Consider the following 57,671-nt stretch of genomic DNA (forward strand, 5'->3'; position numbering starts at 1 on the left):
CATTACTGATACCAACTTGTGGTTCACTACACTTGGCGGTAAATACCCGTGGCTGGACTTTCACCAGCTAGATTAGTGCCATGCCTGGCACACAATGAAAAGGTACCTGACACCATAAACAAAAGTTTATGGTGTCAGGTACCACTATTCTTTTAAAGGAAATTGTATATACCAATACAAGATATCGCAATGATTGTACTTAAAAGAGTTCCAACCAGATACTTTTCCGCGAATTTCTGGTCTTCAAGCTGTTTATACCTGGCTACGCTCTTTGCCGCAAGAACAAAGCCTATAGCACCAAACTGTCCCATTGTCCCCAAAAAGAAAATAATTATTCTTTCCATGACCCCAATATATGACCCTACCTTAGGATTTTCCTCTGTTTCCTGTATTTGATTAAATATCCTGGCAAATATTTTTTTTACCAATATAGATGCTGGCGTTCCGCAAACCACAACTCCCATTCCCAGATCAGCTATGTTAGTCCATTTTTCAACAATGTGACTTGTCCCTAATAGCTGAACGCTTGTTACCTCAGTAAACTTAAATACTTTACATATTACAAGCATCATCACAATATGTATGATCTGATCTAACAGAAAAACCGCTACATTATTGTTGATTTTCGGATGCTCTTTTTTCTTGATAATCCGCTTAATAAAATCGACTGCATAATGCAAAGCAGCAATAACCGCAGCGAAGAGAACATACTTCATTATTTCCTTGGGGATAATGATGAATATCGAACTGCATAATATAGCCAAGCCATACAGCAGAGAGTGTTTCGCCAATGCCTTATCATTACTTCGCTTCTCTTTTGCAATATTGTCTGTCTGCAAATAGAAATCGCCAATAAAATGTCCAATAACAAGCAATTTATAAATCATTCATTCCACCATAATTCCTTTTTATATATTGTAAGGCTATGTAGTCCATATTTCTTATTATTATAATTTTTCCTCGCCTCATCACTGTATCTATGTTCTGTCTGCTTTGCTTTAATATCTCAGCAATTTTACCGGCGGCATTTTTTTTGGCCGTATATTTTTCCGCCTCTACAATTTCATCTATAATATAGATTGGCTCCTCTACATTTATATCAAACATGATTTTAGAAATCTCATTTGACTTTTGGGCACTCTTTTTTAAATTATAGTTTTCTTTTATTTCTAAAAGATTGCTTGCATACCCTGCGTGTTGCAGTACAGAATTTTTCTCTATAAAAGGATACATGATCTCACTAATCAACTGGATTCTATTTTGTACCATATTCTGTGCTTCCAGTAAACTCTTAGATACATTAAGCAAATAGCTGGCCATTATATCCGTCTCTTTGTCATCTGAATATATTTTGAATCTTTGCGTCTGCATTTTATATACATCTTCAATTGCAGCTCTTGCCATATGATATGTCGGCCCGTCTTGCTGTGTGGATATCCCGCCTTCAATTTTCACATTCCATTCCCCTACTCCGATTCCCGCTCTTATTTGAACCGGATGAACCATTATTTCTAATAGTCTTAAATACATGACTGCCCACATTGTATTCGAGAATAATCCTTGCAACTCATCGCCAGCACTAAAGGTTATATCAAAAACTATACCAGGTTCAAATAATACGTTTAACTTCTCAATTACATGCACTAAATAATATTGCAATAAAGTTCTGTCTTCAACACTATATTTTCTTGATCCTTTTATATCAATTATTAATGATGTGTATTTTCTCATAATATTACCTCCTGGTCTGATGGGGTAGTGTCAAGTCTACTACCTCTTCTTTTTATTTCAAACCCTTTATTTTCAAGGATTACAGTACTTTTTTACACAAAAAAAGCAATGACCTCCCTTTTTGGTGTATAATGTCAATCGCCAAACAAACAAAAATACAAAGGAGTCATTGCTCATGGACATTATACTTTATTTACTTCAATTAATTCAATACCTTTACCAACAAAATTGCTGGCTTTTAAATTTTATCTGCAGATATATTCCTCTGAAGCAGTGGGCTTTCGATGATTCACATTCTCCTAAATACCAGAAATTCAAGACCGATGAGCTTCCCGTCATCATCTGCCATAAGCAGGACTGGGATTGGAACGACCTTTTGAACTACTATCAGCAGCGTTACCACAAGATTCTTAAGCCCGTAAACCGCCGGAAAGAATGCGACATCCCAGAAGACTGCCATTGTCCTTCCTGCAAGGCTCCTATGCCTTATCTCTACCGCAATAACGGATCGAAAGGCCAGATTCTGTGCAAAGTCTGCCAGACTCCTTTCTCGCCGGAAGAAAACCGTTTTGAAAAACAGTATTCTTTAAAGTGTCCTCACTGTTCCCATTCTCTCGCTCATAAGAAGGACCGCAAGCATTTCATCCTCCACAAATGCGTTAATCCAAAGTGCACCTACTATCTGAATAATCTTAAAAAAATCGATAAAGCACACCTTGAAAAAGACTACGGAAAGAACGAATATAAGCTACATTATCTCTACCGCGAATTCACGATAGATTTCTTTCGCATGGATTTGAACTCGCTTCCAAAAAATGCTTCTTCCTTAAAATTTTCAAAACATAACGCCTATATCATGTTCCTCTGTCTTACCATGCATGTGAATCTCCAGCTCTCCTTACGTAAGACTGCACAGGCCCTCAAAGACCTCTACGGTATCGAAATCTCTCACCAGCAGGTCGCTAACTATGCCCGCACAGCAGCTCTTGTCATCAAGCCTTTTGCTGATACCTACGACTACCAGACGAAATCTGTCTTCACTGCAGATGAGACCTACATCAAAGTTCGGGGAGTAAAAGGCTATATCTGGTTCATCATGGATGCCGTATCCAGATCCATCATCGGCTATCGTGTATCTGACAACCGTGGTGTCGGTCCGTGCATCCTCGCAATGCGTATGGCTTTCCGAAACCTGAAAGAGCTCCCTGAAAACTTTAAGTTCATCGCTGATGGTTATAGCGCCTATCCACTTGCGGCACAACAGTTCTTCCATGAATTCGGTGATAAGTTTAAATTTGATATCACCCAGGTCATCGGCCTCTCCAATAATGATGAGGTATCAAAAGAATTCCGCCCATACAAGCAGATGATTGAACGCTTAAACAGGACTTTCAAGTCCTCCTATCGTGTCAGCTGTGGCTATGATAATTACGAAGGTGCCAACTATAACGTTGCTCTCTGGGTTGCCTATTACAACTTCCTCAGACCTCACAAGCACAACGGCTATCAGGTGCTTAACAAAGTCGACCTGCTCGAAGGTGCCGGCAACATGCCCGGTAAATGGCAGCTGCTTATCCTTCTTGGCCAGCAGGCCATTCTGAAAATGCAGGCCGAAGGCTCTAACTGTTCTTAGATTCAAAGCCTGAGGTAAAAACCAGCCATCAGAACCTTTGGTTCTGACTATGCCCTTGATGGCACGCAAAAGCAATGCTACAATGCTGTGAATCAGACGGGAAAACTCTAACTGTTCTTGAGTTCTTCGCCGTCGGTGATACGTTCAGAGCATTGCTTTTGCGTGCAGTCAAGGGTGGCGTACGTCTCCTCAGACTATAATATCTGCAGTTTTCAAGGTTCGATGGAACCTATTTTTTTGGTTCCAAGTTTTCATAACTCACTTGACACTATCTCTGATGGCTTTATTATATACCTGCCACTATCAATTTAGCAAACGTTTTTGTTTGCTTTGTTTTAATGCAAACAAAAACGTTTGCTTTTTAAAGCTAGGACCATTGCTCTCCCTCAAAAACGGAAACAGGATTACCAAGAAAGCAGATTGAACTCTATCAGACCTGAACATATCAAATCAATTTTCGACTGGGTTTCGTTTGGATTTTGTATCCTTGAAATGGATTAAGAATAAAACAAGATTTGAATAAAAGATATGTATATATTATCCTATTATTTGGAATATTACAACTAAAAAAAGGTACCTTAAAAAAGGTACCTGACACCATAAACAAAAGTTTATGGTGTCAGGTACCAATTTATCAACTCATACACTCTGGCTTTTGTCATTTCTGCGGCTTTCATATTCATGACCATCGGCTGCATGCTTCCACCCTCATACTCAGCACCAGCTTCGGTAACCGCCTCTTCCTTCCGGGCAATCCATTCACGTTCTTCCAGCGTGAGCAAACGCATGGTCTCTTCATCCTTTGTCTGCTTCAACACACTCCATGCATTATTCAATGCAGCGTCCCACAAGTCATACAGCTCTTTTGTTGTTTCATTATACTCAAATTGAGTAAGCAGATCATTTTCGATAGAGTTTTCCAGAAAAGCAGCCCTGTCTTCGGTATAGGTCATGACTTCTTTCAGACTCTCAATGATGTCATAGCTTGAAAAGCCAAGTTGCTGCGCTTCGTTATTCAAGGCATAGAAGGGGAGTTCTGTATCTGTGGTATCTGAAAGATCATAATAGCCCACCCAGCCTCTGAATTCCTCCGGAAGCTCTGCAAGGGGAGCACCCGGCAGATAGATCAGGATATTCTCTGCGCCTTCCAAACCATAAACATCGCTATAGCAAAACAGCACTCCGTCTATTATCTCCTCCTTACCAGCCACTTCTTCATAGTTCATTTCACGAATCTGTATCGAATATGTATACTCATTTACCTTAACAGGCTGAGTAAATTGTCCACTGAAATCACACCGGTACACCGTTCCTTTTGGGTAATCATCGCTTACAAGGCCCATTTCACCGTCATGATACTCACCGGAAAAACTCCCATCTTCATTGATCGTCAGCATGGTGGCCCAGCCGCCCGCTCCACTGGAAAAACAAAACTGAAGAGCTGCAAGCTCTGCGAATGAAAATGTCTCTTCTGTCGTTTCGGTGGTTTCTGGCTGTTCAGCGGTTTCTGGCTGTGCTTCTTCCTTTTCTTCAGATGATTCCGCCTCCGATGTAATCTCAGTTTCAACCGTTGTGGTATGGTTGGGTTTTTCTGATTCCTTTTTTCCACAGCCGCATAAAGATAATGCTATGATTACGGCCAAAATGGGGGTTATGATGTTCTTTTTCATGTTTTGAATTGTCTCCTCTCACTGATGTTTTGCATCATGATGTTTGGGTATTACCTTAATGGTACCGTATACCATTTTGGTACCTGACACCATAAACAAAAGTTTATGGTGTCAGGTACCCTCCGTTCCGATTCTTCTCCGACAGATTCGGCACGTCCGGCGAAATCAGCCCTCCTACAGTCCAGTCGATCCCGATAGCCGGATCGTCATACCGGATGCTCTTGGCATGCTCAAGCGAAAATTTGCTGTTCGTAAAATACTGCAGCTCTGTCCTGTCTTCCAGGGCAATCACACCATGGGCGAATCCTGCCGGCACGTACATGATCCGGTGGTTTTCTGCGGAAAGGATCTCCCCGACCCACTTACCGAAGGTCTCCGAGCCCTTCCTGATGTCGGCAGCCACGCTGTACATGGAGCCCGCCGTACACCTTACCAGTTTTGCCTGTTCAAATGGCGCCTCCTGATAGTTCAGCCCTCTGATGGTCCCCCTGCTTTCCGTGAAAGAATGATTTTCCTGGCATATGTGGAATTCGATTCCCAGCTCCTGCAATCCGTAAAAATCAAATGCAATCTGGAACCATCCTCTGTTGTCTGTTACGATTTTCGGTTCTATTATTTTGACTCCGATTTCCTCGCGTTTTATCTTCATCTTATCTCCATTCCTTTCCTGCCGGCTAGCAGCCGGGTACCACCGGCCTGCCATCTCACCGGCCTGGTACCCGCCGGCCTGGTATCCACCGGCCTGGTACCTGACACCATAAACTTTTCTTAATGGTGTCAGGTACCAATATTATCGGATTTCATTCCGTTTTTTTATCAAATTACCATTTCCCAGGATTTTAGTTCTGACAATAATTATCTGTGAACCAGATTAAAATATTGCATTTGCCCCATAAACTAAAATGACCCGACGTGGTCCGCTTCATAATGAGAGGCGTGTCGGGCTCTGTTAGAATTATCGTACCTGGTTTTACCTTTAAAGTCAACGAATGCTTACATTTATCCCTAATTCAAATTACCAACTTCAGTAAATCAATTAATCTTTTCAAACATCCGCTTTGCATAAATTTCAATATCTGATGGATCCAGCATTTCATAGCGCTCTTTTACCGCAACAAAATATTCCCCAATTAATTTTTTGGGAATGATTTTTGTGGATGCTACAGATGCAGGCAAATCGCCTCTCGTCTTTAACCATGGCGCTTCCAGATGTGTAAACCGCTCTAGTGTTTTTCCACTATAGCAGCACAAATTTTTAACTATGCTATCAATAATCGTTTTTTCATATCCTGTAAATTTTGAATCATCACAGGAAAACTCAATTTTTAATAGGGTCGCATTTATAAGAACTGTATTTAAAATAAACATCACTGTACACCGGTCCATGAACCCAGGCTTCGCACTCGTCTGGAATTAAGAACTCTTCTAAAAACGCATAGTAAAATCCCTGTATATAATATAATGCTTTTTGTAATGCTAATGGTGTTATATCTTCACACCTGCAAATCAAATAATCCACTAAGGCATCAATTTTAGTAGAACCTTCTTCTCTAAGCCCAAGAAGTTTTTGAGCCGCCAGTTTACTTTTTAATTACATTACTTTATTTTTTTGGCTATATACCTTCTATTTACATTGATAGGGATTTTCTAAAATCAAAAAAAAGAAGCCCTTCCAGCTTTTTCGCTAAAAGAACTCCTCTGATATTAAAATTTCATACAAAAAATAGTTTCTATCACAATATAATTATCAAACCAAAAGATTCCTCTAACAGTATCTGGCGTCGGTATCCTCTTGACATTTGAACGTCTATTTCATATTATAATAATAACAGGACTCCCCACACCTCTCACGTAAGTGATGTGTCCCATGGGGAGACATTTTTTTATACAGAAAAGGTTGATGATAAGATTATAATTTTAAAAAAACTGGGCTACTTTGTTTTCAAACATGCAAAAAGGCCCCCGCAGGAGCCTTCTCAGGTTACAGGCCTCGCAGGTATCTGTAACACGTTCACTACTATCGATGTATCAATAAATAAAGATTCCTTCTCTTCTTTGATTTCAATTTCTCTTTCCTCTCCACATTCCGGACAGTACACAAGACAACCATAACCATCGCCTGCACATCTTCGCTTTCATTCCGAACCAGCACCATTATTGCTGCTGATATACCAGCAAGATGACTCCGCAGGACAGCATCAACCTGGCAGAATACCGGTTGGCAAAGTCCCAGGCCTTCTGGCTTTTCATAGATCTGACCGTCCGGTAACCAGCGAAGCTGTTGATTTTTTTCGGAGGGTGTTTTTTGAATACAGCCCCTATGACAATTATAATGGCTGGAACCATGATGCAAAAAAGCATATTCGTCCAAAACATAAATTTCCTTCCTTCTGTTAACATCCACTATTCCTACTTGTTAATGATGGCCCTGCGATGCCCTCTCTTAGTCGATTTGATCCATGAGGTTACCTACCGCCGCACAGACGTCAGTAAATACAATCTCTTTTGCATAACCAAAATCTTTCTGATAACGTTTCCAATGATTTTGCATAGCTTCGCTGCTTTGAATCACTTCCAATATAGCTTGGTAATTGCCAAGAACAGCCGTTGATCCCCTTTTTTCCGAAGTTGCCACAACTGCTTTCTTCAAGATATCCAGATCGATATTTTTGTTTTGCAGCCTGGAAAGTACGTATACGTCATAGAAATCTCTCGGGCGTGTATTTTGGTCCCCTCGGGATACGATGGTTTCCAGCTTTTCCGCTAAAACAGTTTCTAAATTGTATGCCAGCACTTTGATGGCCCTTTCTTCTAAAAGCAGCTTGAATTCATAATTTATTTCCTTTGGCGTGATTTTATCTCCTGTTGTAATATCTAACTTTAACGGAACCGACATAGGTAAAAAATTAGCTGTCAATGAAACCCGGTATCCAGTGTATTCATCCCCCTCTCTTATTTCATCTATGGCGACAAAAGAAAAGGTAACATCATCCTGTAATGGAATCTTGCAAATATCAAGAAACATTTCTTTCACAGTTTCTTGCGTGACAGGTAAACCTTTTATTGTCGCATCCATATCCATGGTAGCCCTTGTATCCAATCCCACCATAGACGCAATCAAAAAACCACCTTTCAAAATAAATGAATCGTGATATTTTGAAAGAGATATCCTCTCCAACAATCTTTCCAACATAAAATTCTGCATCACAAGTTGGGCAGACATGTTTTTTTCTTTTGCAATGTTTTTAATAATTGCTTTTAACTGCATCGCATTTTTCATAACAGTACCTCCAGATAATTACGCAATCTCTTTTCAACCCTCAATTCCCTGGAATATTCAGATAACAAAGGAATATTTTTATCCGATCTCCTGGCATATCTTTTAAACGCCTCCGATACAATCTGGATATCTGTATTGCTCTGTTTCCGCAAGATATCACAAAGTGTCCGTTCCATATTATATACCTTGACTGGATTTCCAGCTGGAGTTTTCATTTGTACGACACCAAGCCCATATAACTTAGGAATTGTTCTGACACACTTTACATTTTCATTTTTCAATGCATTTACATTATAATTCAGTGGAAACGTCATTTGGAAGCGCATGGGCGTTCTATCAGTCAAATCATATAAAAAGAGCGCTGTTTCTCCTGAAAAGATGCCTTTTTTATATCTGACTTGAAGATGGTACATTTCATCATCCCATACCTCTGCCAATTGGTACACACCTCTTGCCGAATGCTCTAATATGCCAATATCAGTAAGATGCTTTAGGCTAGCTCTTGAGATACCAGCTTTTGTAACTTCTGATGCGGTTATGACCCCTCCATTCTTTTTTACCATTTCCATAATCAACTCTGAATTCGACATACCGCACCTCCTCAAAAATAATTTCTAACTTTCATGCATATAATTATCGATTAGTTATGCATAAAAGTCAAACATTATATTATTGTTTTTATTGTGAACTTCCTGAGTTTTTTCCACTCAAACGGCATTTCGGCACCAGTGCCTCATAGGCCGTTTATACCATCGGGTACCTGACACCATAAACAAAAGTTTATGGTGTCAGGTACCAAATTGGGAAAACTGTTGCTAATCCAAGTTTTTCAAATAGACGATTACGGATTATCAAACCCACTACTACAATTTTTGTTCTAATCCGTTTTTTAATACCTTTATTATGAGAAGCAGCTTTTCTTCTATCTTAGGTATATCATCGTTTTCTTCGATTAATTCATTTATATTATTTAATACCATTTGTATAAAGTTACCGATAAATTCTTCCGGAAATTCATTGCTAAAAATTGTTCTATCATATTTCATCTCAGTTATAGAATTAAAACTTTCATTATTATATTCATTTGTGATTTCTTCTAAAACACGATTATATATTTTCGTATTTTTTTCTTTTGCAAATCTTCTGCTAAGTTGATAATATTCAGGATTTTCTCTCGAAAACCTAATTCCTGCTAACACCTGCTTTTCCAAAAAAACAAAGATGTCATTTTCATCAGCAATATTCATAAATTCTGCCTTTTTTCGCATGGCTTCTTTCAATAATGCAATATATAATTCTTCCTTATTGCTGAAATAATGATAGAAGTTACCTTTACTGGTATTTGCCTCCTTAATAATATTATTAACTGATGCATTCTCAAAGTCATTGCTGCTAAATTCTGTTAATGCAGCCTCTAATATAGCTTCTCTCTTATTCATTACTTTTAGCCCATTCCTTATATAGCTGCTCAATATAACTTACTGCTTTTATATTAGCATTGTCCTGTTTTATAGCTGCTGCTATTTTTTCAGCTTGAAGAATAGCATCCTTATGATTCATTTCTAAAAATCTGCTAACAAACTCATCCTCTGTATCACTTTCCTTTAATGGTCTGAGTGCATAGCCCAAATCAAACAGACGCTTTGCCCAAAACGGCTGGTCAACGTTAAATGGCATAATCACTTGTGGTATTCCGCTACGTAATGCTGCAGCCATTGTTCCGACTCCTCCGTGATGTAAAATCCCTTTAGATCTTTTGAAAATTTCATCATGAGGCAAAAACTCTTTTATTAGGATGTTATCACTCGATGACATATTAATTCCACTATTTCCAGTAATAATAATTCCTCTATTCCCGCTTATTGATAAAGAGGCAACTATTTTCTTCAAAAAAGATTGCGGATTATTCAATGGCATAGATGAAAACGTAACTATAATTGGCTTTTGTCCATTCTTTAAAAATTCCTCTGTTTCTACATCAAGGGAACTTCCATCTTCTAATATGGGAAAACCTGATAAGTAAACTTCTTCTTCAAATTCTTTTGTATCTAAAAATAAACTTGGAGAAATAGGATAAATGATCGGTATTGGACAACCATTTCTATTAATCATATACTCTCCTTGCTTTCTTTTTTTTAGTTTTAGCTCTTTTTCTCTAAAATCATTAATATCTTTTATATTATTACTTTCAGCACCCAGGTTAGTCAATTTATATGTCAGTTTATTCAAAAATCCACCAAGATTTTTTGTGGTAATAGCAAGATTAGGGAATGCCGAAACAGGATATATTATTGGTATAGGTGGCATTGATATACATAATATTCCTAATTTTTCAGCTATATCAACTGCACCAAATGCCTTTGGATGATATATAATAACATCCTTTTCATGACATGCCTCATAAAATTCTGTCATTGCTTTTCTGTATAAAGGATTAATTACTCTTTTAGCATACTGTATTGCTTTTATGGGATGTTTTAATCCTTCTTCAAACACTTGCTTTCCTTCCTGCGTCTGCAGTATTGCCATTAAATCCAAACTACATTCTTGAAACTCCAGTCCATTCTGTTCAACAAAATTCTTAAACATTTTTCCTGTACATATTGTGACATTATGACCTGATTCACAAGCAGTTCTTCCTATTGCTACATATGGTTGTACATCTCCCCGCGAACCTAAACACAAAAATATAATATCCATGGTTACCTCCTTAGACCACATAGTCTATTACTAAATTAGACCATGTGGTCTGTTTTGTCAAGAACTATAACATCGGGTATCGTAATCACACCAGAACCAGTTAATCCTGCAAAAGTGTTTGTAGACTAATTCTTAACCCAAAGTTTATGGTGTCAGGTACCAATATTATCCCGCCTCACTCTTCTAACATCCATTTTAGGGCATTAAGTTTCTGGATCCCGCCATAATCCATCTCACCAAACGCTTCATCCAATGTTAATAGATATTTTGGATAATTATCTTCTATACTTCTTAATGGAGCTAATTCTCTCTGCAGCACCTTCTCATCTAATGTCGTCTGTGATACCTGGAAATATACCGGTATCCCATCTTTGATCGCAACAAAATCCACTTCTCCATCTGCACCTATCTGTCCAACATAAACCTCGGGGTATCTTCTCCGTAATTCCAGATAAACCAGGTTTTCCAGGATATGGCCAATATCTGTGTCCTTGCCGCTTACTTTCATGTTTCTCATCCCAATGTCACAGATGTAATATTTATTGATTGTAGTTAAAAACATTTTTCCTTTTATATTATACCTGCGTGCCTCATAAAACAACAAGCTGTCTGTAAGCCCACGGATGTATCGGTCAACTGTTTTGGGATCGATTTTTTTATGATTGGACGTCATTGTATTGGCGATTGTCGTCGGCGATGTCCGGTTGCCAATATTGTGCATCATGAATTTAGTCACTGCCTCTAACATATTGACATCCGCTATTCTTAGCCTCTTCACGATATCATTTAACAGGATTGTATTATAGATGCCGCTCATATATTCTTTTGCGTCCTGAGCATCATATCCGTACTTTAAGACATAGGGAAAAGAACCACAGGAGATATAAAGATTCATCTTTTCATTCAGCGACAAAGTCTGCTTTTCATCATCCAGTCCCGTACAATATTCCCGGAATGATAATGGCATCATCGATAGCTCGACATATCTTCCGGTAAGCAGCGTCGCAAGTTCCCCGGACATAAAATAAGCATTGGATCCTGTAATGTAGACATCACAGTTTTCTTTCAAAAACAAGCTGTCTACAACCTTTTCATACTGTTCGACATGCTGGATTTCATCCAGGAAAATGTAGTTTTTCTTATCTTCCTTCAAATGTTCCTTCACATAGTTGTATAGGGATTTATAATCAAGCAGCTCTTCAAACTCAAGGTCTTCAAAATTAACAGAAATAATCTGCTCTTTTTCAACACCCTCCTGCATAAGAAAATCCTGATAAATTTTGAAAATAGTTGACTTTCCACAACGACGAACACCAGTAACTACTTTTATGATTTGTTTATCTCTCCACTTTACTAACCAATTCAGATAATCCTGTCTTTGCAATCTCTTCATTTTCATCGCCTCCTGGCTATAGTATATTCCGTTTTTTCATCAATATCAATATTAATCGGATTTCATTCCGTTTTTTTATCAAATTACTTTTTTACAGGATTTTAGTTCTAACAATAATTGTCTGTGGAACTTCCTGAGTTCCCAAAAAGGTACCTGACACCATAAAAAAAAGTTTATGGTGTCAGGTACCAATATTATCGTCACTTTACCATAGCGCCCAAACTATCTCAATCCGTTTTTGCATAAGGATGTCTCCGGCATACTTCTCGTTGCGGAGTATTTGAAGCACGCTGCTGGCATCTTTTTTGGATAGACCAGCGCACGTTTTCAGAAATATTTTTTGCTCATTGAGAAGGAAATGATAGAGTATTTACTTTACAATTACATTTATTTATATTTTTTAGCGAAAATACTAATTTTAGAACATTTCTGCTTATGCCTAATTTAACAAACAAAAAATGAGAAGTTTCTTTAGTCAAACCAAGAAGAACTCCTTATTTTTGCTTTTAACAAATCCAATCCATGTATTATTGTGACTTCAGATACCCAATATGATGTTAATATTTTTATCACTATTCATATAAATTTCTTTTTATTGACTTTTTTTGTTATTTAAATTATCATTACAGTAGATGCAATCATACTATACAAATGAAAGGTGGCTCTATTATGAAAACTCTATCCACTAAAAAATTAGCTGAGACCGTGAAAATGCTTAGAGAAACAAAAGGTTTTACAAAAGAAGAACTTGGGACTATAACCGGAATAAACAGAATTATGATTGGTCGAATCGAACGAGAAGATTTTATTCCCTCTATTATACAATTTGAGGCACTAGCTAAAACACTTGGATTTGATATTACAGATATGTTTGTAGAAAAGGAAAAAACTAATTCCTTTATTGCTCTTCGAAGCGAGGCATTGAGTGATAATGAAAAAGAAGGCGTAGATAAACTTTTTAAAATGATGCTTTCTATGAGGCAGCAAATCATCTTAAGGAGAAAATTTGAGAATGAAACAGAATATAACGCTTAATGAAATACAAATCGAGGAAATCCGTAAGCTTGTTAGAGATACGCGTCAATCTTTAGGTTTTATCGGAGAAACTCCTGTTGCAAACGATATTTTTACAATCCTGGACCATTTAGATATCAAGCTGCTTGAATATCCCATCGAATCCGAAGATGATAAGCCAGCTTTTTCTGCTGCCATAATGTATTTAGAAGAAGGGGATAACGAATTGTCTTTTATCGTTCTCAATACAGCAGACTATTTTGATAAGCAGATTTTTTCTCTTGCTCATGAATTATATCACTACTATACAAAAACCGGAGCTCACCTCAGCCGATTTGACGATACAGAAAACACTTTAATTGAAGTAAATGCTAACCGTTTTGCAGCTGAGTTCCTTCTACCAGAAGTAGCGCTGGAAGGAATCTTACTGGAGGAATTCAAAACTTCGTCTTTAGTAAAAATCACTATAAAAACTCTTCTCCGCTTTATCGCAAGACTCCAATGCACCTGGTGGCTTCCTTACCATTCTCTTGTTAAACGATTGAGAGAAATTGGAGCCATTACAGAACAACAATATAAAGATTTATATTCTATTAACGAAAGAGATCTAAGCGGTGAATATGGTAAAATCGGTCTTGCCTTTAATATTGAAACATTCACAAAGCTAAATACAAAAACAAAAAACATTGGCACCTCCGCCAATAACATCGAAATTATCATTCGTAACTTTGAAGATAATCTAATAGACGAGGATAAATTCACTGATACATTAAGCCTATTCAACAAATCACCTGGTGATTTTGGTTATGAAATCACTATTTCCGATGAAGATATCGATGAACTGAACGCCTTCTTTGACAGGGAGGACTACGATGAAGATTGACACAGATAAACCGAATCCTTCCCTCATCAGCATCTTTGAAGATCCTAACCAAGTCATAACCTTAGACGCGAATTTTCTAATCCCACCAGATCGAAGCAGTTATGCAAAACGTGGATTTGACTTTCCAACGTTTAAAAAAGTATGGCTCGATCCGATTTTTCCGCTTTCCCGAATCTTGCCATTCACCAGGCGGTCTATGATGAGTTATTACTTACAGCCATACAGGAATATATCCAGACGCTTTTAGCTAAAAATCCTCAGGGTATTATTATTCACAATGATTCTGCTCTGACAGAAACGGAAAAGGTATTACGTGATTCAATCGAAATTAAAATCTACCCACATACCAACTATGAACCTGTGATTGATAACAAAGATGATCGAGGCGAAGTAAAATCTCTTTCATTTATAGCGGTAAAAGGTCTCTTGTATTTCGCCGCTCATGACAACAATGCTATCCAACTCATCGAAAAGGCTGAAGAATGGGCAACAGGCCTTGATAATGTACACGCAATTCAGATGTATGAACTTATTTACTATCTTTATGTAAAAGAAGTCGGCGATAAAAATTCTTTACGATTTTTATATAAGTACCAGTATCATCTTACGCCCCGCGAAAAAAGCACAAATCCAGAATGGGGTAAATTTATTTCTCATATGAATGATCTTTATCAAGCATACCTGGATTAAAGTCCTACATGTTTTAAAATTTTTCAGCCCGGATTTCTGTCCCTAACAGTGAATCAGATATAAAAAATCCACTTTACTTTTTCGCTTTAATATTCCAAAATAGACAGCGTGAAAGTAAGGTATCATCAAAACAAAAAAGACCCGACGCGGTCCGCTTCATAATGAGAGACGCGTCGGGTCCTGTTGGACTTATTGTACCTGGTTTTTTTTCAGAATCATCAATGAATACTTGCTTTTTTTCTTCCAAAACAAATAGCTGTTGCCAATGAGATGACTGCAAGAATGATATATAAGCCTGTCATTGCAGTGTCACCCGTCTGAACTGCCTGTGTAGTTGTCGGTATTATTGTCGGTATTATTGTCGGTATTATTGCTGCTTCCTTGACAGGTGTTCCGATTACTCCATAATTGCTGAAATGATCTGTTACAAACATGATTTCATCTCCGCTTACTGTATGAGGAATAATTGTTGCACTTCCATCTTCTGCCAAATATATAATCTGAAGATTTGTATATTTTTTCATTTCTTCTGTCATCTTCAGGGTTACCCTGACATTTCCAGCTGGCTGAACCGGTTGCCCGTTTACCAATAGCTTGATATCAAAAAGCTGGATCAGCTGCTGGCCTTTTGCTGCCTTCTCAATCCCTGCTGCATATAAAGCTTTTGTCTGTTCAGTAAGTGTGCCCATTATCGGGGTAACGGATAACGTTGTTCGAAAATCTAATACTGTGCCATCAATTCCTTCCACTTTTGTTCCCGTTGCTTCATCCTGAAGAAGTAATATCGACAGCGCTTTGACTGCGTCTGCGAGCTTCGTTTTAACTCCGGCATCTATCAGATTTTTCTGCGCATCTGGCAGGCTGTCGTATGCATTTTTTGCATTTACAACGGCAGTAAAATCAGTTTCCGTCAAGTTTGCCACATCCGGGAGGCCGGTAATCAGATCTTTCGCATTCACTATTTCCGGCACAAGCTCAAACGATGCATAAATCGTCACATCGGAGCCCGGCATGATAAATGTATTTTCGGTTACTGTAGTATCATTATATTTCAAACTTCCTGCCACCAGCCTGTATCCCTCTTCCGGAGTCACTGTTATATTGACTGTGTCACCTGCTGCAGCTGTTATTTTATCCGCAGTCACAGTACCATTTTGCATGGATTCGACACTGATGCTTCTTGGTATAAGCTCAAATTCAGCCGTAATCGTCACGTCTGCTTCCGGCATGATAAAGCTGGTTCCAAGTATTGCCGTATCGTTGTATTTCAGGCTTCCTGCCACAAGTCTGTACCCGTCCGCCGGAGTCACTGTTATATTGACTGTATCGCCTGCCGCTGCTGTTGTCTTGTCTACGGTTACGGTTCCCCCTGCCGAAGTATAACCGGCAATATTATGAGTTGCCGCTCCATACTCTGCCCTTATCATATAGTTGTTCGGAAAGCCGTATCCCGCCAACGATCCCATTGAAAAAGCATCTAAACCGGCAAATGAATCTGCTCCCCCATCTGTTGCCGTATCTCTTCCTGTGAAAATCCCGTGATTTGAAAAATACGCATCCAGGCCGATAAACAGGGTGTCTTCACTAGAAGTAAGAGGCGTAGTTAATTCAATACATTTCCATCCATATCCCGAGAACTCCGAAACATCTATCGGTTGTGTGTAAAGCAGCGTCGCAGGCTGGCTTCCACCTTGTGAATATATCAATACATTTGCTGCTGTGATTCCGGGATCGATATTATCTGCCTCATTCCCGTAAAAAATCCATACATTCGTAACTGTTTTGTCTGCCAGTCCGGAAAGCCTGTTTAAATATACCGCATAACCGGTTCCCGTAAATCCAATTGCTCCGTCATTCGTTCCATTGTCAACTGAAACGCAGTTTTCAGGCGGAGTTGTTCCTGCCGCATCCGCCCGAAGCGGGAACACTGCAAGCAGGCAGAGTATAGCAATAATCTGGTAAATCCATCTCTTTTTCATGATCCTTGTTCCTCCACATTTTCTATTTTTTTATCGGCCAGCATTCCTGATTCTCATGCTGATTGATCAACTGCAGCCCTCAAAAGCGCTCCGATAATTGTCTGGCACCGTATCATTGCCTTTTTTGAATAAAAGTACAATTTCAAAGTTCTGTTCACCGATCCTTAACGCAACATGCATCCGCCTGGTCCTATGGAAGGGTTCCATGTTCCCAGCGCAGATACACCCATCCTGTCAGCCGAACAGCTTCTCGTTATAAATCCCTTCAGCAATCAGCATCCTAAACGATTCCACCACCGACTTCTTGTCTTCCTTATAGGTTACCCCAAACCAGCTGTCATTGGTCTCCAGCAGCCTGACGCTTGCCTCGCCTGATTTGATCAGACTGTCGATTATGGTCGGGAGCAGATATTCCGATTTCACATCCTCTTCCGACAGGTTTGAAAGGAATTCCACGAATCCCGCTTCAAGAGTCTCAAGAAAATCCGGTGTAAGCCCCCACATATTCATGGAGACATAGGAATCTGCATCAATGGCTTCGCTTTCTCCGTTCTCCTGGCAGATTTCCGGGCCGAAGAGGGTCTTGATGATGTTATGGGTCTCGACGACGTCTACGAGCATGCCCTTTTCATCGATGCTGCACACGCCCCGGGTAACTCCGCCGTTTTCGCTGAGGGTGTTCTTCAGCTTGAATCCCGCCATGCAGAACTCGGAAGACTTTTCGATGGAAAGGTCCGAAAGATATCCGTGTACCTTCACGAAGGCTTCCTTTCCGTAATAGTCGTCCGCATTGATAACTGCGAAAGGTTCGTTTACAACGCCTTTGCATGCCAGTACAGCCTGGCCGGTTCCCCATGGCTTTGTGCGGCCTTCCGGCTTTTCAAATCCTTCAGGAAGGTCGTCTGTCTCCTGGAATACGTACTCTACGTCGCATATTTCTTCTATCCTGTTTCCGATCACTTCCCTGAAGTCCTTTTCAAGGTCTTTTCGTATAATGAAGACGACCTTATTGAACCCTGCTTCCAGAGCGTCATGGATCGAATAGTCCATGATGATTTCGCCGTTAGGACCGACCGGTTCCAGCTGCTTGATTCCGCCTCCGAATCTGGATCCTATTCCGGCGGCCATGATTACTAATGTTGTTTTTAAATTATAATTGTTCATGATTTATTGTCTCCCCTTTATGATCAATTGGAACTGCAGGCAATCGCCATTGCTTATTATCCGGGTTATGATTCCTGCCGCGGTTAAATAACCAGCAGGATTTTTCAATATTCGGTGGCTCACCCTTTTCACACTTTTGCCATGCAGTGACTTCTGTGACTTCTGAACGCATTACCATAGATAAAAGATTGGTTTCCTCCTGCCTGGCCGATTTCCATTCTCAGTTGAAAAGGAGATAATGCTTGTTTCATTCCTGCCGATGCAAATAGTCGGCAGGATTTTTTCTGTTTTTTAGCGGCTCACCATTTTTTCACCGTTGCCGCGCCGTGACACTTCTTTTTGCCTCTTTTATCGGGCAAACCTTCATACACATCTGACAGCGGATACACTTCTCCGCATCAATGTGTGGGTATGCGAACCCTTCTAGGTCATCTTCCATAGAAATTGCTTGTCTAGGACATATAGCATAACATGCCGTGCAGCCGCAGCAGTCTTCTTTGCGTTCGTAGAGGATTGGGATGGGGTTTGTATTTTGTATTTTATTATTTGGTTCCATCAGTTTCCCCCCTTACTTTCATTCTTTGTTCAAAGAAATCCTCACTGTTTCTCATGACGCACTTAACGCAAAAACAATCGCACTTGCAGCCGGTAGCATCATCTTGTTCTATTCCCCAGCCTTGATTATGATTACAAACTTTACCAGTCTCAATCCAATCCAGTTGGAGTTGTTCAACTTCACTCGTTCTTAATTTCATTAATACTATTTAACCTTTCTTTTCGATGTGGATATAAAGGTATCATTAGAAAAAGATCCAACCCAGGATCCTTCATCAAGAAATGTCAATAGTACCTTTACCTTTTCAAAATCATTCGGGAATTCGATCATTTTATCTTTTACAGTTAAATCAACAAGTCCTGAATGCTTTTTTGCAATTCTTTTTATTTCCATTGCACTATATTTGTCTAAAACTCCAGAATCATTTATAAGTGCAACTTTCCTTCTAACCCAGCTATTAGCTTTAGCCATAACTTGTTCACGGCCATCGCCCAAATTAATCTTTTCCGTTAACAAGAAATTATTAATATCTTCATCCGTGGCTGTCCTATAATAGCCCGCTGAATCAAAAATCTGCCTTGCATAATAAAATGAATCAAAAATCAAATTGGTTCCATTCAGAAAGCAATCTATTGAATAGGATACTGAAATACCCACACTTTTATTTTGTGTAAAAGTGCCATCATTAAACAACAGATTCAGTTTACTTGTCGATATATACTGTTCTTTTCTAAAACGCTGAAAAGCCCCAATAAATTTTTCGCTTTTTTCTGTATTCTCACTATATCCAACGCAGATACCTTTAATGTTTTCTATAGTTTCATCAGTGGGTTGAAAAGAGTCAATAGAAATAGGATTTCTAAAAGCGTCCTTAAGGACATCCGGCAACACAAAGTTTGCAATGCATAAGGTTTCATCTTCTAATGGAGTATAGCTACCGTCAAAAGATACATTAGTTTTTCCAGCCAGTTCGTTTGTAGCTTCATCAAAGATGCCATTTATAAGATTTTGCGTGTCTAAATTTGTTTCAAGTTTATAAACGACATCCGTTTTATCTTCTTTAACACTCAAAAAAATATCATTAGCTTTAAACCTACTCACAAGCCTATAACTGCTATTACTGATGTATCTTTTCTATTTACATATCCTAACACAAAATTAATAATTAAAATCGGAGATAAAAGGCCACACCGATACAAAGATTTTTGCAATCCATTAATCATCTTCTGGCCTCCTTCCCTAAATTTCCTTAGTCACTTACATACTCTTTTCCGCTGCATCCATTTGGTAAGGTCAAAGGTGTGCGAGGGATGTGTTAATCTTTTCCCAGCACTTTCTTTATTAGATGTTTAGCTTTTCTCAAAGTTCGACGCCACAACGGAGTATAATTTCCATACTTCCTTGCAATATATGAAAAATCTTTATTCTCGAAATCTTTCCAGAACTGATTTCGCTCATCCGGAACTTTTTCTGGTTCAATTAGTGGATGTTGCATTGAGTCTTCGATTCGAGTTTTATACCAAACTATGTCATTTTTTGCTTTTTCAAAATACAAACTTCCTTTTTCCGTATTAACCAATACAAGTGAAACACCTTTATTATCATCTAACCGAGGACAAGCTTTCTCTATTCCCCAATAATCAGCAATAGTTATATCGCCGGGATGATCAATAGACTTGTACGGACATTCGTAGCATACAGGTCGAAGAATATTGTGGCTATAAAATAAATAAGTCCATACTTGGCTGTTTATTTTTTTATTCTTACAAAAAATTGTTTCCACATGGTCTCGCCACCCGAAGTCCTTTTTGTTTCTAAAGTCAACATTAATTATAGTTTTACCCTTAGATATCCAGTCAAGATATGTTTTCCATACTTTCGGACTAGGAACCCCATGACAAACAATATCTATACAAAGAAGATTATTATAATCTTTTTTAAGGAAACATCTAAATCCTGCAACTTGACACGATGTGCCTGAGAATAAAACGTGTCTTCCATCTTCTAAATCATTTTTTATTTGTTTATAACAATCTCCCAATCGACTCTGTATATATTTGGAGCCTCTCATCAGATCTCGGCCAGTTTTATTTTCTGTTCTAACGTGAATCGCATTATAATTTTCATCTAATACGCATCCATAAACTACTCCGCCGTCCAAAAAAAGATCAGAAATAGCTGTAAATATTCCTCCTGAGCGCGAAGTAGCTCGTATTCTTTCATCTTTATGTTTAACCGCATATACATTCATCGTTTCAAAATATATCTCCTTACTACTTGCCAACAATCCCTATTTACAAGAAAATTTAATCCCATTCCTATAGTACTAAATACAACAGTCAGAATAATTCCCCATACAGCGCATTGACCATAAGAAGTAATTTTAGGCGTATAAAATTTAGATAGCAAAACTACACTAAAGAAAAATAAAAGATTCACGCCAATTATAGAGATTGATCGCCAATATGATCTTTGCATTACTTTTTTATCAGCAATATATGTACACCAGACAACTTTTAGGGGAAGTGCGATAACAGTTGCCAGTGTAACTCCCACTATTCCAAACCTATGTACAAACAAGACTGATAAAATCAAATTTGTTAAAGCTTCTACAAGTGAAATGTAACCTGTTTGCATTGCATATCCTGCAATACCGGTTAATTGTCCTCCAACATAACGACTCCAAGATAATATCTGTATTAAGCAAAACATTAATGGAAGTGAACTATATATGTAGTTAACATCCGTAATGCCTCTCGTATATAAAGACACGAACGGAATCGTCAAGACATAGCATACACTCATTAAAATCGTCACTAATCCAATAAAAATAGAATTTAATGAATCATGTAACTTTTTATAAGTTTCAGTACCATTATGATATGAATACCCTATTAAATAACCAATGCTTATAAAAACAGCAGACAGTAATGAGGAAATATTGGCAAATATCATATTATAAATTCCATATACTGAAGAAAGCTGTGTACTAACAAAAATTGATAGGACAATCATATCGGTTGAAGAAAAAATAGTCCAACAAACTTCTGTCAATATATATGAATTTCTATCTTTTAATTTTAATGAATTAACTTTTCTTTTAGGAGCAATCCATCCATAATGCTTCTTAAAATATATTTCATAAGCAAAAACTTTTGTTATAGTTACAAAAAAGTGAACTACCTGAAGAATTACAATACTAATGCCAAGTGAAGCCATAATAATTTTTGTGGCATATCCTATGATTTTATCTGTAAGACTGATTGCATTATTAACATAGCCTTTCCCATCAACGCTTAAAATTATAGACGGTGTCTGTATAAAATAAAAAGAGACCACTCCAGACATTCCTTCAAGCATAACAAGTAAAAAAATTGTAAATCTATCTATATTTGTTTTTAATACAAAAGGAAGAGCAAACGACAATATTGTCACACCAATAGCATAACAAATCGTAAATTTCCTAAAATAACAATTGGCCAAATAAGTGATCTCTGATATTTCATCTTTATTTTCATCTCCAAATGGCTTGAATAGTGCATTTCTAGCTGCTTGTCCTATGCCAGCTTCCAATAATGCCATATAAGTAAAAATTTGCGTCAAAGTACTCAAAAAGCCATTTGCATCAGAACCATAACTAGTAATAAAAATGCGCGGGACTATAAGACCAAGAATCAAAGTTATACATTGACCGCCGAATCCTGTAGCTACGTTTTTGATGATTCTATTATCTTTACTCATAATCTATACCTTCTAATGATGAAAGCAAAACAGCCTTTGAGTATGATGAATACTTTTCAAGGACTTCATTCACCTTTTGATAATCTATTTCAGAACAAGTTGGAATATTACTGTCAGTTATCTCTCTATCATGTAAGTCAAATATTTCTGCCAAAGTATTTAATCGACTGTTTGTGCCATTTTTATTTAACTCATAATAAAATTGCTTTCCAAGCCTAATCGACAAAGCCATCCCATGAAAAGATGTTGTAACTACATATTTTGCGCTATTTAACGTTTCCATAAACTTTCTTGGGCCTATATCCATAAGTTTTTCACACCAATCTGGAATATTTTTTTCAGTTCCATATGAGTGACAATACTTTACAGATAATCCTGTCTTTTCATGCAAACTCTTAGCAATATCTAAACTATGAATTGGGTCATTAACGAAAAATGCAAAAATATAATCTGAGCTTTTCTTTTTTAAACCAAGTTTTTCTTCCCATTCACATTTTGTTAACAAGAAAACAGGATCACAAACTACCTTTGCTCTGGCATAATTTGTCGCATTCAGCTTCTTTAATATTTCAACTCCATCATTTTCTCTAATCAATGGAATCTTAATAGTAGAAATTAATTCTGTCATCTCTTCTTTTGCGGGATATGTTAATATTGAATTATTGCCAAAAGAAGCTGCATATGAAAACCTATTTTCTGGATTTACAAACTTTAAAAAGTAGTTCAAATCATCTTGGACCATTGAAGCATTCCATACCTGGTCACTTCCAGTAATAAACAAATCATAATTTTTAGATGCTTCACTTATATTATTTGAACTATACGGTTGTGAACATACTAAATATTTTTGTTGGAATTTTTCAAAAGTCTTTTTTCTGCGTATCTTCAAACTAAGCTTGCTAATAGAATCACGTCCGAGAATCACTGATTTAATCATAGATTTCAATCTTAATGGTGAATAATAATAGTTTTCTATACATTTTGATCTATAGTCTAATATTTCTGCTTCATTATTTATTGATAAAAATTGTTGTAAAGCAAAAGCTTGTAACATTGCACCAAAATTATGTGCTCTATGAAACGTAATTATTCCAATCTTTTTTTCCATTAAATAACCTCACCAAAAATACTTTGTGATAGACTATATGAACCAATTCATCATCAAAAAATCTATTTCCAAAGTACTTCTTTCTTTATGATTTTTGCTGGTATACCGGCAACTAAACAATTCCCTGGAACATCTCTTGTTACTATTGCACCAGCTGCAATAACAGCGCCATCTCCTACATTTACACCTTTAAGAATTTTAGCTCCTTCTCCTATCCACACATGATTTCCAATACATACTTTTTCTGTCATGTGATAATCATCTCTGATCATTTCGTGATTATCCGAATCTCTTATAATCACATTCTCTGCAATGTAAACATTATCGCCGATTGTAATTTCCTGATGACAGTCAATCATACTTCCCTGATTCATATATCCACTGCCAATCGTTAATGAAGCACCATCTGCAACAAAAAGTTTACATCCAGCATAAATCAAAAAGTCATCGACTCTCAAACTACCTTTACCAATTGAAAATGTAGAAACCGTTTTGTTAGTAAGTGTAAGTTTTCTATTCCATTGAAGTCCAAAAACTAACTTCTTGTTTATTTCAATACTTGACTGTTTGTTTATGTATTTATTACAAGGGGAATATATTACTAATTTTCTTTTTAGAAAATGAGAACATATCATTTTTAACAAATTTATCATTTAGATTCTCCATCAATTAGTGCAAGTCAACTTCTCTTTAATTTTCAGTAATTGCAAATAAGTAAGCGCACTCATTATTTTATTATTGCTTATCAATTTATGAAGCATAACATACCTTTTACCAAACAAACATGATTTTGCAGTGTCAGTATTACCGAACATACGAAGTAGGGATTGATAAGCTCTCATTAGTTTCTTTTTATTAGTAAAATTCACCTTGCTAAGATCATCAATAATATATTTCAGACAATATCTCGATAAGTTTTTTTGAATAAAAGTATCAAATAAATTTCGTTCTTTTAAAGTTTCAATAAGAATATTAAAAGATTCGCAAATTGCAAGCGGCTTTTTATCGATAGTAGTTGACAAGGAATTTTCTGCAATTCGATAATATATAAATGTTTCCTCGAAGATATCATTGCGTGGGAAATAACACTGTGCAAGACAGTTAAAATACATGTCCTCACCAGTACGCGCATTATTGAACTTTATATTATTATCTATCAAAAACTTCTTTCTGAAAAATCTTCCCCATGGAGCTGGAGATGTTCTAAGTAAATAATCATATTCATAATCAGAACTATAATAAGTATCAAATATCTTATCACCATTAAAGTTTTTAAATTTTAGGAATAGAATATCCGTATTCGAATAAGTAAGTTTCTCTATTATTTTTTGAATACATCCCACATTAAACAGATCATCTGAATCAATAAAAGTTATATACTTGCCTTGTGACTTTTCTATTCCTAGATTTCTTGCATATCCCGCTCCTGCATTTTCTTGATGAAAAATTTTAATTCGCTTATTTTTTTTAGCATAGTCCAATAACAAATTCCAGGAAGTATCAGTCGATCCATCATCAACAAAAATAATTTCTATATCTATTCCAGAATCTATTTGTTCACAGCATTCAAAAAAATCAGATAAATAAAGTGATTTATTATATACCGGAATTACAATAGATATAAAAGGTTTATTCATTGTCTTTCAATTCCTTTATCTTTGATAGAGCTTCAATAACAACCTTGTCCATATCATAATATTTGTATTGCCCAAGTCTGCCGCCAAAATGAACATTTCCTAAATGACTTGCTTCTTCCTTATATTTAGCATATAAATCGTTATTCTTGTCATTGTTAACTGGATAGTATGGTTCATCCCCAGGCTTCCATGCAGTAGAATATTCTCTTGAAATAACAGTTTTAGGTGATGTGATATCAAACTCAAAGTGCTTATGTTCAATAATTCGAGTAAAAGGTACTTCAAATTCTGTATGGTTTACAACGGCATTGCCCTGATAATTTGATCTATTTAAAATTTCTGTTTCAAAACGAACTGTACGATACTCAAGTGGGCCATATTTGAAATTAAAAAATTCATCAATTGGACCAGTATAAATAATACTATCTGCAATATTTTTAAATTCTTCTCTATTGTCAAAGAAATTAGTATTTAGTCTTACTTCAACTCCATCAAGCATTTTTTCAATTATACTTGTATAACCACCAACAGGAATCCCCTGATAGCGATCGTTGAAGTAATTGTTATCAAAAATAAATCTAACAGGTAGTCTTTTAATAATAAATGCAGGCAGTTCATTGCAAGCTCTTCCCCACTGCTTTGCTGTATAACCTTTTATTAATTTTTCATATATAGTCGGACCTACTAAATTAATAGCCTGTTCTTCCAGATTTTTAGGTTCATCAATATGATACGCTGTTTTTTCCGCCTCTATTTTTTTCAAGGCATCTTCAGGTGTAAAAACATCATTCCACAGTTTTGTAAATGTATTCATATTAAATGGTAAGTTATATAATTCATTTTTATACCTAGCTACTGGCTGATTAATATAATTGTTAAATTCAGCAAAACTATTTACATAATCCCACACTACTTTATTTGAAGTATGGAAAATATGAGCACCGTAAACATGTACATTAATTCCTTCAATGTTTTCGGTAAAAATATTGCCAGCAACATGATTGCGTTTATCTACTACTAAACACTTTTTACCAGCTTTGTTTAATTCGTATGCGCAAATAGCCCCGTATAAGCCAGCACCAACTATTAAAAAATCATATTTTTTCATATGCATTCCTTTTCTTTCACTATTTTTTTAAGCATTCATTCAACATTGTTACGTTGTTTTCATAGAAAACAGGGACGTCAAACTCTGTTTCAAAAAGTTGTCTATTAGATTTTCTTAATTTATCTAGTTGCTTGATATCTAGCTTAAATATATTCTCAACATTTCTAAAGAAATCTTCGTCATCTCTATAAACAAAAATTCCTTCATAAGCATCTTTATCAAAATACTTGTTTCCACCAGTATGAGAAATCAGCGGTATTGTTCCCAAGGATAAGACTTCCAATAAGACTAAGTCAAAATAAGTCTCTCTATTAGGAAGTACAAATATATCGCTTGCATTTATCAAAGAATGAGGATCATTAGTCCAACCTACTTCGATCCAGTGCGGATGATTCAGCCCCTTAATCGGCTCCTCCTTGCCTGCCACTAAAATATAAGCATCCGGGTATTTTTCCAGCAATTTAATTCCAAATTCTTCAAGTTTATCATATCCTTTAATTTCATTATGTCTGCCAACATAACAAATAACCTTAGCATCAAGAGGAATATTAAATTTTGATCTTATCTCATCTCTACTAACTTTGGCAGTTCTTTTATTTGTACCAGTGAGCAAATATCTAAATTTTTCTGAGTTTTCGCTTTTAAACTTTTCAAACCCGTTCCATGCATGTATATACGGCTCTTCTGCCTCCTCGCATGGAAAGACTATATAGTCGGCTAGGCCAAACGAACGTTTATCAGCCATTTCGGATAACTTAAAAACAGGCCAAAACAAGATTTGTTCCCATCTTTTCTTGCCATTATATGTTTCAATAGAACCTAAAGTTGGGCAATGAGAAGTTAAAACAACAACTCCTTTGTATTTCTTCAGGCTTTTTCTGAATTTATAAACATCAGAAGTTCTATGAAAATGTATTAAAGCATATTCATTGCTTTCGATATCTTCGCTTCTATTTCCTATCACGACATGCTTGATTGTTCTAAATTCATTAATTATGCTTTCTTTAACACTAGAGCTAGAAGAAACTGCTACACTAGTGTCTTCAATTTCTCCTAAATGAGTTAAAAAATTTAATTGATTACTTCTCTTTATATCTTCTTGATATAATGTATAGAGATATCCAGCTGGTCCACCAACAGGTTTTAGCAAGGATTTCTCCATGAAAATTAGGAATTTACTCATATACCCTCCTCAACAAATAGTTCTAATAATTCTTTTCACAGATATTTCATAAATATAATTAATAACAAAACTTACCACATAGCTAAGCACAAACGTTAGAGTGAACGCCATCAAAAGAGATTGCATACCATATACAAGATTATTAAGGTAATAGAAGCAAAAGAACGTATGCGTTAACCACATAATTGTTATAGTATTACCAGGAAACAGTTGAACAATCTTTTCAGCCGTCTTACTCGATAATACAGAAAAAGCTAAAATTAAAATACCGACAATAAAAGCATCAAGCCTATATACTTGTCTTACAGTAAATGAACGTATTAAGAGCATTACTACCACCAAAACCGGTGATAAAATCTTTGAATACTTTTGTTTTTTTACTCTATTAATTAAATCGACATCAGCTAAATGGATTCCTATACTCATTGGGTACTGATACACGCAGAAATTTTCTACCCCATTTATGAAAATATTAGAATCCGTTATTTTAGGAATAATTATTCCAACAACATAAATCAAACTTGTGATAACAAAGAATTTTATTTTGCCTTGTTTGTAAATAAATTGGTAAGCTGGTGATGAAAGCAGCAGTAATACATATAATCCTACAAACCACCACTCTTTATTAAAATTACTTTGCAAGCCTAGCAGTTCAAGAAACGAAAAATCTTCTAGTCTGTACCCCCCCCCCGATAAATCCGTAGGGCAATGTAATAATCATAATAAACCAGTAAAATGAATAGAACTGGACAGTCTTAACCAAAGAATACTTCCATGATATTTTGTCATTTAATATTTTCCTACCAAAGCCATACCCTGATATAATAATAAATATCGGCACACACAATCTGCAGCCTTCTGCCAACTTTTGAATACTTGTGCTTACAACAAAAGTATTCGAAATTCGATCAGGGAATGCAAAGCAATGATGAAATACCATCAGCATTATCGCAAATACTTTCAAAAGCTTACTTTGGTATTTATCCATTACCTAGAATCTCCTCCCACTTGTCTACTATTTTATCTATATTAAAACGCCTTGAATCTTGATATGCATTTTCAGAGAAAGAAGTTAATTCCACCTCATTACTCATCAGTTCGTCTAATTTTCTTACAAATGTTTCTTTGTCCCCTTGCTCGATCAGGAAACCATCATTTCCATCGATAACAATCTCGCTAGGACCAGTAAAACAATCATATGAAATTATAGGTAAGCCAGCTTTTTGTCCTTCCAACAACACCATTGGAAAGCCCTCAAATCTAGAGGTCATTACCATTATTTTGGATTTGTTATAGTAGTTTTCAATGTTCTTTACAAACCCAGCAAATACAACATTTTTAAGTTGTTGTTTGTTTACATAGCCTTTCAGTTCAGCTTCTTCTTCTCCACTCCCGCAAATAATAAGTTTCCAATCACTGTGATTTGCTTCTATTTCATTCCATATTTCAAGAAGTTCTAAGAAGTTTTTTTGGTAGGCCAATCTACCACTGGCTATAACAACATTTTCTCTCAAATCAAAGTTAACTTTTGCGCTATCTCCCACAGTAGGATTATATATGTAATCAATAGAATGCTTGATTTTTAAATTCTTCTTATATTCTTCAAGATCCGCCTTGGTTAATACAATTATTTTATCAGCATATTTGGCTGCAAGAACACGTGCTCTATCTCTATTCTTAACACCATTATTAGAGCTAAAATTAAAATGTTCCCAGGCAATCATTTTCACCTTGCAAAACAACTTTAATGGCAAGGAATATAAACACAATAGAACATCAATATCAATCAAAACATCCGGTTTCTCTTTCTTCAAGAATTTAAGAAGTCTTATATACGGAAAAACTTTTCTTTTTATTTTTCCTTTTGCATTTTCCATATGCAAAGAATATAAGTTTATTTCCTTTTCCTTCTCAAAAGTAGCCTTCTCTCCATTTTCATAACTCAAAATACTTATATCGTATCCTCGACTTGCAAGTTCGTTTGCAATCAGAAGAGAAACTCTTTCTGTTCCACCGGTCCTTGTTATATTTCCAGAGAAAAAGCAAATCTTCATATTTAAGTCCTGAAACAAAGCTGCATTCAAATTTGAATGTGAATTTTTATTACTAATTTTCTTAGCGGGTACACCAGCTACCGTTATACCTTCCTCTAAAATGTCCTTTACTACAACACTCCCAGCACCAATACAAACATCATTGGCAATCTTTATATTTCCAATAATTTTAGCGCCGGATCCAATAAAAACATTATCTCCAAAAATCGGAGCAGCAGTTTCACCATTAGTGGCGCCAATGGTCACACCTTCTTGGATTCTACAGTTTTTACCTACTCTTGCATTACCATTAACAACAATTGTTCCATAATGCGCTATACTCAATCCTGAGCCAAATACATTAATTGGTATAGAAAATCCTAATTTTATAGATAAGGATTCAAATCTTTTTTTTAAAAAGTAAATATACGGATAAAATATATATGTACATTTACAATTTCTATAGTATTCATACTTGCGATACAGCTTCTGCCATTTAGTTACAATCGTTTTTCTGTTTCCATTTGCAACATTATCAAGTATCAAATATTCGTCAAAATCATTTTTACTACTAATCATATATTTTAATTCCATTCCTTAATTTTTTTGATAAAGCAAATCCAACCATTATACCTATAACTATGTTTTGTGGCGAACTGTTGAATATTTGCTCTCCGGTTGATTCCACCAAGGCCTGGACGAATACTAATAACGAAGATAAAGCGATAAAAGAACAAGACTTGCCATTAACTGATACATCTGTCTTATAATTTCGATATAACGCTTTCATAATAGTTGCCAAAAGCACTACATAAATAATTGTTCCAAGTACTCCTGTCTCCCCCATAATTGCAGGCCAGAATGTATCCATACCGAAGAAAATATTTCCAGGCTTGAGTCCCCAAACCGTGTTTAATCCATAAGCGTAATACCATTCTGAATAATTAACTTGAGCATAATATGTTCCAAATTTACTAAATCCTACGCCTAAAGGGAAAAAGTCCTTTATAATTGATAACGAACCAACTAAAAATGCATATCTGGCGCTGCCACCTGAATCCGTAAAATACATCTGATAGGTTTCGCTTATTAACCCTCCAAAAAAGAATATAACAAAACCTACGCCAATGAATGGAATGATGATTTTTTTTGCATCAATTCTCTTTTTTTGTAGCACAAACGAATCAAATAATAAAATTGTAGCAATTCCTAATACTACTTTGACTTTCATCGATAAGCATGCCAAACATGCATAAACAATAAATAAATATAGTGACCTCTTTTCCTTATTTGTCCTATATTTTGAATAGTAAAGTATGCTTATAAACAACATGAACCATCCATATTGCCCAGCATGAATAAATAACCCCATTACAGACGGTAGTCCTTGTCTCGTATAGTCATAGGCAAACGGAATTAATTTCGTCCATAATGAAGGAGCAATAAAATTGACGATACCAGTAACAGCTGTAATTTTTCCAGCAAACAAAAGGGCATCTACAAAATGGTAATACGTCTTTTCCTTAATTGGATGAATTATAAGAGACATTATTAAAAGATAAATTTTTACCATCAAAATGCTTGCCATTAATAGTGAAGAAAATCTATAAGAACTGTGAATAAGGCAACTTACAACTCCTACCACCCAAAATAACGACAAAAGTATGAATATTTTGGTAGTTAACGAAGATATATTACTACGTTTTGCTAAGTAGAATATTGCTCTAGCGACAAAAAACAAAATGAAAAGTTCGTCTATATGATCTAGAAATCCTAAATGTGTAATACTAATTAATGAGTCCTGATAAACTATAATAAATGTCAATATGTATATTAACAACTTATTTTTTGATATTTTCATTACTATAGTCCTCCATTAAATCTACATACTTTGAAACCGCATTTTCTAAATTGAATACTTCAGATCTTTCTATAATTTCATCTTTTTCAAATCTAAATCTCCCAGATAAAAATCCAATAATGCTTTCTGATATTTCATCTTCTTCAAAGGATGTCAAAATGCCATATTTTCCGTCCTCCAATATTTCTTTTGGGCCAGATTTGCAATTTGTACTTACCGGAACACAGCCACATGCCATAGCCTCAATCATTACAGTAGGCAAACCTTCCCAAAGTGATGTCATCCAAAAGCAATCAGCATTGTAGAAATATTTATATGGATTCTGTTCAAATCCTTTAAATACTACACGATCTGTTATATTCAATTGGTCTGAAAGGTTATGCAATGCGTTCTCAAGTTCTCCTTGTCCTAAAATCAATAGATAAGCATCTTTTTTCTTTAAAACCTCTTTAAAAGTTTTTAGCATTAATTCATAATTCTTTTGCTTCGTCAATCTGCCAGCAGCTACAATAATTGGTAGTCCTTTATATTCATCTAAATTTAAAGGAACTGACATTTTTTCTTTTAGTTCTCTTGAAACAACTGGGTTATAGATTGTTACCGTCTTCTCATCTTTTACACCTATACTATCGATGTAATCTAGTCTTGCTTCGTTTGACACAACAATTGTTTTTTCAACTAGATAATCTAAATGTCGCAGAATAAAGAACTTTGCTTTTTTATGATCTATTTTTTCTGAACTAGTAGTATTGTGTATCACTATAAAAAGTCTACATTTTGCATTTGAAAAAAATTTTGCCAGAAGTGTAAAAAAGCTCATTCCAAGAGAAACCAAAAAAACTTCAGTATAGTTTCTCAACTGGCTTGCTAGGTTCTTAAAAAAGATATATTTACTTGTTCCAAGTTCAATAACGTTAATATCATGAGACAAACTACTATTAAAATCACCATTATTCTCTTTAACCAAAAATGTAATCTTGTATCCTCTTTTGCTCAATTCGTTAGCAAGGGTTATTGTAATACGTTCCGCTCCGCCGCCTGTAAATCTATGCATAACGAAAGCAATATTTCTATTTTTCATTGCAACACCACCTTGCCTGGTACAAATCCAATAAACGTTTAAAATATAAAGAATCCGAAAAATTGTTATAACATATTGATTTCGAACCAACACTCAATTTTGTAAATTCATCTATATTAATAAGTTTTTTTATAGCATTCGTAAGCTGTTTTACATCACCAGGATCTACTAAATAGCCATTATCTCCATCAATAACAGCTGAGGATATATCCCCAACATCCGTAGCAACTATAGGCATTCCATAGCTCATAGCTTCAAGAATAGCAATTGGCAATCCTTCATTATAGGAAGGAAGCACCAACATTTGGCACTCTCTCAGCAATTTCTGTTTCTTTTCACCATCAGTCCATCCAACGAAATTAACAACATCATCTATCTTTAATTCTTCAAATTCATTTTTTAGGTTTTCTTCTTCTGCACCACTACCGGCAATAATTATCTTAAACTTATTATTTCCCAAATCATCTTTGAGTAACTTTGTAGCCTTTAGTAAATCCGAAACCCCTTTTCTTTTTATCAAAACACCTAAGAATAAAATATTAAGCGGCTCTGCCCATTTAACGGTTTCTTCAGGAATATGTACTGTATTGTTAACTACAACTGTGTTAGTTGTAGGCTCTATCTCTTTAATAACTTTATTCCATTTTTCACCAAGCACTATAAAAGCACTTGCTTCCTTTAGTAAGGTTCTAATCTCTTTCTGTTTCTTCTGATTAGAAGAGTCATACCACTTTTTGAACTCTGATCCATGTAAATGAATGATGTCAGGAATCCCATTATTCCTACACAATTTATGAATCAAAAACTTTCTAGTAAAACTACCCTTGTAAGACATATGAATATGAACTACATCTGGTTTATTTGTTTTTATTTCCGTCTTTATTTTTGAGTATGCCTTTTCAAAAAATATAATTTTTTTGAAATTGTTAGCCTCAATATAGGTAGGAATAAATTTCATTTCTACGCCATCTGCTACCCAATCATGCGAAAGCATTTGTGTTATTACGCTTGTAATTCCACCTTTAACAGATGAATCATTTCCCACCATTAATACTTTAACCACAATTTCACCCCTCTATAAATTCCTCTAAGCTCTTAATTATTGTCTGCGTGTTACTCTTATATTCATTGTACTCAGTCTTCTTCACTACATCTAATGCCTTCTGTAGATTCATATCTTCACACGCATAAATCAAACCTAATTCTTTAAATTGCCCAATCAGCTGGATTTGATGATCATCAACATGCTCTCCATATTTAGCCAATCTTGGAACTGCAATTACTTTCTTTCCCTTTTTTACAGCCCCAATAATTGCACCAGTGCCACCGTGAGTAATAACTATATCCGACTTACTCATGACATCAGCAAATTCATCTCTGTCGAGAAATTCTTTGTACTTATAATTTACTGGCTTGTAATCGCTATATCCAATCTGAGCAAATATCTCTTCATCTGTTTTTAACTCGTCTACAGCTTTAAGCAGCCTATTAAACTGAAACTTTTGTGAACCTAATGTAATGAAAATCATCAGTAAATTCCTCCCAGGAATATTGCATTAGGATAGAATTTCTTCATTGACTCCCACTGCACGTAAAATATGTCAGCATACTTATACATAAGCTTTCCGGTTTCCGTTGGAGATGAAACCTTTGCGAATGACTCTATGTACACAAGTTTCTTTCCAAAGAGCTTAGCTAAAAGGCAAAGAGGAATCATTGCGAGAACCCCAGTTGTGATTATCACATCAGGCTTTTCAACAATCATCAGTTTTAAGCTCTTGAATGCATTGACAATCATCCACAGTGGCATCGATTTTTCTTTACGATTAACCTGATGCATGTAGTACATCTTCTGCCCTTTAATCACAGCTTTGTATTCAGTTTCTTCTGTTACTACACAGCTCTCATATTTTTCCATAAGAGGTTTCAGCATAGAAAGCTGTTCAAAATGTCCACCTGATGAAGCAGCAAAACACAACTTTTTTCCCATATCAATTAATCCCTCTTAAAAATGTCTCTCGTGCAAACTTTCTCGCTCACATCATCAAGACAAACATCATAACGATTAGCGATAATAGCCATTGACTGTTTCTTGAACGCTTCCAAATTATTAACGACCTTACTTCCAAAGAAAGTCTCACCGTCTTCGAGAGTTGGTTCGTAAATAACTACGGTTGCGCCTTTAGCTTTAATACGCTTCATTACACCTTGGATAGATGACTGACGGAAATTATCAGAATTACTCTTCATCGCGAGTCTATACACCCCAATAATACATTCCTTTTCATCCTCTTTTGAATAATCTCCGCAGTTGAAATAATCGTAATAACCAGCCATATTGAGTACCTGGTCCGCGATAAAGTCTTTTCTCGTTCTATTAGATTCAACAATTGCTGAGATCATGTTCTGAGGTACGTCTGCGAAATTAGCAAGTAACTGCTTTGTGTCCTTCGGTAAACAATATCCACCATAACCAAATGATGGGTTGTTATAATGAGTTCCAATGCGAGGATCAAGACACACACCATTAATAATTTCTTCTGTATTCAATCCCTTTGTTTCAGCGTAGGTGTCTAATTCGTTAAAGTAAGAAACTCGAAGAGCGAGGTACGTATTAGCAAATAACTTGACTGCCTCTGCCTCAGTAAATCCCATGTGGAGAACATCGATATTTTCTTTCTCTGCTCCTTCCACAAGGAGTTTTGCAAACATCTCAGCTGCTTCCCTTGACTCTTCATCACAAGAAACGATGATTCGGGAAGGGTATAAATTATCGTAGAGTGCCTTACTCTCTCTTAAAAATTCTGGGCTGAAAATGATATTCTTCGTTCCATACTTCTCCCTCACTGAAACTGTGTAACCCACAGGAATTGTGCTCTTAACGACCATCATTGCTTCCGGATTTACTTTAAGCACAAGCTCAATAACAGCTTCCACAGCAGAACAATCAAAGAAGTTCTTATTGCTGTCATAGTTCGTAGGAGCTGCGATAATTACGAAGTCTGCATCCTTATATGCAGTCTCACCATCTGTTGTGGCTTTCAGCTTCAGATCTTTCTCAGCTAAATACTTTTCAATATATTCATCCTGAATAGGACTGATCTTTTTATTTATCTTTTCTACTTTTTCAGGGATTATATCCACTGCTGTCACTTCATGATGCTGAGATAATAAAACGGCCAGTGACAGACCAACATATCCAGTTCCTGCGACTGCAATTTTTAAATCTTCAAATTTTCTCATCGTTTTGCTCCTCTTTGTTACTAATTTTCCAATGCCCCTGCGGGCCCGTTTTTCTTTTCCACATCATTGTGGTTATCCACGCCGTACCCCGGTGCTTCTCTATATCAGCCACTAAACAAAACATCTAAACTCTCTCCTCACCGGGAGAACCAATTTAGGTTTTCTGTTTAGTGGTGGATTTTTTCATGAGCACACTCCGGTCTCACCCTATCAGCCCAACAATCTCATCTACCTATGCTCCTTTAATCCCAATAACCTCTATTTCGGTGTGTTATGAAAATAGGGGCCTTGATCTCATGACCTATGCTATCCTCACTCATATACAGTGGTAAAGGACTCAACTGGCATTTCGACGGTGGGTATTCCCGGCGTATGAATGGAATTTTCAATTGTTCAAGGTATTTATTTACCCACCTTATAGGCATGATCTGCTATCAAATTCATGTTTGCTTATCCACGGAAGCCACCAGTGCCAAAATATTTCCCCATTCTTATCTCTCCCACAGTCTTCTGAACTATTTTTGTCAATGTGGACATCCCATCTCATCTATCTCATCTATAACTCATAATCCGATTTTTGATTTTTTTGTTCAAAACATGATAATCAGCAATCAGAATTTCTTCCAATCGCTGAACACGGCTCTCCCCTCCTCGAGTGTCAAAACTCCTTGATTTTACAAGGTTTTTGTTCATTTTCTCGGGTAAGAAAATATGAACTCAGCAGACCTCCCATCTAGGACTACCTGCTTTTGTCCCTATTATGCCGTATTCATATTATGTCGCATTTATAAAACAAACCCTTAAAAAGGATTTACCTCGACCCTTTTCTCCCAATTACCACCATCACCGTCTGCAACAATATCTTCAAATCCAACCCAATATTCCATTCCTCAATATACCTCGCATCCAGCGCCACAACCTCTTCAAAATCCGTAATATCGCTCCTGCCACTCACCTGCCACATCCCCGTAAGCCCCGGCCTCGTCGCCAGCCTCTTCCTGTGATGCAGTTCATACTTCTCATATTCATCCACGGTTGGAGGCCTTGTTCCTACAAGACTCATATCCCCCTTCAGCACATTGATGAACTGTGGCAGCTCGTCAATCGAATAATCCCTCAATATCTTCCCAAACGGAAAGATCCTCGGATCATCCTTCATCTTGAACATGAACCCCGACATCTCATTCTGAGCCATGAGCTCTTTCTTCCGTTCCTCCGCATCCATATACATGGACCTGTACTTATACAGGTAGAACGTCCTTCCATTCTTCCCGACCCTCTTCTGCTTGAAGAACACCGGCCCGGGACTCTGCAGCCAGATACCAGGCGCCACGAACACCGTGGCCACCAGCACGATCAACGTCCCTGCCAGGCCTCCGCAGACATCAATCGCCCGCTTCAGGAACAACTGCCTCAGGCTTGCCATCTTGAAGCTGCTGGTAAACACCGTATACCCCGCAATCTTCTCGACCACCTCATTGCTCGTCAGATCCGTGTAAGGCATGAAGGCGATATGGCTTGTGATCCCCATCTCGCTGCAGGCATCCAGCAGATCTACCGGGATGTCCATGCTCCTTGGCAGATTGATGAACACCTCGTCGATGATATGGGTGCCGATATATTCCACCAGGTCCTCGCCGCAGGCCAGTACCGGGAATCCGGCACGGCGGCTGCCACGCAGGTCCCTGTCAATGACCGCGATCCCCTTGATCATGTAGCCGTTGTACTGGTAGGACTGGAACTTCTTAGCCGTGTCGTCTACCAGGTCCGAAGACACCACCAGGATGATGTTCCTGTCGCATCTGGTCTTCACCTTCCGCAGGACCAGCATCTTCCAGATCACCCTCGCATCGAAGATATAGAGCACCGATACGATCCAGTATGAAATGAGCATGATCCTTGAAAAATAAGTCGTTTCCTTCATGACGAACAGGTAGATGAATATCAGGCTCATCACCGTCGTCGTATGCATGACCACAGCCTTGAACTCCTGCCAGTGTCCTCTCTTCAGGATGTTCTTGTAGCTTTCAAAGAAAAAGCCGATGCACAGATCAGCCATCAGTATAAACATGGCCAGCTTGGCATACTTGATATACTCATACGGAAGGCGCAGGCCGTTCCTGAGCATGTAAGCCATGACAAATGTAATCTGCAGTCCGGCCGCATCAATGAGAATAAAGTCCCAATGCTTTCCCCAGCCGGATTTGATATTTTCGTACATTCCTTGTATCCCCCTTCATCATCTGCTCGCTTCTGTTTTTGGCGCAAAAAAATGAGCGCCCTTCTTCATATCAGATCCCTTTCCAGGGATGCCGCGGAAGACCGAGCGCCTCTTAACCGTACTGCCATAAAATTTCCGTCCCCGACGGGTTCCGGCTCCATTGCCGCCCCCCACGGTTTTTCTATTTTACTACATTCACTATAAGCGTCTCTGCTTCCGACCTGTTTCCATCCGTATCCACTACTGAGATCAGGATCTCGTAGGTTCCGGTGGTGTCTGTATCCACCGCGTCACCGTTTACCCTCAGACGTCTGAAAAGGGTTCTTTCGTCGTCCTCATTATCGGTAATAGATTCAATGTAGTTCATGTAGTTGAAGGCCTCACCCTTTTTCAGAGTGACCTTGTTCACTGTCAGCACAAGCGCCGGCATCTCCCCTTCAACATCGTCATTTCCCTCAGAATCAACGGTGTTGCTGTCTTTCGCATCCTTGCTTTTTGTATCCTTCTCCTCTTCGCCATCCCCGCTCTCTCCCGCGGTCGCAGCGCCTGCATCCTCTTCCCCGGCTTCGGCTCCCTCTTCTTCATCCGCTTCAGAATCGCTTCTGTATGTAATTACCCTGCTGCTCTTGGTGATGTTGTTGCTGCCGTCCTTGGCAGCGTAGATCACCTTCAGGGTGTCCCCGTCTATGAAGGGGATGATGCTTTCCACGATCAGCGAGTCGCTGACGTCGCCTTCCCGTTCATCCACGGCTGTCACGCCTTCCAGCAGGAGGGCCTCGTCTCCGCCCTTCCTGTAGCTTATTTCCCTGCTGTCAAAAACGATTTCGGGACCTTTCCGGTCCTCCGCTGCTATCATGTAAATGCCCATTCCAGCCAGCACCATAACAATGAAGCAGGAAATTCCGACTATTGCTGTCTTCCGCATGTTGTCCTCCCCTTTTACATTCTATTTTCAGCTGGTGCTATTTATCCTTGTTCTCTTCATGCCCGTAGTACTTGCCGTAGTACTTGCCGTAATATTTTCCGTAGTACTTGCCGTAGTATCCGCCATAGTACCTGCCGTAGAGGCCTCTTTCCCTGCGTTCCACCTTGTTGAGGACGACGCCCAGGATCTTGCAGTTGCTCCGCTCCAGCTGTTCCTTGATCTTGCCTGCGAACTTGTAGCTGACTGCCTTGGACTCCACTACCATGATGGCGCCGTCGCACTGTTCAGCCACAACCGCCGCATCGATGACGTACCCCAGAGGCGGCGTGTCGATGATGACATAGTCATACACCTTGCGCAGCTCATTCAGCAGGAGCTCGAACTTCCTGTTTCCAAGGAGCTCGGCCGGGTTCGGAGGAACCGGTCCTGAAAACACCATGTGCAGGTTCTCGATTTCCGTCACGCACACCACCTCGTCGAACTTCTCCTGTCCCGAAAGGAAATGGGAGAGGCCTCTCAGAGGCTTGTCAAGCTTGTAGCATCCCGCCAGCACCGACTTTCTCAGGTCGGCATCGATGAAGAGGACATTTTTTCCGGCTTCCGCCATGGAAATGGCCATCTTCAGGGAAACGGAGGACTTTCCTTCATTGGGCGTACAGCTTGTAAAGGCAATTACCTTGTTTTCGCTGCCGCAGAAGAGGATGTTGGTCCTGAGGCTCTTGAAGGATTCGCTCATATAGTAATCCATTTTCTGTTCTAAACCGACGCTTATATGCTGCATATCCTACCTGCCTTTCTTTCCGTCTTTTTTCTTATCTTTTTTCCTGCCCTTGCTCTCTTCTTCCGCCATGGGAATCGATCCCAGGACGCTGAGGTTCAGGTATTTTTCAATGTCGCTCTCGTCCTTGATGGAATCGTCCAGGATGAAGATCAGGAGGATCACCGCGCAGGCAAGGACCATCCCTAAGACCGCGCCGATTGCCGTGTTCTTCATGATGCTCGGGCTTACCGGTGCTGTGGGAAGGTTTCCGTCTTCTGCCACATTTACCTTCTCAATGTCCATGACCTCGGCGATCCTGACGGAGGACACTTCCGTGAGCTCGTCTACGATGTTCTTTGCCATGTACGGGTCCGTATTCGAAACCGTGATCTCAAGGATACGGGTATCCACAGGGCTGTTGACCGTGATCATTTCGCTGAGCGCTTCTGCAGTGAGGTTCAGGTCCAGTCCGCTGATGACCTGTTCCGTGACCGGCCTGCTCTTGATGAGTATCTGGTAGTCCTTGGTGAGCTGCGTGGAGCTCTGGATGTCGCTCAGTGTCGTGGTGCCGGTATCCTGGCGGTTCAGGATGTATACCTTTGAAGTCGATTCGTATATTGGATCAATCATGAATCTGCTGAATATGAACGCTGCAAGGCCGATGGTGATGGCTGCCAGAAGTATGATCCACAGCTTGTCAAGGAGTATGAACACCAGCTGCTTTAAATCTATTTCCAGCTCATCTGGGCTTTGGTTGTTATTCGGTTCCATGCTGTTATTTCCTCTCTTATCTTTTTGCATCTATGATTTCATTCTCTAAAAGCTTTTTCGGATTATCGCAGAACAGCGTCCTGACATAGTCCTCTCCGTATTTCTTCTCCATCCTTCTGATGCCGCCCTGTATCTTCGGCGACCTGGAGCCCGTGCCGTGGGCGTCCGTGGCAGCAAAATGGATCAGGTCTTCCTTCATGAGCTTGTCTGTGAATCTCTTCACGAAGAAGCCTGCGTCACCCTGGATGCTTGCCGCATTGACCTGGATGTAGTAGCCCATACGCACCAGCTCCTTCACCCGGCCGATGTCTTCCCGCAGGCAGCTGTACCGTTCGGCATGGGCCAGAACCGGCCTGTAGCCGCCAAGGAGAAGGCCGTGGAGGGCGTCGCTCATGTGGCGGTAATCCTCCGCCGGCGAGAACTCCACCAGGATGTAGCTGGTCTTTCCGAGGGTCAGGATCCTCCTGCTCTCGAGCTTTTCAAGGACGCTGCCGTTGTAGTAGATCTCGTTTCCTAAGGACAGCCTGACTGGAAGGCCGGCCTGTCTGACCGCCTCCCTGACTTCCTTCAGCCTGCTGATCAGCTCGCTGGAAGGCCGTCCGTATCTGCCCTGGTGATAGTGGGGGGTCGCGATCATGTGGGATATCCCCTGCTCATGGGCCAGCCTGATCATGTTGATGGTGTCTTCCATTGTCTTCGGGCCGTCATCCGCACCTGGCAGGATGTGGCAGTGTATATCGATATATCCCTTCATGCTCTGCTCCACTTTTTTATCTCTGTTTTCTATGGCGGGGACACGGGTTCTGGCCCGTCCTCTGGGGCTTCTGAACAGTTAACCCTAACTGTTCAGAACGCTTTTTCTCATAAGATTCGTCGCAATGATGGTTCCTGCGGATATGACAAGCCACACCGCTCCCAGATACAGGAATGCCTGAATGCCCTTTGACACATAGGTGGACACGAACTGGTAGAAATATTCCGGCGTAATGGTAAGCCTCTCATAGAACCTGGTAAACAGTACCGCTGCCGGAAGGATGATGCTCATGAACCCGGCTGCGATGGTGCTGTAGGTGATGAACCGCAGCGCCCTGTGCTTGAATCTGTATAGTCTGAATATGACCGCTCCCAGTGCCAGTGAAACCAGAAGACATACGGGAAGGGCGATCACAAGGATCTTCGTATAGAAGTTTTTTGCCTTGACGAAATAGGACAGGAATGGCATCTTCACGTTTTCCGTATAATCGGCCGCGATCTGCTTCGTGAACTCCGTGACGTTGTTCTTCTGCTCATCGGTGAGGACGACGCCTGTTCCTGTGGTATAGGCCTCTACGTTTGCCGCCAGGTTCTCCTGGAGCTGCGTGGTGTCGACCTCATAGCTGATTCCGTTAAAGGAGGCTTCCATGTAGCCCCTCACATCCTGGTAGACCATGTCCAGGGTGATGGCGTCTTCAAACACCTCCGCCGGAAGTCCGATGGGAAGTGCGATGGATTCGCCGCTGTCATAGGTGTATGCAAGGACGCCGTTGTAGTAGTTGTTCCTGTTCAGATGATCCAGGATCAGCCCTTCATTGAAAAATCCAAGATACAGCCCGAGCATATAGGTCATGGCCGTCAGTACGATGGTCAGTATGAAGCCTATGATGGCGCTGATGATGAACCTTGCGGTCCTTGTTCCTTTGTTTCTTTTTCTGTCCTTCTTCATGTCCATCCCCCCTATTCTACATCCGGCCCGGATATCTTGTCTGCATAAACGAACAGTCTGTCCTGTTTTGTGCCGACCAGCATCTCGAAGGGATAACAGGTATACAGGACGAGCTGCTCCTTATCCTGGGTCAGGCTGTAGGCCGACTCGTCGGATTTGTGGAGGACCTTCGTTTCCGTCACTTTGTAGACGTATACGCCGTAGTTCGTGGTGAAGGTGATCTCATCGCCGGCCCCGATATACTGGAGCGGGGCGAAATAGGTGGTGTTGTGTGCCGAAAGCAAGATGGTCTTTCCAAATCCAGGCATATAGCTGCCGTTGTACTGGCCTGCGCCGACCTTCAGGATTCCCCTGTCGTCGCCGAAGTACACCGGTGCATCGAGCCCGATCTTCCCGCAGGTAAGCTGTCCATAATGAGTAGAATATTCAGGTATCACCACTTCACTTATAGGAACTGTAGCCCTTTCCGTCAATTCCTTTTCCGGTTCGAAGATGGAATTGGTGTTGGGTGAAAAATCCGGCGCCTCGGCGGCAACCACCATGCTGCCAAGCCCCATTGCAAGCTCTGCGATGGGCCTTACCGCGATATAAATAACCAGATAGCCTGCTAACGTAAAAATTAATGGCATATAGAAATATGCCATTAATCGTTTCATTCTGTCATTCATTTATGCTTCTGTCTGGCCAACAAATAATTTCTTTTTAGATGCTACTGTTACGCTTGCAGCTGCTACTACTGCAAGGAATGCGATCACTGCTACTGTAGCGTTGAGATCGTATCCAGTCTGGTTGATCACGTTCTTGTTAGAGAACACGGTTGATCCGCTTTCGCCGATAACGGTTACTGTTACCGGTGAGGCTGCGGTATCGATCGACACCTTGTAATCCATGGCTGCAGCCGCTTCCTGTACTGCTGCCATGATTGCTTTCTGGTCTGCAGCTGATAAAGCCTTAGGATCTGTAACGCCTGCTTTCTGCATAACTGCTGCAGCTTCTGCGATATTTGCGCTGATGACGCCTGCCTGGTCTCCAGTCACGTCTACACCGTCTTTCATGAATTCGGTTTCAGCCTGGTTGATGTATTCTGCAGGAATGTTGTAAGTTGTTCCTCCAACTGTAACACCCGCTTTAAGCTGTGTCAGAATGGCCTGTTCCTGTGCATTTAAGCCTGTTGCCGCGAAAGCGACTGTTGAGTAGAGCGTGCAAGTTAATGCAACGACGATTGCTGTGCTAAGTTTTCTGCTTCTCATTTCTTTCTTGTCCCCCTTGAGTTAATTCGATTGTCTTGAATAGTATGGTGTATCCTAATATATATCTTTATCGGCATCAGTCCCTGCATCCTTTAGATGATCATGGACATGAACCGCCAATTTTTCTCGTATTCTGTTAAGGAAAGCGCTTATGTGGCTATGGATCACGTCATTCTGTATAATTATGAATCTAACATTATGAATTTGCAATCCTGCAGATATGCAGGTCAGAATTCTGTGTGACTTGAAAGGAGCTGGTCCTGAACAGTCGCGCATCTGTATGATTTCAACAGGCAGATAGGATTTCTTCTATATGATGATATGTATGTTTTTGCACTATCTTTGCACTTGTTTGCATAATCGGTTCCTTTTACCGTTATAAATGTAACACTCTTACTGGATTTATTCAACCAATATATTGTTTTTTTTCCAGTACAATCTGTAAAAATGTGTTTTTATTTTTAGTCTCCTGGATATTTTGCAGAATTTGGTTTACATAACATAGAGCCTTTTTTATATCATAGGACGAAATTGCGAACCTGTCGGAAATTCCGACAGGTTCGCATGAAGGAAATAAATCAAGGGAATAAATGTTCTTGTTATCAATATCATATTGTGACAGAGCCTAAAAAATCCCCGCAGAAACAAGGAGAGTTAAAGCTCCTGCGGGGATTGGGGGGGCAAAATCAGGACTGCCGTTTTATCACGTATGAATACGGCTCCTTCTATACTAATGTTGTTCACTTTATACTGGATTTGTTCATTTTATACTATTTGGTTTCCTCTGTCTGCCGCAGTGCGTTCCGCACTGCCTCCAGCATTCTGTAATTGTTGTGGGTGTCCGGCTCCAGGTAGCCGCATTCGCCCCACTCGTTCCATGCGAACAGAAAGAGCATGTCCTTTTCATAGACGTCCTTCGCCCGCTTCAGCTGCAGGGTCAGGTACTGTTCGAATTTCTCCGGGGTGACTCCCCGGCAGAAGGACCCGCGGTCCTTCCTCCTGGCGGTATTGTCCCAGTCGGCGAAAGCTCCGGGCACCATTTCTTTATTGGCGGGCGTCCTGTCCAGGATGCGCTTCCAAAGCTCGTCGTAGTCGTATATGGTAAGGCCGCTGTTCTTGAACAGGGCCGGGACGGCACGGTTGATGCGCCGCTCTGCACGGGTCACGATGTCCTGGTGCAGGCTGGTGCTGTCTGTCAGTTCATGGATGGCATAGGAGGGCTGGTATTCGATGCCGAAGTCGAAAGCTTCTCCCCCGGGATCTCTCTTGTGGTCGTAGCCGTACTGCTGGTAAGCCAGGACCAGGCCGGGGATTCCCTGCTCTGCTGCCAGCTCCTTCCAGTACGCTGCCATCTCAGCCCAGTCGTTCACGAGCTGGGGCCTGTAGAGGATGACCAGGGGCTTTCCTTCTATCTTGATGTACCTGTCGTCCCGGAAGAAAGGGAGGAGGTAGTCGAAATGGGCCTTCCACATGTCCCTGCCACCGTAGGTCTGCTCGATGAGGACCTTGTCGCTCCTGTCTACCCAGGAGTTGGTCCAGGTCTCATTTGCCCAGCAGAAGCAGAAAGGCAGATCGATGGTCCTGTCCTGCAGCATGATCTCCGCCGGCTTCTGGAGGAGGAGCTTCCCGTCGAACCAGTAGTGGTAGTAGCAGAAGCCGTAGATCCCGTATTTTTTTGCAAGGGCGGACTGCCACCTGAGGGCGTCCGGATCGGTCAGGTCATAGTAGTTGCCGTCCAGGGGGCGCCTGGGCTGGTTGTGGCCTGCGGTCAGGGGTTCTGCTTTTTTCACGTTGGTCCACTCGGTGAACCCCTTTCCCCACCAGAGGTTGTTTTCCGGTATTTCATGAAACTGGGGCAGATAGAATGCGATGATTTTCATGTTCTGTGCCTCCTGTCGCCAAGCATCATTTTGATCAGGTCCTTCAGGTACCTGAACTGCTCGGTCTTATGGAAAAAGATGATGTATAGAACGTTTGTCACAATGATGCAGATGATGCAGCGGATGAGGAAGCCGGTCAGGCCGGCCACGGGCACCAGGCCCCCTAAAAACGTGCAGGCCAGATAGGCGGCGGCTGTGGCTGCCAGGTTTCCTGCGTATTTTATATAGTGGGGAAGGACGCTTTCCCTGAAATAGTATTTATACAGGATATAAGGCTCTATCCAGACGCTGGTGGCGAGGGTGCTGATGGAGGTTCCGACGAATACCCCCAGCATGCCCAGGGGGCGCACCAGAGCGATGGAAATCACCAGGTTCAGTACGGCTTCCACGATGGCCTTCAGCTTCAGCTTCCAGAGGAGGCCGTTGGCAGTTGCAAAGGCAAGGGCCGCCTGCCTGGAATTTGCGAAGTAGAAATTCAGCACGCAGACGATGATGACTGCCGTGCCGATCTCGAACCTGTCCCCCAGCCAGATCCTGACGAAGGGCGTCATGAGCACGCTGAGGCAGACCGATGCAAAGCTGTAGATCCAGAAATACACGAAGTCCACGTTCAGGAAACTGGCTCTGGTCTTCCCGCTTTCCTCCACTGCGCAGAGGTTGCCGATGCTGGCCTGGACCGCCGACATGGCAAGGCCGATGAAGGTAGAGATGGTGCTGACCACCAGGCTGTAGTTGGAGTAGAGGCCAACGGCGACGCTTCCTAAAAAGGTGGAGATCACGATGTTGTCGGTGCCGTTCATGACGGTAAATCCAACCCTCTGGGAAAATATCCCCACTGCGTTCCTGACCAGGGTCTGCTTCTCCTCAGGGGTGATCCTGCTGCCGTCCTTCTCCTTCAGGTAGGGGAACATCCTCCTGACTGTGCGGGAAATGCTGAATCCCGCCAGAAGGTTGAAGGCAATCTTGATTACCAGGTACAGCAGGAAATTTCTGAACAGGAAGAGGCAGATGATCTGGACGATCACCTGGAGCACGATGAAGATGCTCCTGTTTATGGTATTGATGTAGTCCTGCTGGTTCGCGCTGAGCATGGCCCTGTAGTGGGCGAAGAAATAGGTGAATACGGAGTCAGTCAGGTACAGGAGGTAGATGGAGGTCAGCCCTTCGATGGCCGATGCATCCTTGATCAGGTAGGGAAGGAATGGAACCAGGCAGAGACCGGCCACGCCGATGACTGCGCCGATGAGGGCATAGACCTTCCTGTATGCATTGATATGGGCTCTGATGCTTCTGGTGTCCTTCAGGGCGAGAGGCTTGTACATATTTGTCACCAGGGCTGCCCCAAGGCCAAGCTCCGTCAGGGACAGTACCGACAGGATGTTGGTGAAGAGCCCTTCGGCGCCGAGATAGCTGATGCTCAGATACCGTATGAACACGCTCCGCAGGATGAACTGCATGATGATGGTGACAGTCTGCCCTGCAAGCACGTATGCTGTGTTTCTGATGGAATTTCTGATCCTGGACTCGGTTTTCATGTCAATGCCCCCCGGCTTTCCTGTCTGTTATGCTGGTGTTATCCTGCGTCTTTTCTGGTTCTTTTGTGCTTCTCTTTTGCTTTTCTCCTGCTTCTGTTTTGCTTTTCTTTTGCTTCTTTTCTTCTAACGTTCAACTTCGTCAATTTGCACTTCCGCCAGCTATCACGTCCTCATTACTACAGCTTCCTCAGCATCTCCATCGTCCGGGAAAGGATCCAGATTCCCGTTGCGGACTTCCTCTTTCCGCACAGGAAGAATACCTTCCAGTGGATGGGGAAATATCTGAGATCCAGGTTCCTGCAGGCCCTCTGATACCGCTCCCTGCTGATGATGTATCTGATCTTTCTGATCTGTTCCAGGGTGCCGGCTCCGCTGTTCAGCTCGTTGAAGCCGTGGCCGATGAGGCCAAGGGCGATGCGGTTGTCAAGGGCTGTCCTGTAGCTTTCCCCCAGATGATTGCTTTCTATATAATCCTCCATCCTGTCGTAGAGGCGGTCCCACTGGCTGTAGAGCTGGGGCCTGTATTTCGTGGTCACAGAGGCGGCGTTGGTCCTCCTGTAATGGTAGAGGTACCTGTTGATATAGACGCATTTTTTCACATGCCCGAAGTATTCCAGGTTGAAAAGGGCGTCCTCGCTGGAGCCGATTTCCTTCAGATCCACGAACCGCAGACCGTTGTCCCGGATGATGCTGGTCCTGTAGAGCTTCATGCAGACGGATACCAGGGAATCGGCGCTGTCGGGATGGAGCAGCTCCTCTCCCACAAGGCCGATCATGCGCCTCTGGATGTTGTCCCTGACGCTGTCCTTCCCCTCGTCCCCTTCGAAGATGCGCACATCCTCGGGAAACAGTTCCCTCTTCTTGGTCTTGTCTCCCATCTCCCTCAGATAGGGCCATAGGACGGCGTCGGCTCCGTGCTCTTCCATGGCCTCATAAGCTGCCCTGCAGGTGTCCGGATCAATCCAGTCGTCGCTGTCTATAAAGGTCACAAACCTTCCGGTCGCCATATCCAGCGCATCGTTCCTGGCCGCAGACACGCCCCCGTTCCTCTTATGAAGGACCCTTACCCTGGCATCCTTCAGGGCGTAGCTGTCGCAGATCGCACCCGAACCGTCCGTGGAGCCATCATCCACCAGCAGGATCTCCGTATTCTTCCAGCTCTGTCCCACCGCACTGTCCAGGCATTCCGCCAGGTAGGACTCTACATTATAGACCGGTATGATGATAGTGATTCTGTCCTGTTCCACGGGAACCCCTCCCTTCCGGCTTCATCGATTTGCACTTTCGCCATCCAACACGCAGTGATGTAAAACATGATTCGATGAGCAGCTTTATGAAGACGTCGGTACTTAGGACGCGTATTGTGCGTCCTTACGTACCGCTACGTCTTCATCTAAGCGAGAGCGCGCTGCGAATGAACATGTTTTACATCACGTCCTGCTTATTTCCCCCAAACTACGCGGTTGACATAATCCGTGTAGGAGAGGATGATCCTGAGTACTTTTTCGGAGACGTTTGGCATGCCGTAGTCTCCGACCCGCCTCAGGGTTTCGCTGGTCTGGGTCTCCAGGACTGCCAATCCCTGCATGATCCTTTCCTTTTTCAGGCCTGTCATCATGACCGCAGCCTCTTCCATCGCCTCCGGCCTTTCATGGGCCTGGCGTATGTTCAGGGCCCGGAATCCCAGTATGGAGGACTCCTCGCTGATGGTGCCGCTGTCGCTTAAGACCGCTTTTGACTTGAGCTGGAGCTTTACGTAATCATTGTAGCCCAGGGGCTTCATGGTCTGGATCAGGGGGTTGAACTCGATGCCCTTGGCCTCCAGCATGATCCTGGTCCTCGGATGGGTGCTCATGATGACCGGGAGCCCAAACTTCTCTGCCACCGCGTTGAGGCTGTCCACCAGGTCCCGGAAATTCTCTTCGGAATTGATGTTTTCCTCCCTGTGGGCGGAGACTACAAAATAATTGCCCTCCTGAAGGTTCAGCCGCTCAAGGACGTCGGAATTCTCGATGTCCCAGAGCCTTGACCTGATCACTTCCGGCATGGGGCTTCCCGTCTTGATGACCCTGTCCGGCAGAAGGCCTTCCCGGAGCAGGTATTCTCTGGCGATGCTGCTGTAGGTCAGGTTGATGTCAGCGATATGGTCCACGATCTTCCTGTTCAGTTCCTCAGGCACACGCTCGTCGAAGCACCGGTTGCCTGCTTCCATATGGAAGACCGGTATGTGCCTGCGTTTTGCCGCTATGGCGCAGAGGCAGCTGTTGGTGTCTCCGAGCACCAGGAAGGCATCCGGCCTCACTTCCTTCAGGACAGGATCGATCTTGGTCAGAATGTTTCCTATTGTCTCAGCCGCCGTCCCCAGAGCCGCCTCCAGGAAATAATCCGGCTTCCTCAGGTGGAAATCCCTGAAGAAGATCTCATTCAGCTCATAGTCGTAGTTCTGGCCCGTATGGACCAGCACGTGGTCTATGGCCTCTGATTCCTCCAGCCTGCCAATCACCGCCGACAGCCTGATGATTTCAGGCCTTGTTCCAACCACAGTCATTACCTTTAATTTTTTCATTGTCACACCTCCAGAAAGTAAGTATCTGCCTTTGCCGGATCGAAGGCTTCGTTCACCCACATGAAGGTGACGAGGTCCTCTTCCCCTATATTGGTGATGTTGTGGGTGTAGCCCGTGGGGATGTCCACAACCTCCATCTTTTCGCCGCTGACGTAGTATTCATGGACTTCCTCCGTGCCGACTTTTCTCAGCTTTATGAGGCCCTTCCCGGATACCACCAGGAATTTCTCGTTTTTCGAATGGTGCCAGTGGTTTCCCTTGGTGATGCCGGGCTTTGCGATGTTTACGGAGAACTGGCCCCTGTCGGGGGTTCTGATGATTTCTGTAAAGGATCCGCGGTTGTCCACGTTCATCTTCAGTGGGTAGCTGAGGCTTTCCGGCGGGAGATAGCTCAGGTAGGTGCTGTAGAGCTTTTTCTCCAGTTCGTTGGCCATAAAGGGAACTCCCAGGCTTTTCCTGGTCTCCCCGAAGGAGCGGATCAGGTCTGCCACCAGGCCCACGGTGACGGAATAGGAAACGGGGACTGCACAGAAGCCGCCTGCCCTGTTCTCCCTGCCCTCCAGGGCATTCAGGAGCTCTTCCACCACGTCATCTATGTACACAAGCCGCAGGGGCGCATCAGGATCATTCACCTGGATGGGCAGGCTGCGGGCGGTGTTGTGGCAGAAGGTGGCCACGGCGCTGTTGTAATTGGGCATAGCCCATTTTCCGAATATGTTAGGGAACCTGTAGACCAGGACTTTTGCCCCCGTCTCCCCGGCATAGGCGAACATCAGGTCCTCTCCGGCCTTCTTGCTCTGGCCGTAGGGATTGTCAAGCTCCGCCTGTATGGAGGAGGAGATCATGACCGGGGCCTTGTTTCCATGCTTCTTCAGCAGCTCCAGCAGTATGGAGGTCAGGCCGAAATTTCCCACCATGAACTCTTCCTGGTTCTGGGGGCGGTTCACCCCTGCAAGGTGGAATACGAAGCCGCATTCCTTTGCATACTCATCCAGCAGCCCTGGATCCGTGTCCCTGTCGTATTCGAGAATATCCGTGTAGTTCCTGTTCCTGAGTTCCGTTATCAGGTTCTTTCCAACGAACCCCTCCGAGCCTGTTACAAGTATCTTCATTGCGTGTCCCCCTGTTCCTGGCGTGCTCCGTTCGGTTGTCTGTTCTGTTGCCTGTTCTGCTTGGATTGTTTATATTGTGTATATTATTTATATTGTTTATGTCTTCATGCTGTTTATGCTGTTTATGCCTTTATGCTGTTCATGCCTTTATGCTGTTCATGCCTTTATGCTGTTCATGCCTTTATGCTGTTCATGCCTTTATGCTGTTCATGCCTTTATGCTGTTTATTCTATTCGTTCTGTTAAAATCACATCGTAAAACTCGGCTTCGTCAATTTACACTGTCGCCACCTGACACGCAGTGATGCAAAACATGATTCAATGAGCAGCTTTATGAAGACGTCGGCACTTAGGCCGCGTATTCTGCGGCCTTACGTACCGCTACGTCTTCATTTAAGCGAGAGCGCGCTGCGAATGAACATGTTTTCCATCACGTCCTCATCGCAAAACATGATTCAATGAGCAGCTTTATGAAGACGTCGGCACTTAGGCCGCGTATTCTGCGGCCTTACGTACCGCTACGTCTTCATCTAAGCGAGAGCGCGCTGCGAATGAACATGTTTTGCATCACGTCCTCATCGCAAAGCCTTCTTCCAGGCCTCAAGCTCATCCCTTATATACTGCAGGCTCAGAAGCTTTTCCTTGATCTCCTCCACATTCAGGAGAACCGTATTGCTGGAATTGAATTCGGTGATGGTGGAGCGCTCCTGGTTGCCGATCTTGAAGTACTTGTCATAGTTCAGGTCCCTCTCGTCCGCCGGCACCCGGAAGAAATCCCCCATGTCGATGGCATGAGCGCATTCCTCGTTGGTGAGAAGGGTCTCGTACATCTTCTCGCCGTGGCGGATGCCGATGACCCGAACCTCGTTATCCGCATCAAAGAGCTCCTTCACTGCCTGTGCCAGGGCCCCAATGGTGGTGGCCGGGGCCTTCTGGACCATGATGTCGCCGCTCTTTGCATTCTCGAAGGCGAACACCACCAGCTCCACGGCCTCCTCCAGGCTCATGATGAATCTGGTCATGGCGGGATCTGTTACGGTCAGGGGCTTGCCAGCCTTGATCTGTTCGATGAACAGGGGAATGACGGAGCCTCTCGAGCACATGACGTTCCCGTACCTGGTACCGCAGATGGTGGTCCTGTCGGGATCCACTGTCCTTGACTTGGCCACGAAGACTTTTTCCATCATGGCCTTTGAGGTGCCCATGGCGTTTACCGGGTAGGCCGCCTTGTCCGTGGACAGGCAGATGACCTTGCGCACGCCGGCTTCGATGCAGGCCGTCAGGACGTTGTCCGTTCCCAGGATGTTGGTCTTGACCGCCTCTATGGGGAAGAATTCGCAGGACGGCACCTGCTTCAGGGCTGCCGCCTGGAATACGTAGTTCACGTCATGGATGGCATTCTTGATGCTGCCCATGTCCCTGATATCGCCTATGTAGTATTTGATCTTATCGTTCTGGTATTTGTGCCTCATGTCGTCCTGCTTCTTCTCGTCTCTGGAAAAGATGCGGATCTCCCTTACGTCCGTTTCCAGAAGCCTGTCCATCATGGCATTCCCGAAGGAACCTGTTCCCCCTGTGATCAGTATTGTCTTATCTTTAAACATATAGACACCCCCCGTTATATTCTGCAGCTGTTCAGAGCCGCCTGTGCTTTCCGGATGCTTGTCAATGATGCTTCTCAATCATGCTTCTCACTGATGCCATACCTTACTTCTGCCAGAAAAAGACGTAGTACTGCTCGTTTGACACGAACAGCAGGATCAGCATCACCGTGGCGGCATAGCCAAGCACATACCGTTCCTTTTCCCTGAAGGTACTGATGATCTCCGGTATCATCAGAACGATGTAAAGGGAATAATACTGGACCACCCTCATGGTCGCCGCCTCCACAAAGGTCAGCGGTACAAAGACCATTGCCATGAGAAGGGCATTCATATAGATGGTGACATCCGGATTTTCTGCAATCATGGCTTCATGCTTCCAGACGGCAAGTCCGAGGATAATGACCATGATCCCCGTGAACGTCCAGGTTCCGGCTCCCTGGGCCTGCCTTGCATATTCCTCGTATCCCGTGAACCTTCCCAGGATGCCGATCATTGGCCCTTTCAGGACGAAGGCGGAGGCGATGAATCCGAACATGCATGCCAGATATGGTTTCGTGATTTTTTTATGGGCCAGGAAGAAGAAGGGCAGGTAGCTGATCGACGACTTGTGGATCGGCAGCGCGATCAGGATCAGCAGCAGGAACGGCAGGAACTTCCTGTCCCTGACGAAACGGTAGCCGATTAGCACTACCAGTGCCGTCGCGATGGTCTGCCGGTGCCCCGTTATGGCAAAAAATGCGTAGAACAGGGTCGAATACAGCAGGTAGCTGATCATGGGCCCTTTGGAATTCTGATAAATCCAGATCCCTAATGGAATGGTGAAGAACAGCCCGATGAGCATCAGGTAGACCTGGTAGTCGTCGGAAATGATATGGGCAGCCCTTTCGATCATCAGGTACCCGGGATCCTTGCCTTCCCCGTTCCGGAACATGATGCTGACGAAGTTCTCCCAGAGGTCGTCCCATCTGTAGCGCTTTGCGGCGTCAAAGTAGAGCTTGTAGGTCAGGGTGTCGGCGCCCACGCTTTTGTCCCTGAGGCCGGAAAGGAGAATCCACTGCAGGGTGGCAAGGATGCAGAAGGTCTTTTTATTCTGGGGCGAGGGTCTGAGCAGCAGAAATATAAAGCCGAACAGGATGAGAAAAAGCATATTCACAAGATATATAGCCATATGTCCTCGCCTCCCCTTGTTTTGTCCTATTCCTGGTTCCGTCCTGTTCCCCGATTTCGTTCAATCCCGCGCTATGCGGGATGATGTCCTTTCCTCGGGCTGCCCCCGCTCTGCTGATTGGAAATTTCCCGGTACACACCGATATAATCCTCAATCCTGTCCGCCTTGCTGAAATTCTTCCTTGCGTTTCCAATGCAGGTCTCCCAGTAATAATCCGGCCCCTGCAGCTCTATTTCCTTCAGCGCGCTTATGATTTCACCGATGTTGTTTTCCTCCAGGATGTAGCCGCAGCCCGGCCTCACAAGCTCCGGATTTGCCGTGGAACCATTGGAGATGACCGGCGTTCCGCAGGCCATGGCTTCCGCCGCCACCTTTCCGAAGCTTTCCTCGCTGGAGAGGTTGAGGAACACGTTCGCCATTGAATAATATTTCACAAGCTCTTCCACGTCATTGGTTTCCGGAACATGCAGGATGTTTCCCGGCACCACCAGGTCGCATCCGATATTGCCTACAAGGACGATCGCCATGTTCTCTGGAAGAAGCTCCGCCAGCCTGATGAAGCCTCCCAGTCCCTTGTCCCTGGTCCATACGCTTGCGACACCGAGGACGACGAACCGGCCTTCCAGGCCCAGACTCTTTCTCAGCTCATCAGCTTCCACCGGCCTGAACACCTCCGTGTCGATCCAGTTGTAGATCCTCCTGATCATCTTTGCGGATTGGAGGATGGACTTTTTCGTCTCTCCTGTGATCCAGTCCGACACGCCGATGACGGCAAGCCTTGGGATTCCGGCAAACAGCTGCTTCTTGTCTTTCAGCATCTTTTTTGTCCTGTCGAAGAACCAGCTGGGATTATCATTTTTCAGTCTGGGACATTGTCCACATGCGTCCTTCCATTTCGGACACTTATCCACCGTATAGTGGCAGCATTTCCCCGTATAGAACCAGCAATCGTGGAGGGTAAGTACCGTAGGGATGTCCTTTTCCTTCAGATATTCCGCCAGCATCCTCAGATTGATGTAGTTGCTGTGGAGATTGTGCAGGTGGACCACATCCGGCTGCAGGTCGTCCATGAACTGCAGGAGCTTCCTGGTGGCATGCTTTGAAAAATATGCCTGGGTACCTGACACCCTGGACAGCAGCCCGTGGATCCTGACATCCATGGGGCTTCCTATCCGGTAGTCCTTCTGGTATGGGATCCCTGCGGAGTATGCAATGAAGCATTCCTCCCCATGGTCGTTCAGGTAATCGGCTATCTCTGTGCACATCCTGCCTGTGCTCCTTATTCCGCTCACTGCGTTGATCAGTAGTACCCTCATCGATCCGCCTCCAGTATCGTCTCAAAGTCATGCATCATCTCTTTTTGGATCATCGACTTCCTGTGGTTCCTCTCGCTGCATGCATAGGCCTTTTCCGCATAGACCCTGATGATGTCCGGATTGTCCACAATCTCTTTGAGGGTCTTCCCGATGTCCTTCAGGTCGTCGATGCAGATTGCCGCATCCTCCCTTTTCAGGTACCGGTAGCCCGACTGGCCGTTCCAGCACACTGCCATGACGGCGCATCCGCTTGCCAGGCAGTCCACGATTTTCGTGGAAAAGGAAAGCCTGGTGATGAGCCTGTTCTGCAGCTCAAAGGATTCCGCATGGATCGCGATGTCGCTCTCCCTGTATTTCTTCTTCAGCTCCCTGGGCGGGACCGCTCCGCGGAAAAAGGAGTTTACGCCGTCATCCAGCAGGGCTTTCTGCTTCTCGCCGATCTCATTTCCCGAATAGATATCCAGGACCATCCTGACGCCGCCTTTGTTGATCTCCCTCAGGGCCTTGGAAATTTCTCCTAGCGTCTTCCAGCGTCCGCAGTAGATGTTGCCTCCGTAAATGAGCCTGATGGGCTTGTTGACGGTTTCCTTCTTCGGGATTTCCAAAATATCGCTGCCCTTTCGCAGGATCTTCATGCTGCAGCCGAAGGCCTCGATGCATTCCTTCATCTGCTCTTCCGTGGTGGTATAGGTCAGATCATAATAGGGAAAGGTTTTCCTCAGGTTTCTCCTGAGTGCCAGCCTGTTCAGCCAGTAGACCAGGGAAAGCCTGAACTGCTTCATGGAGTAGTGGTCATCCATGATATAGGAAATGACCGGCTTCCTGGTAAGCTCTGCCACGTACCTGTCCATAGCCAGCAGGATATGACTTCCGTAACAGGGAGCAAATATGATGTCAGGATCGAACTCCTTTACGAAGGTCTCGAACTCCTTATTCTTCCAGTCGGAAAACTTCCAGATCAGCTCCTTGAACACATAGAACAGCTGCACCCTGTGGTGCCTGAAGAAGCTGTAGAAATTTCCGGTTTCCTTCTCCACCTTTTCACATTTGACCTCGTCATCGGGGAAGTCCTCGAACTCCAGGGCCCGGCCGGCCGGCTGCCTCTTCAGGATGCTCCTGATGCAGTCGATATCTGTGAACTGGTAATACTTTTTGCATATTTTATTGGATGGCATGCCCGGATTGCAGTAGATCTGGGCGAATTCCGCATCCATGCCATTGAACAGATTGGTAAATGTATTTCCGCCGCTCGTGTCGCTCCTCCACACCTCGGCTGCAACGATCAGAATCCTCATTTTGCATCCCCCCTGACTCTGCATCCTGTATGCGCTCTCTGTCTGTATCATCATGCATCCTGTATGCGCTCTCTGTCTGTATCATCATGCATCCTGTATGCCGCTTTCTCCGTAAACCCCTCACTCTGCCATCAGCCGGCTTATGGTTGCCTCCACTACCTTTTTCTTGTCAAAGGCGTTCTCTATGTGACACCTGCCCTTTTCCCCGATGTGCATCCTTTCGTCACGGGAAAGCCTCAGGAAATCCTCCATCTTCTCATACAGGTCCCTGCTGTCCTTCACCCTGACCAGGTAGCCTGTCTCGCCGTCTATGACGGCTTCCCTGCACCCCGGAATGTCGCTGGTGATCAGCGGCCTGCCCATGGCTGCACACTCCAGGAGGGTGTTGGCCATGCCCTCATGATAGGATGGAAGCACGAAGCAGTCGGCCTGCCTGATGAATGGCCTGACATCGGCCTGGAAGCCATAATACCTGATGCATCCCTTGTCCTCCAGCGCTTCTACCCTCTGCCTGTAATCCTCCTCGAAGGTCCCCAGGATGTCAAAGACCACATCCCCGTACTTTTCCATGATCCGCTCCGCCGCTTCAAACAGCTCGTCCACACCCTTTTCCTTCATGATTCTTCCCATGAAGAGGAAATGGGTCTCACCGGCATGGCAGGGCGGTCCGCAGAACTGGAATTCTTCCAGGTTCACGCCTGCACCGTTGAGCCTGCAGGCCTTTTCTTCTCCCACGATCTTTTTGTCTATGAAAACCTGCCGGTTCTCCTCGTTTTCAAAAAATATGGTCTTTGCATGTTTTCCGGCTATCCTGTAGAGGAACACCACCAGGTCCTTCAGCAGCCCGTCCTTCTGGAAGGCTGTTCCAAGCCCGGTTACATTCATGGCATAGGGCACCTTTTTTATCCGCCCGGCAATCCCTCCGTAGAGATTGGGCTTGATGGTATAGGTTACCAGAAGATCCGGCCTGATTTCGTCCACGATCTTCATATAATGCCGCAGAAGCCTGAAATCCCTGACGGGATTGATTCCCCTTCTGTCCAGATCCGCATCTATGAACCGGCATCCCATATCTGTCAGGGACTTTATATAGGGTCCGTCCGGCAGGGCTATGAAAACCTGGTCTCCCTGGTCTATCATTTCCTGAATCAGTTCCTTCCTGAATTTATAAAGCCCGGAATCCAGATTTGTCAGTATCAGAATCTTCTTCATGTCAACCCCTGCCTTTCCATCTGAAGGGGCGAACTCCCTTCCAATGAATGTATCGTTACTGTCCGCATCATGAACAGCAACGCTTTACCCCCTGTATTCCGGGAAAAATGACGTCTTCAGCTCCCTTTGCCCGTTGCATGTCCTGATGTCCATGCACCTTTGATAGCATTCCTGGTCAAATATCTTTTTCCCGATATAGAAGGTATAGTTGGAATTCCGGTTGAAGGAGCTCTTGAATCTGTAGAGGCTGTCTTCCCCGCCTCCAAGCCCGCCTCCCATATGAAGGGTCTTCATGCCGTTCCTGCATCCCCATACGGCCATTTCATGGACCATCAAGGATACGGGTTCCAGATCCTGGTATTCCCGCAGGGACGTCATCAGGTGGCAGTGCATCTTTTTATTGACAAATAGCACGATGGACATGGCGACGATCTTATCCTGATAAACGCTGTAGAACATCAGGGAATTGTACCGGCAGTCGTTCAGTATGCTGTCATAAAACTCTTTTTTGAAATAGTAATACGGGTCGGCATTGTCCTTGTCCATGGTCTTGTTGTACATCTCCATAAAATAGCCCATAAGCTTTTCGCTGAGCCCCCAGTATACCTGTATTCCGTTGGTCCGGGCCTTCCTGATCCTGTTCCTTTTCTTGCTTTCTATATTGTCC

At 42.1% G+C, this 57,671-nt stretch carries 56 protein-coding genes (1 of these 56 running past the window's edge); 4 read left to right on the forward strand and 52 right to left on the reverse strand.

Annotated elements, in window-relative coordinates; translation table 11 throughout:
- Positions 1-152 precede the first annotated feature (152 nt).
- Positions 153-887 carry a DUF3307 domain-containing protein gene (locus BJR36_RS05300; RefSeq protein WP_091231177.1) on the reverse strand — a complete coding sequence of 245 codons (735 nt, stop codon included), beginning with the start codon at positions 885-887 and terminating at the stop codon, positions 153-155.
- Positions 877-1,731: a SatD family protein gene (locus BJR36_RS05305; RefSeq protein ID WP_091231180.1), complete on the reverse strand. Its 855-nt coding sequence runs from the start codon at positions 1,729-1,731 to the stop codon at positions 877-879. The genes BJR36_RS05300 and BJR36_RS05305 overlap by 11 nt, the downstream gene beginning before the upstream one ends.
- Before the next feature lie 175 nt (positions 1,732-1,906).
- On the opposite strand from BJR36_RS05305, the gene BJR36_RS05310 reads away from it, so the two are divergent.
- A complete protein-coding gene (locus tag BJR36_RS05310) occupies positions 1,907-3,364 on the forward strand; it encodes a DDE-type integrase/transposase/recombinase (protein ID WP_091231182.1) in 1,458 nt (485 codons plus the stop codon).
- Between the two features lie 611 nt (positions 3,365-3,975).
- Here the strand turns inward: BJR36_RS05310 and BJR36_RS05315 are convergent.
- From BJR36_RS05315 to BJR36_RS05355, 10 genes are all read right to left on the reverse strand, one after another.
- The gene (locus BJR36_RS05315) at positions 3,976-5,034 is read right to left on the reverse strand and encodes a lysozyme inhibitor LprI family protein (RefSeq protein WP_091231184.1); all 1,059 of its coding nucleotides are present in this window, start codon (positions 5,032-5,034) and stop codon (positions 3,976-3,978) included.
- Positions 5,035-5,137: 103 nt separating this feature from the next.
- Positions 5,138-5,683 carry a dTDP-4-dehydrorhamnose 3,5-epimerase gene (rfbC, locus tag BJR36_RS05320; RefSeq protein WP_169823600.1) on the reverse strand — a complete coding sequence of 182 codons (546 nt, stop codon included), beginning with the start codon at positions 5,681-5,683 and terminating at the stop codon, positions 5,138-5,140.
- Positions 5,684-6,066: 383 nt separating this feature from the next.
- Positions 6,067-6,402, reverse strand: a complete 336-nt coding sequence (locus tag BJR36_RS20650; RefSeq protein ID WP_242875467.1) for a Panacea domain-containing protein — start codon at positions 6,400-6,402, stop codon at positions 6,067-6,069.
- A complete protein-coding gene (locus BJR36_RS21110; protein WP_242875468.1) occupies positions 6,353-6,553 on the reverse strand; it encodes a Panacea domain-containing protein in 201 nt (66 codons plus the stop codon). Before BJR36_RS21110 ends, BJR36_RS20650 begins: the two co-directional genes overlap by 50 nt.
- Before the next feature lie 635 nt (positions 6,554-7,188).
- On the reverse strand, positions 7,189-7,434 hold the full coding sequence (locus BJR36_RS21115) for an SdpI family protein (protein WP_091231188.1): 246 nt from the start codon (positions 7,432-7,434) through the stop codon (positions 7,189-7,191).
- Between the two features lie 43 nt (positions 7,435-7,477).
- Positions 7,478-8,314, reverse strand: coding sequence for a nucleotidyl transferase AbiEii/AbiGii toxin family protein (locus BJR36_RS05335; RefSeq protein ID WP_207648821.1), 837 nt, complete (start codon positions 8,312-8,314; stop codon positions 7,478-7,480).
- On the reverse strand, positions 8,311-8,883 hold the full coding sequence (locus BJR36_RS05340; RefSeq protein ID WP_242875470.1) for a type IV toxin-antitoxin system AbiEi family antitoxin domain-containing protein: 573 nt from the start codon (positions 8,881-8,883) through the stop codon (positions 8,311-8,313). The genes BJR36_RS05335 and BJR36_RS05340 overlap by 4 nt, the downstream gene beginning before the upstream one ends.
- 294 nt (positions 8,884-9,177) lie before the next feature.
- A complete protein-coding gene (locus BJR36_RS05345; RefSeq protein ID WP_091231193.1) occupies positions 9,178-9,753 on the reverse strand; it encodes a TetR/AcrR family transcriptional regulator in 576 nt (191 codons plus the stop codon).
- Positions 9,746-11,014, reverse strand: a complete 1,269-nt coding sequence (locus BJR36_RS05350) for a glycosyltransferase (RefSeq protein ID WP_091231196.1) — start codon at positions 11,012-11,014, stop codon at positions 9,746-9,748. The genes BJR36_RS05345 and BJR36_RS05350 overlap by 8 nt, the downstream gene beginning before the upstream one ends.
- Positions 11,015-11,189: 175 nt before the next feature.
- Positions 11,190-12,407: an ATP-binding protein gene (locus BJR36_RS05355; RefSeq protein WP_091231198.1), complete on the reverse strand. Its 1,218-nt coding sequence runs from the start codon at positions 12,405-12,407 to the stop codon at positions 11,190-11,192.
- Between the two features lie 669 nt (positions 12,408-13,076).
- Between BJR36_RS05355 and BJR36_RS05360 the strand changes: the two genes are divergently transcribed.
- The 3 genes from BJR36_RS05360 to BJR36_RS05370 all read left to right on the forward strand — a co-directional run bounded on the left by BJR36_RS05360 (position 13,077) and on the right by BJR36_RS05370 (position 14,994).
- A complete protein-coding gene (locus BJR36_RS05360; RefSeq protein ID WP_091231201.1) occupies positions 13,077-13,442 on the forward strand; it encodes a helix-turn-helix transcriptional regulator in 366 nt (121 codons plus the stop codon).
- Positions 13,420-14,304 (forward strand): ImmA/IrrE family metallo-endopeptidase, encoded by an 885-nt coding sequence (locus tag BJR36_RS05365; RefSeq protein WP_091231203.1) that lies wholly within the window; start codon positions 13,420-13,422, stop codon positions 14,302-14,304. Before BJR36_RS05360 ends, BJR36_RS05365 begins: the two co-directional genes overlap by 23 nt.
- A 141-nt stretch (positions 14,305-14,445) precedes the next feature.
- Positions 14,446-14,994: a hypothetical protein gene (locus BJR36_RS05370; protein WP_091231206.1), complete on the forward strand. Its 549-nt coding sequence runs from the start codon at positions 14,446-14,448 to the stop codon at positions 14,992-14,994.
- Positions 14,995-15,212: 218 nt separating this feature from the next.
- Here BJR36_RS05370 and BJR36_RS05375 read toward each other — a convergent pair whose 3' ends face one another.
- The 40 genes from BJR36_RS05375 to BJR36_RS05575 all read right to left on the reverse strand — a co-directional run.
- A complete protein-coding gene (locus BJR36_RS05375) occupies positions 15,213-16,973 on the reverse strand; it encodes an InlB B-repeat-containing protein (RefSeq protein ID WP_091231209.1) in 1,761 nt (586 codons plus the stop codon).
- A gap of 234 nt (positions 16,974-17,207) precedes the next feature.
- Positions 17,208-18,137, reverse strand: a complete 930-nt coding sequence (locus BJR36_RS05380) for a nucleotidyltransferase family protein (protein ID WP_091231212.1) — start codon at positions 18,135-18,137, stop codon at positions 17,208-17,210.
- A gap of 310 nt (positions 18,138-18,447) precedes the next feature.
- Positions 18,448-18,693, reverse strand: a complete 246-nt coding sequence (locus BJR36_RS05390) for an NADH-quinone oxidoreductase subunit I (RefSeq protein WP_091231219.1) — start codon at positions 18,691-18,693, stop codon at positions 18,448-18,450.
- A 204-nt stretch (positions 18,694-18,897) separates the two neighbouring features.
- A complete protein-coding gene (locus tag BJR36_RS05400) occupies positions 18,898-19,764 on the reverse strand; it encodes a hypothetical protein (protein ID WP_207648822.1) in 867 nt (288 codons plus the stop codon).
- A 26-nt stretch (positions 19,765-19,790) separates the two neighbouring features.
- Positions 19,791-19,916, reverse strand: coding sequence for a hypothetical protein (locus tag BJR36_RS20855; RefSeq protein ID WP_278276579.1), 126 nt, complete (start codon positions 19,914-19,916; stop codon positions 19,791-19,793).
- 92 nt (positions 19,917-20,008) lie between these two features.
- Positions 20,009-20,944 carry a Coenzyme F420 hydrogenase/dehydrogenase, beta subunit C-terminal domain gene (locus tag BJR36_RS05405; protein ID WP_091231228.1) on the reverse strand — a complete coding sequence of 312 codons (936 nt, stop codon included), beginning with the start codon at positions 20,942-20,944 and terminating at the stop codon, positions 20,009-20,011.
- Positions 20,941-22,434 carry a lipopolysaccharide biosynthesis protein gene (locus BJR36_RS05410; protein WP_091231230.1) on the reverse strand — a complete coding sequence of 498 codons (1,494 nt, stop codon included), beginning with the start codon at positions 22,432-22,434 and terminating at the stop codon, positions 20,941-20,943. The genes BJR36_RS05405 and BJR36_RS05410 overlap by 4 nt, the downstream gene beginning before the upstream one ends.
- Positions 22,427-23,542: a polysaccharide pyruvyl transferase family protein gene (locus tag BJR36_RS05415; RefSeq protein WP_091231233.1), complete on the reverse strand. Its 1,116-nt coding sequence runs from the start codon at positions 23,540-23,542 to the stop codon at positions 22,427-22,429. Before BJR36_RS05415 ends, BJR36_RS05410 begins: the two co-directional genes overlap by 8 nt.
- 62 nt (positions 23,543-23,604) lie before the next feature.
- The gene (locus BJR36_RS20860; RefSeq protein ID WP_091231236.1) at positions 23,605-24,195 is read right to left on the reverse strand and encodes an acyltransferase; all 591 of its coding nucleotides are present in this window, start codon (positions 24,193-24,195) and stop codon (positions 23,605-23,607) included.
- A gap of 12 nt (positions 24,196-24,207) precedes the next feature.
- Positions 24,208-25,179 (reverse strand): glycosyltransferase family 2 protein, encoded by a 972-nt coding sequence (locus BJR36_RS05425; protein ID WP_091231240.1) that lies wholly within the window; start codon positions 25,177-25,179, stop codon positions 24,208-24,210.
- Positions 25,172-26,287 (reverse strand): UDP-galactopyranose mutase, encoded by a 1,116-nt coding sequence (gene glf / locus BJR36_RS05430; protein WP_091231243.1) that lies wholly within the window; start codon positions 26,285-26,287, stop codon positions 25,172-25,174. Before glf ends, BJR36_RS05425 begins: the two co-directional genes overlap by 8 nt.
- A 19-nt stretch (positions 26,288-26,306) precedes the next feature.
- Positions 26,307-27,470, reverse strand: coding sequence for a glycosyltransferase family 4 protein (locus tag BJR36_RS05435; protein WP_091231246.1), 1,164 nt, complete (start codon positions 27,468-27,470; stop codon positions 26,307-26,309).
- A gap of 9 nt (positions 27,471-27,479) precedes the next feature.
- Positions 27,480-28,112, reverse strand: a complete 633-nt coding sequence (locus BJR36_RS05440) for a hypothetical protein (protein WP_091231248.1) — start codon at positions 28,110-28,112, stop codon at positions 27,480-27,482.
- A gap of 10 nt (positions 28,113-28,122) precedes the next feature.
- A complete protein-coding gene (locus tag BJR36_RS21120) occupies positions 28,123-28,458 on the reverse strand; it encodes an acyltransferase family protein (protein ID WP_091231251.1) in 336 nt (111 codons plus the stop codon).
- Positions 28,451-30,097 (reverse strand): glycosyltransferase, encoded by a 1,647-nt coding sequence (locus BJR36_RS05450; protein WP_207648823.1) that lies wholly within the window; start codon positions 30,095-30,097, stop codon positions 28,451-28,453. The genes BJR36_RS21120 and BJR36_RS05450 overlap by 8 nt, the downstream gene beginning before the upstream one ends.
- Positions 30,075-31,364 (reverse strand): O-antigen ligase family protein, encoded by a 1,290-nt coding sequence (locus tag BJR36_RS05455; protein WP_091231258.1) that lies wholly within the window; start codon positions 31,362-31,364, stop codon positions 30,075-30,077. The genes BJR36_RS05450 and BJR36_RS05455 overlap by 23 nt, the downstream gene beginning before the upstream one ends.
- Positions 31,345-32,445 (reverse strand): glycosyltransferase, encoded by a 1,101-nt coding sequence (locus BJR36_RS05460; protein ID WP_091231262.1) that lies wholly within the window; start codon positions 32,443-32,445, stop codon positions 31,345-31,347. Before BJR36_RS05460 ends, BJR36_RS05455 begins: the two co-directional genes overlap by 20 nt.
- Positions 32,435-33,508: a glycosyltransferase family 4 protein gene (locus BJR36_RS05465; RefSeq protein ID WP_091231265.1), complete on the reverse strand. Its 1,074-nt coding sequence runs from the start codon at positions 33,506-33,508 to the stop codon at positions 32,435-32,437. The genes BJR36_RS05460 and BJR36_RS05465 overlap by 11 nt, the downstream gene beginning before the upstream one ends.
- Positions 33,509-33,512: 4 nt before the next feature.
- Positions 33,513-33,974, reverse strand: a complete 462-nt coding sequence (gene pssE / locus BJR36_RS05470) for a PssE/Cps14G family polysaccharide biosynthesis glycosyltransferase (RefSeq protein ID WP_091231268.1) — start codon at positions 33,972-33,974, stop codon at positions 33,513-33,515.
- Complete coding sequence (gene pssD, locus BJR36_RS05475) at positions 33,974-34,435, reverse strand: PssD/Cps14F family polysaccharide biosynthesis glycosyltransferase (RefSeq protein ID WP_091231270.1); 462 nt, start codon at positions 34,433-34,435, stop codon at positions 33,974-33,976. Before pssD ends, pssE begins: the two co-directional genes overlap by 1 nt.
- 5 nt (positions 34,436-34,440) lie before the next feature.
- The gene (locus BJR36_RS05480) at positions 34,441-35,688 is read right to left on the reverse strand and encodes a nucleotide sugar dehydrogenase (RefSeq protein ID WP_091231272.1); all 1,248 of its coding nucleotides are present in this window, start codon (positions 35,686-35,688) and stop codon (positions 34,441-34,443) included.
- A gap of 811 nt (positions 35,689-36,499) precedes the next feature.
- Positions 36,500-37,909 (reverse strand): sugar transferase, encoded by a 1,410-nt coding sequence (locus BJR36_RS05485; RefSeq protein WP_091231274.1) that lies wholly within the window; start codon positions 37,907-37,909, stop codon positions 36,500-36,502.
- A gap of 181 nt (positions 37,910-38,090) precedes the next feature.
- Entirely contained in the window at positions 38,091-38,834 is a 744-nt protein-coding gene (locus BJR36_RS05490; RefSeq protein WP_091231278.1) for an immunoglobulin-like domain-containing protein, read from the reverse strand.
- A 37-nt stretch (positions 38,835-38,871) separates the two neighbouring features.
- Positions 38,872-39,615 (reverse strand): CpsD/CapB family tyrosine-protein kinase, encoded by a 744-nt coding sequence (locus BJR36_RS05495; protein ID WP_091231281.1) that lies wholly within the window; start codon positions 39,613-39,615, stop codon positions 38,872-38,874.
- A 3-nt stretch (positions 39,616-39,618) separates the two neighbouring features.
- Positions 39,619-40,365: a YveK family protein gene (locus BJR36_RS05500; RefSeq protein ID WP_091231284.1), complete on the reverse strand. Its 747-nt coding sequence runs from the start codon at positions 40,363-40,365 to the stop codon at positions 39,619-39,621.
- A gap of 16 nt (positions 40,366-40,381) precedes the next feature.
- Positions 40,382-41,119 (reverse strand): CpsB/CapC family capsule biosynthesis tyrosine phosphatase, encoded by a 738-nt coding sequence (locus tag BJR36_RS05505; protein ID WP_091231289.1) that lies wholly within the window; start codon positions 41,117-41,119, stop codon positions 40,382-40,384.
- An 84-nt stretch (positions 41,120-41,203) separates the two neighbouring features.
- Positions 41,204-42,067: a hypothetical protein gene (locus tag BJR36_RS05510; protein WP_091231292.1), complete on the reverse strand. Its 864-nt coding sequence runs from the start codon at positions 42,065-42,067 to the stop codon at positions 41,204-41,206.
- A gap of 11 nt (positions 42,068-42,078) precedes the next feature.
- A complete protein-coding gene (locus BJR36_RS05515) occupies positions 42,079-42,735 on the reverse strand; it encodes a class D sortase (RefSeq protein WP_091231294.1) in 657 nt (218 codons plus the stop codon).
- Positions 42,736-43,317 carry a hypothetical protein gene (locus BJR36_RS05520; protein WP_091231296.1) on the reverse strand — a complete coding sequence of 194 codons (582 nt, stop codon included), beginning with the start codon at positions 43,315-43,317 and terminating at the stop codon, positions 42,736-42,738.
- A 770-nt stretch (positions 43,318-44,087) separates the two neighbouring features.
- A complete protein-coding gene (locus tag BJR36_RS05525; protein WP_091231297.1) occupies positions 44,088-45,197 on the reverse strand; it encodes a glycosyltransferase WbsX family protein in 1,110 nt (369 codons plus the stop codon).
- A complete protein-coding gene (locus BJR36_RS05530) occupies positions 45,194-46,732 on the reverse strand; it encodes a lipopolysaccharide biosynthesis protein (protein ID WP_091231300.1) in 1,539 nt (512 codons plus the stop codon). The genes BJR36_RS05525 and BJR36_RS05530 overlap by 4 nt, the downstream gene beginning before the upstream one ends.
- Positions 46,733-46,908: 176 nt before the next feature.
- Positions 46,909-47,979, reverse strand: coding sequence for a glycosyltransferase (locus BJR36_RS05535; RefSeq protein WP_091231302.1), 1,071 nt, complete (start codon positions 47,977-47,979; stop codon positions 46,909-46,911).
- Between the two features lie 194 nt (positions 47,980-48,173).
- Positions 48,174-49,298 (reverse strand): non-hydrolyzing UDP-N-acetylglucosamine 2-epimerase, encoded by a 1,125-nt coding sequence (wecB, locus tag BJR36_RS05540; RefSeq protein ID WP_091231305.1) that lies wholly within the window; start codon positions 49,296-49,298, stop codon positions 48,174-48,176.
- A gap of 2 nt (positions 49,299-49,300) precedes the next feature.
- A complete protein-coding gene (locus BJR36_RS05545; RefSeq protein ID WP_091231307.1) occupies positions 49,301-50,410 on the reverse strand; it encodes a capsular polysaccharide biosynthesis protein CapF in 1,110 nt (369 codons plus the stop codon).
- 574 nt (positions 50,411-50,984) lie between these two features.
- Positions 50,985-52,013 (reverse strand): polysaccharide biosynthesis protein, encoded by a 1,029-nt coding sequence (locus BJR36_RS05550; RefSeq protein WP_091231706.1) that lies wholly within the window; start codon positions 52,011-52,013, stop codon positions 50,985-50,987.
- Between the two features lie 103 nt (positions 52,014-52,116).
- Positions 52,117-53,181 (reverse strand): EpsG family protein, encoded by a 1,065-nt coding sequence (locus BJR36_RS05555; RefSeq protein ID WP_091231310.1) that lies wholly within the window; start codon positions 53,179-53,181, stop codon positions 52,117-52,119.
- Between the two features lie 71 nt (positions 53,182-53,252).
- Positions 53,253-54,497 carry a glycosyltransferase gene (locus BJR36_RS05560; protein WP_091231312.1) on the reverse strand — a complete coding sequence of 415 codons (1,245 nt, stop codon included), beginning with the start codon at positions 54,495-54,497 and terminating at the stop codon, positions 53,253-53,255.
- Positions 54,494-55,792, reverse strand: a complete 1,299-nt coding sequence (locus BJR36_RS05565) for a glycosyltransferase family protein (RefSeq protein ID WP_139133512.1) — start codon at positions 55,790-55,792, stop codon at positions 54,494-54,496. The genes BJR36_RS05560 and BJR36_RS05565 overlap by 4 nt, the downstream gene beginning before the upstream one ends.
- Before the next feature lie 120 nt (positions 55,793-55,912).
- The gene (locus BJR36_RS05570; RefSeq protein ID WP_091231319.1) at positions 55,913-57,004 is read right to left on the reverse strand and encodes a glycosyltransferase family 4 protein; all 1,092 of its coding nucleotides are present in this window, start codon (positions 57,002-57,004) and stop codon (positions 55,913-55,915) included.
- Between the two features lie 84 nt (positions 57,005-57,088).
- Positions 57,089-57,671 carry the 3' portion of a GNAT family N-acetyltransferase gene (locus BJR36_RS05575; RefSeq protein ID WP_091231322.1) on the reverse strand. 482 nt of this gene lie beyond the right edge of the window, so only the last 583 of its 1,065 coding nucleotides appear in the window; its start codon lies off the right edge, out of view; the stop codon is at positions 57,089-57,091.

Source organism: Anaerobium acetethylicum, assembly GCF_900096945.1.
In the GTDB taxonomy this organism is placed as follows: Bacteria; Bacillota; Clostridia; order Lachnospirales; family Lachnospiraceae; genus Anaerobium; species Anaerobium acetethylicum.

Bases quoted from the DNA above. Each gene is read 5' to 3' on its own strand.
- BJR36_RS05300 (WP_091231177.1), bottom strand. From the start codon at position 887: ATGATTTATAAATTGCTTGTTATTGGACATTTTATTGGCGATTTCTAT.
- BJR36_RS05305 (WP_091231180.1), bottom strand. From the start codon at position 1,731: ATGAGAAAATACACATCATTAATAATTGATATAAAAGGATCAAGAAAA.
- BJR36_RS05310 (WP_091231182.1), top strand. From the start codon at position 1,907: ATGGACATTATACTTTATTTACTTCAATTAATTCAATACCTTTACCAA.
- BJR36_RS05315 (WP_091231184.1), bottom strand. From the start codon at position 5,034: ATGAAAAAGAACATCATAACCCCCATTTTGGCCGTAATCATAGCATTA.
- rfbC (WP_169823600.1), bottom strand. From the start codon at position 5,683: ATGAAGATAAAACGCGAGGAAATCGGAGTCAAAATAATAGAACCGAAA.
- BJR36_RS20650 (WP_242875467.1), bottom strand. From the start codon at position 6,402: ATGTTTATTTTAAATACAGTTCTTATAAATGCGACCCTATTAAAAATT.
- BJR36_RS21115 (WP_091231188.1), bottom strand. From the start codon at position 7,434: ATGTTAACAGAAGGAAGGAAATTTATGTTTTGGACGAATATGCTTTTT.
- BJR36_RS05335 (WP_207648821.1), bottom strand. From the start codon at position 8,314: ATGAAAAATGCGATGCAGTTAAAAGCAATTATTAAAAACATTGCAAAA.
- BJR36_RS05340 (WP_242875470.1), bottom strand. From the start codon at position 8,883: ATGGAAATGGTAAAAAAGAATGGAGGGGTCATAACCGCATCAGAAGTT.
- BJR36_RS05345 (WP_091231193.1), bottom strand. From the start codon at position 9,753: ATGAATAAGAGAGAAGCTATATTAGAGGCTGCATTAACAGAATTTAGC.
- BJR36_RS05350 (WP_091231196.1), bottom strand. From the start codon at position 11,014: ATGGATATTATATTTTTGTGTTTAGGTTCGCGGGGAGATGTACAACCA.
- BJR36_RS05355 (WP_091231198.1), bottom strand. From the start codon at position 12,407: ATGAAGAGATTGCAAAGACAGGATTATCTGAATTGGTTAGTAAAGTGG.
- BJR36_RS05360 (WP_091231201.1), top strand. From the start codon at position 13,077: ATGAAAACTCTATCCACTAAAAAATTAGCTGAGACCGTGAAAATGCTT.
- BJR36_RS05365 (WP_091231203.1), top strand. From the start codon at position 13,420: ATGAAACAGAATATAACGCTTAATGAAATACAAATCGAGGAAATCCGT.
- BJR36_RS05370 (WP_091231206.1), top strand. From the start codon at position 14,446: ATGGCTCGATCCGATTTTTCCGCTTTCCCGAATCTTGCCATTCACCAG.
- BJR36_RS05375 (WP_091231209.1), bottom strand. From the start codon at position 16,973: ATGAAAAAGAGATGGATTTACCAGATTATTGCTATACTCTGCCTGCTT.
- BJR36_RS05380 (WP_091231212.1), bottom strand. From the start codon at position 18,137: ATGAACAATTATAATTTAAAAACAACATTAGTAATCATGGCCGCCGGA.
- BJR36_RS05390 (WP_091231219.1), bottom strand. From the start codon at position 18,693: ATGGAACCAAATAATAAAATACAAAATACAAACCCCATCCCAATCCTC.
- BJR36_RS20855 (WP_278276579.1), bottom strand. From the start codon at position 19,916: ATGATTAATGGATTGCAAAAATCTTTGTATCGGTGTGGCCTTTTATCT.
- BJR36_RS05405 (WP_091231228.1), bottom strand. From the start codon at position 20,944: ATGAATGTATATGCGGTTAAACATAAAGATGAAAGAATACGAGCTACT.
- BJR36_RS05410 (WP_091231230.1), bottom strand. From the start codon at position 22,434: ATGAGTAAAGATAATAGAATCATCAAAAACGTAGCTACAGGATTCGGC.
- BJR36_RS05415 (WP_091231233.1), bottom strand. From the start codon at position 23,542: ATGGAAAAAAAGATTGGAATAATTACGTTTCATAGAGCACATAATTTT.
- BJR36_RS20860 (WP_091231236.1), bottom strand. From the start codon at position 24,195: ATGATAAATTTGTTAAAAATGATATGTTCTCATTTTCTAAAAAGAAAA.
- BJR36_RS05425 (WP_091231240.1), bottom strand. From the start codon at position 25,179: ATGAATAAACCTTTTATATCTATTGTAATTCCGGTATATAATAAATCA.
- glf (WP_091231243.1), bottom strand. From the start codon at position 26,287: ATGAAAAAATATGATTTTTTAATAGTTGGTGCTGGCTTATACGGGGCT.
- BJR36_RS05435 (WP_091231246.1), bottom strand. From the start codon at position 27,470: ATGAGTAAATTCCTAATTTTCATGGAGAAATCCTTGCTAAAACCTGTT.
- BJR36_RS21120 (WP_091231251.1), bottom strand. From the start codon at position 28,458: ATGGATAAATACCAAAGTAAGCTTTTGAAAGTATTTGCGATAATGCTG.
- BJR36_RS05450 (WP_207648823.1), bottom strand. From the start codon at position 30,097: ATGGAATTAAAATATATGATTAGTAGTAAAAATGATTTTGACGAATAT.
- BJR36_RS05455 (WP_091231258.1), bottom strand. From the start codon at position 31,364: ATGAAAATATCAAAAAATAAGTTGTTAATATACATATTGACATTTATT.
- BJR36_RS05460 (WP_091231262.1), bottom strand. From the start codon at position 32,445: ATGAAAAATAGAAATATTGCTTTCGTTATGCATAGATTTACAGGCGGC.
- pssE (WP_091231268.1), bottom strand. From the start codon at position 33,974: ATGATTTTCATTACATTAGGTTCACAAAAGTTTCAGTTTAATAGGCTG.
- pssD (WP_091231270.1), bottom strand. From the start codon at position 34,435: ATGGGAAAAAAGTTGTGTTTTGCTGCTTCATCAGGTGGACATTTTGAA.
- BJR36_RS05480 (WP_091231272.1), bottom strand. From the start codon at position 35,688: ATGAGAAAATTTGAAGATTTAAAAATTGCAGTCGCAGGAACTGGATAT.
- BJR36_RS05485 (WP_091231274.1), bottom strand. From the start codon at position 37,909: ATGTACGAAAATATCAAATCCGGCTGGGGAAAGCATTGGGACTTTATT.
- BJR36_RS05490 (WP_091231278.1), bottom strand. From the start codon at position 38,834: ATGCGGAAGACAGCAATAGTCGGAATTTCCTGCTTCATTGTTATGGTG.
- BJR36_RS05495 (WP_091231281.1), bottom strand. From the start codon at position 39,615: ATGCAGCATATAAGCGTCGGTTTAGAACAGAAAATGGATTACTATATG.
- BJR36_RS05500 (WP_091231284.1), bottom strand. From the start codon at position 40,365: ATGGAACCGAATAACAACCAAAGCCCAGATGAGCTGGAAATAGATTTA.
- BJR36_RS05505 (WP_091231289.1), bottom strand. From the start codon at position 41,119: ATGAAGGGATATATCGATATACACTGCCACATCCTGCCAGGTGCGGAT.
- BJR36_RS05510 (WP_091231292.1), bottom strand. From the start codon at position 42,067: ATGAAGAAGGACAGAAAAAGAAACAAAGGAACAAGGACCGCAAGGTTC.
- BJR36_RS05515 (WP_091231294.1), bottom strand. From the start codon at position 42,735: ATGAATGACAGAATGAAACGATTAATGGCATATTTCTATATGCCATTA.
- BJR36_RS05520 (WP_091231296.1), bottom strand. From the start codon at position 43,317: ATGAGAAGCAGAAAACTTAGCACAGCAATCGTCGTTGCATTAACTTGC.
- BJR36_RS05525 (WP_091231297.1), bottom strand. From the start codon at position 45,197: ATGAAAATCATCGCATTCTATCTGCCCCAGTTTCATGAAATACCGGAA.
- BJR36_RS05530 (WP_091231300.1), bottom strand. From the start codon at position 46,732: ATGAAAACCGAGTCCAGGATCAGAAATTCCATCAGAAACACAGCATAC.
- wecB (WP_091231305.1), bottom strand. From the start codon at position 49,298: ATGAAAAAATTAAAGGTAATGACTGTGGTTGGAACAAGGCCTGAAATC.
- BJR36_RS05545 (WP_091231307.1), bottom strand. From the start codon at position 50,410: ATGAAGATACTTGTAACAGGCTCGGAGGGGTTCGTTGGAAAGAACCTG.
- BJR36_RS05550 (WP_091231706.1), bottom strand. From the start codon at position 52,013: ATGTTTAAAGATAAGACAATACTGATCACAGGGGGAACAGGTTCCTTC.
- BJR36_RS05555 (WP_091231310.1), bottom strand. From the start codon at position 53,181: ATGGCTATATATCTTGTGAATATGCTTTTTCTCATCCTGTTCGGCTTT.
- BJR36_RS05560 (WP_091231312.1), bottom strand. From the start codon at position 54,497: ATGAGGGTACTACTGATCAACGCAGTGAGCGGAATAAGGAGCACAGGC.
- BJR36_RS05565 (WP_139133512.1), bottom strand. From the start codon at position 55,792: ATGAGGATTCTGATCGTTGCAGCCGAGGTGTGGAGGAGCGACACGAGC.
- BJR36_RS05570 (WP_091231319.1), bottom strand. From the start codon at position 57,004: ATGAAGAAGATTCTGATACTGACAAATCTGGATTCCGGGCTTTATAAA.